Raw genomic sequence first — 55,904 nt, 5'->3', positions numbered from 1 at the left:
CTTGTAGTTTGTCTTCGCGGGTGAATTTGAAGGTGGTGACGATCACCCACAGATCGTCCTTGTCGGTCGACAGCATGTTCGGCGGGAACTTGCCGAACGGTGCGGAACGGCGCACGATGTTCATCGCCGCCTCGTCCAGCGCCTGGTTGCCGGAACTGCGGTCGACCTTGATGCCGCCGTCCCGCTCATAAATCGTGCCGTCCTGGAACACCGGGATCGACAGCACCAGTTGCCCGTACAGCTTGCGACCGTTGACGTTGGGGAAGTTCAAGGTCCCGGTGTCCTCGATCTTCTTCTGGATGGTCTTGTAGTACATCGCGTAACCCACGCCGCGCGTGCTCGGCGTGATGAAGGTTTTCTTCGGCCGCTTGTTCTGGTCTTCGATGGTCTCGCTGATCTCGGCGGCGCGGCGGGCGATGGCCTTGCTGGCGTCCAGCAGGTCGGCGCCGGTCGGCAACGGATCGGGCTTGCTCTTTTCCGTGACCGGCGGCGCGGTGAACGGCGTCTGCCTGGCCGCCTGCGTCAGCAGGTTCTTTTGCTGCTCTTCCAGCTCGGCGATGCGGCGCTTGGCGGCCTTGATGCTGTCGCCGGTTTCCATCTTGCGCATGTCCGGCAGCGGCGACTTGGAGCGGCCCTGGTCGACATTGCCGCCGCCGTCCAGGTTGGCCTGGGCCAGCGCCTCGGCTTTCAAGGGCGCCTTGCTGTGCTTGGCGTTGACCAGTATCACTTCCAGCCCCGGATCGGTCGGTTGCACGGGCGTGGGCTTGGGGGCGACAAAATGCACCGCAAGCAACGCGCCGTGGGCCAGCAGCGAGATGCCGGTGGCGAGGTACAGGAACCGATTTTCTTGAAAAGACTTCACGCGAGGCCGGGTTAAGAAAGATAGCGCTGTGATTTTACGTCAAAGCGAGCGCGGGGCTGCGGGTTTTATTCCGCAGCGGGCTCCTCGGCGGCGGCCTCGACCGCCACTTCCGGCGCATCGACCGCGTCTTCCGGGACTTCCTCGTCCTCGTAGTCCAGCTCGGCATCGGCGGCCACCGTTTCGGCGGCCGGGATTTCCAGGATGCGCGCTTCGATGGTCAGGTCGACCTCGTCCCAGCGCAGGATGTCCAGCTTGACCTGGGCGCCGCGCGCCACCTGCGGCATGCCCGGCAGGCGGATGATCAGCGGAATGTCAACCAGGCGCAACACCTCGTCCTTGAGCACCACCGCCTCGACCTGGCGCGCATCTTCCTGACCCAGCCAGCGCAGGCACCAGTAGCGCTCCATGTTGGCCTGGTGGTCGCCATAGGCCGCGTAGGCCGCGTCGAACTGCGACACGATCGCGAACAGTTCGGCGTCCTTGGGCTTGAAGTGCGCGACCAGCGGCGCCGTCACGCCATGCTCGGCGCAGGCCAGGATCTGCCACTGGTTGACCAGGTCGGTATAGCGGCGCAGCGGCGACGTGCTCCACGCGTACTGGTCCACGCCCAGGCCCTGGTGCGGCGCCGCATGGGTGACCATGCGCACCTGCATCTTGGCGGCCCAGCCGCCGACGCCCTGGCCCTGGCTGCGATAGATGCCCGGCACGCCGTGGTCATGCATCAGCTTGCCCCAGGTGCTGTTGGCGAAGATCATCAGTTCGGCGACGATCTTGTCCAGCGGCGCGCCGCGCTTGCGGCGGCTGACGGTGACCACGTCGTTTTCCACGTAGAAGTTGAAGTCCACGCGGTTGTTCTGTTCCGGCTTGAGGCCGAAGCCTTCGCGCTTGACCATGCGCGCCGCCTCCAGCACCTGCGCCCATTTCCAGATCAGGCCCAGCTCTTCCTTGTGCTTGTACTCGCCCTCGCCGCTGGCCAGGGTTTCCTCGTTGACCAGGTCGTCCAGGTCGTTGTGGCGCAGGTTGCTGGCGATCGGCACCATCTCGGCGCGGGTCTCGGTGGCCAGCACCGACCAGTCGGCCGGGTTCAGCGTGGCGTACAGCGACAGCGCCGGGCAGGTCTTGCCCTCGGCCAAGGTGAACGCTTCGACGATGGCGTCCGGCAGCATGGTGATTTTGTCGCCGGGCATGTAGACGGTGGACATGCGCGCGCGCGCCATCTTGTCGACCGCGTCGTCCGGCTTGATGCCCAGGCCGGGCGCGGCGATGTGGATGCCGATCTTGACGTTGCCGTCGGCAAGCTTGGTCACGGAGAAGGCGTCGTCGATCTCGGTGGTGGTGACGTCGTCGATCGAGAACGCCTGCACGTCGGCCAGCGGCAGATTGGTCGGCGGCACCGGCACGGCGACATCCGGGAAACCGGCGCCGCGCGGGAAGTTCTCGAACAGGAACTTGGCCATGTGCAGCGCCTTCGGCGACGCCACGCCGCCGGCCGCCAGCATCAGGCGCTGCGGGTTGGTGTGCAGCTCATTGCACGCCGCTTCCAGCGCCTTGTATTCGATGGAGTTCTTGTCCGGCTTGAACAACAGCTGCATGACCATGTTCTGCATCGAGGCCGGCAGCTTGTTGGCCTTCAGCTCCTCGACATATTCGGCCTGGACCAGCGCCTGCTGTTTCTTCTTCTCGATGCCGGCCTGCGCGGCGCGCAGCGATTGCTCGGGCGCGGCCTTGTAGCGGCCACGGCCTTTTTTATAGAAGTAGATCGGCGCCGAATGCAGGCTCAGGATCAGGCCGGCGGCCTCGGCCGGCAACGGCGCGTGGCCGAAGTATTCGGCGCCCAGCTCGGCAAAGCCGAACTCCTCCTCGCCCGCGACTTCCCACAGGAATTCGAGGTCGATGTCGGCGGCCACGGCCTTGGCCTGTTCCATCAAATCCGTCGGCGACGGCTTCTCGTACTGCAGCAGCACGTCCTTGATCTTGACCTTGGTGCGCTTGCCGCTGGCCATCTCAACCTGGTAGGCCTCGCCGGCTTGCGACATCATGGTGCCGACCTTGAAATCGCCGGATTCTTCGAAAAATAGATTCATTGCTAGCTTCTGTTCGTTGTTATTTGTTTCAATTCCAGTACGGAAGGCAAAAACACTTCCGTCACCAGCAGGGTACCTTGACGGCGCCTATATAGACAGCGCCGCGCATAGAGTATGAGTTCTTCCGGGCTGTCGAGCCCGAGGGCAGTGCGTGCGCGCTGTGCCAAGGGATGCCCTGCGCGCAATCTTGCAAATTCCAACACGCCGCGCCGTACCTGCGGGTCGCCGAACAAGGTCGATCCCAGCGAGCGCTCGCCCAGCGCGCTGAACAAGGGCCAATCCGCGGCCGTGGCCGACATCGGCACCACCGTGTGGGCGAACACCACAGGCGTATTATCACACCGCAGCAGCACTTCCCTCTCCCAAACGCGGCCGGGGCGATGCATGCCGATGGCCGCCGCCTCGTCGCTCAGGCAGCGCGCGGTGGTTTGATGCAGGCACTGCACGCGGAAATCCCGGCTGTGGGCCTTCAGCTTGGCGGTCAGCGAGCCGCCGGCCGTCAGCCACCGGCGGTATTGCTGCGGCGCGTTCAGCGCCAGCACGTGCGGCTGCCATTGCGTTTGCCGCAGCGACGGCGTACGTACCGTCACTGCGCCGCCTCGATGCCGCAAAATTCCAGTACTTCGTCCAGATAGTCGGGGAACTCGGAAATGCCATGGTCGCTGCCCTCGATCACGTGCTGGCGCGCGCCCGCATAGTGCGCCACCATGTCGCGATAGTCCAGCACTTCGTCGCCGGTGGCGGCGATCAGGAAGTAGCGTTGCTGGCGCGTGACCGGATTGACGGCCAGCGCGCGCAGCTCTTCTATATATTCCTGCTTGAACTCGAACGGTTCGTCGGAATGGTACTGGGTGGTGACGCCGACGTGCTGGTCCAGGTCCTTGAGCGGCACGATGGCCGGGTTCAGCAACACGGCGCGGCAGCCGATGCGCTCGGCCAGCCAGGTGGCGTAATAGCCGCCCAGCGAGGAGCCGACGACGGTTAAATCGTGGGCCGGGATGCCTTCTATTAAGGAGAGCGCCAGTTCCATCGCCAGTTTCGGCGAGGCCGGCAGCTGCGGGCAGATGAACTGCTCCGACAGGCCCAGCGCCGCCATGCGCTCGCCCATCACGCGCGCCTTCATCGACTTTGGCGAGGAGCGGAATCCGTGCAGATAGAGAATCATCAAGCCAGCGCTTCCAGGATTTTGTCGTGCACGCCGCCGAAGCCGCCGTTGCTCATGACGATGATCTGGTCGCCCGGCATGGCCGCCTTGACGATGGCGGCGACCAGCACGTCGATGTTGTCGTAGGCGGTGGCGACTTCGCCCAGCGGTGCCAAGGCGTCGCCCAGGCTCCAGCCCAGCGCCTGCTGGCTGCCGAAACCGAAGACCAGGTCGGCGTCGACCAGGCTGCCCGGCAGCGCATCCTTCATCGCGCCCAGCTTCATGGTGTTGGAGCGCGGCTCCAGCACGGCCAGGATGCGGGTTTGCTTGCCGACCTTCTGGCGCAGGCCGCCGACGGTGGTGGCGATGGCGGTCGGGTGGTGGGCGAAATCGTCATACACGGTAATATTGTTTACCACGCCGCGCACTTCCATGCGCCGCTTGACGTTTTCAAACGTGGCCAGCGACTTGGCCGCCTGCGCCACCGGCACGCCGACGTGGCGGGCGGCGGCGATCGCGGCCAGCGCGTTGGCGCGGTTGTGCTTGCCGGTCAGACTCCACTCGACGTGGCCGGCCACTTCGCCGCCGAAGATGACATCGAAACTGCCGTCATCGTATTCGTTCATGGTCCAATCGGCGTCGCCGGCGCGGCCGAAGCTTTCCTTCTCGCTCCAGCAGCCGCGCTTGAGCACACGCTGCAGCGCCGGCTCGTCGGCGTTGTAGACGATCCGGCCGATGCCCGGCACCGTGCGCGCCAGGTGGTGGAATTGGGTTTCGATGGCGCCCAGATCGGGGAAGATGTCGGCGTGATCGTATTCCAGGTTGTTCATGATCGCGGTCTTGGCGTGGTAGTGCACGAACTTGCTGCGCTTGTCGAAGAACGCGGTGTCGTACTCGTCGGCCTCGATGACGAAGAAGATGGAATCGTTGTCGCCTTGCATGCGGGCCGACACGCCGAAGTTCATCGGCACGCCGCCGATCAGGAAGCCCGGCGCGTAGCCGGCGTCTTCCAGGATCCAGGTCAGCATGGCCGAGGTGGTGGTCTTGCCGTGCGTGCCGGCGACGGCCAGCACCCATTTGTCTTTTAATATGTGGTCGCCGATCCACTGCGGGCCGGAGACATACGGCAGGCCGCGGTTCATGATCTCCTCGATCAGCGGATTGCCGCGCGAAACCACGTTGCCGATCACGTACAGGTCGGGGTTGAGCTGCACCTGCTCCGGGCCGTAGCCCTGTATCAGTTCTATGCCCTGGGCTTCCAGCTGGGTGCTCATCGGTGGATAAACGTTGGCGTCGCAGCCGGTGACGCGGTGGCCCGCTGCTTTTGCCAGGACCGCCAGGCCGCCCATGAAGGTGCCGCAAATACCGAGGATATGAATATGCATAGTAATTAAGACGACGAATGAATACGGGATTTTACCCGACCCGCCGCCCTTTTCCCGGTTCAGAGTATTATCTCGTCCATGACGCCGAATGTTATCGAAGAAGTTCTGCTGCTGCGCGCGGAGATCGCCGCCGCCGCCGCACGCCTGATCGTCCAGGACGGCCAGGACTACAATTCGGCCAAGCGCAAGGCCGCCAAGCAAATCCTCGGCGACACCCAGCCGCCGCTGAACCTGCTACCCGACAACGCGCAGATCGAGGCGGAAGTGCGGATCTACCAGTCGCTGTTCCATGCCGACACCCAGCCCGCGCGCCTGTTCCGGCTGCGCACGCTGGCGGTCGACATCATGGAAGGCCTGGCCGCGTTCCATCCCTACCTGACCGGCGCCGTCCTGAACGGCACGGCCGGCCCGCACGACGATATCCACCTGCAGCTGTTTGCCGACAGCGCCAAGGAGGTGGAAATCTTCCTGCTGAACCGCAATTTGCAAATCGACATCTCCGAGACGCCGCACTTCAAGGGACCGCGCCACGGCTCGGTCGAGACCGTCAGCTTCATGTGGCACAAGGAAGGCGTGCACGCCGCCCTGTATGAGCTGGACGATTTGCGCGGCGCCGTCAAGACGCGCGGCGACGGCAAGCTGATGCGCGCCGATATCGCCACCGTGCGCGCCCTATTAGTTAACAGTGTCCACCCACCCCCATCCGAACCATCCACGCCATGAACCAAAAACACCTTGCCGCCTACGTTGTTGTCGCTTTGGCATTCGCCGCCTCCGGCGCCTATGTCGGCTTACATAAGCAGGAGGCTGCACCACCTATAAGCACCACCGTAGCACCGGGCGTCACCGGCCCCGTCGACGACCTGTATAAACAGACGCTGCCGGACGCCAAGGGCGCCGCCACCGCGCTGGCCCAATATAAGGGCAAGCCATTGCTGGTCAATTTCTGGGCGCCGTGGTGCGGCCCGTGCGTGCAGGAGATGCCGGAGCTGTCGGCGCTGGCCGCCGGAGATGAGGGTAAGAAGCTGCAAGTTATCGGAATTGGTATCGATTCGCCAACAAATATCGCCGAATTTAGCGACAAGTTCAAGATCACCTACCCGGTCTTCGTGGCCGGCATGGCCGGCACCGACCTGTCGCGCCAGTTCGGCAACAGCGCCGGCGGCCTGCCCTACACGGTGCTGATCGGCGCCGACGGCCAGGTCAAGAAGACCTATCTGGGCCGCCTGAAGTTCGACGAATTGCGCAAGGACCTCGCAACTCTGTAATCAGTTTCATAAGTTTTTTTCTCTTGCCAATGCCGGCAGTTGGCGGCAAAATGCGGAACTTTCGCGGAAAACGGTCTTGAACCCATGGCAAAAAACCTCCTACTGCTCAACGGTCCCAACCTGAATTTGCTGGGAACCCGCGAGCCCGAGGTCTACGGCGCTAGCACTTTGGCCGACATCGAACGCGCTGCCCAGGCACAAGTCCAGGCGGCGGGCGCGAGCTTGTCCTGCTTTCAGAGCAACCACGAAGGGGCACTGATCGACCGCATCCATGCCGCCAGAACGGAAGGCGTGGACGCCATCGTCATCAACCCGGGCGGCCTGACCCACACCAGCGTGGCCTTGCGCGACGCCCTGGCGGGGGTGGCGATACCGTTTGTTGAAGTGCATATTTCGAATATTTACCAGCGCGAGTCGTTTCGCCACCACTCATTTCTAAGCGCGATCGCCATAGGTACTATTTGCGGGCTGGGTATCGAAGGATATCGGTTTGCCATCGACTTCGTACTTAAAAACCGTTAATCTACGCGATCTGCGCGCAATTCCGCACGGTTCCGCCCAAAAGGCGCTACCGCTCACACTTACATAACAAGACATTCCTGGGGGTTACATGGATCTACGCAAGCTGAAGACCTTGATTGATTTGGTCGCGGAATCGGATATCGCCGAGCTCGAAGTGACCGAAGGCGAGAGCAAAGTACGCATCGTCAAGTCGTCCGCCATGCCGCAAAACCAGATGGTGATGATGCAGCCGCAAGGCATGCACCAGTACCATGCCGCTCCGGCCCCAGCCGCAGCGCCGGCCGCCGCAGCAGCGCCGGTACCGGCCGTTGCCGCCGAGCCTGTCGGCCACATCGTCAAATCGCCGATGGTCGGCACCTTCTACCGTTCGTCGGCCCCGGGCTCCCCTGCTTATGTGGAAGTGGGCGCCACCGTCAAGGAAGGCGACACCCTGTGCATCATCGAAGCGATGAAGCTGCTGAATGAAATCGACGCCGACAAGTCCGGCACGATCACCCAGATCCTGGTCGAGAACGGCCAACCGGTCGAGTTCGGCCAACCGCTGTTTGTGATAGGCTAAGACCGGCCTGCGCCCTCCCCATCGGTGACGGGCGCGCCGGCTTGGTCCGCATTCCCTCCTCTACCTGACGTTACCGGAGCTACCGGTGCTCACAGACATACGCGAACCTATCATGTTTGAAAAAATCCTCATCGCCAATCGTGGCGAAATTGCCCTCCGTATCCAGCGCGCATGCCGCGAGCTGGGCATCAAGACGGTTGTGGTCCACTCGGAAGCAGACAAAGACGCCAAATACGTGAAGTTGGCGGATGAATCGGTATGCATCGGCCCCGCGCCGTCGACGCTCAGCTACCTGAACATGCCGGCCATCATCAGTGCGGCCGAAGTGACGGACGCGGAAGCGATCCACCCGGGCTATGGCTTCCTGTCGGAAAACGCCGACTTCGCCGAGCGCGTGGAGAAATCCGGTTTCGTCTTCATCGGCCCGCGCTCCGACTCGATCCGCCTGATGGGCGACAAGGTCTCGGCCAAGCAAACCATGATCAAGGCCGGCGTGCCGTGCGTGCCCGGTTCGGACGGCGCGTTGCCCGACGATCCAAAGGCGATCGTGCAAATTGCGCGCAAGGTCGGCTACCCCGTCATCATCAAGGCGGCCGGTGGCGGCGGTGGCCGCGGCATGCGCGTGGTGCATACCGAGGCGGCGCTGATCAATGCCGTGGCGATGACCAAGACCGAAGCGGGCACCGCTTTCGGCAACCCGGAAGTCTATATGGAGAAGTACCTGGAAAATCCGCGCCACGTGGAAATCCAGATCCTCGCCGACGAACACAAGAACGCCGTCTGGCTGGGCGAACGCGACTGCTCGATGCAGCGCCGCCACCAGAAGGTCATCGAAGAAGCGCCGGCGCCGGGCATCCCGCGCAAGCTGATCGAGAAGATCGGCGACCGCTGCGCCGAAGCCTGCCGCAAGATCGGCTACCGCGGCGCCGGCACCTTCGAGTTCCTGTATGAAAACGGCGAGTTCTACTTCATCGAGATGAACACCCGCGTGCAGGTCGAGCATCCGGTGACGGAAATGATCACCGGCATCGACATCGTGCAGGAACAGATCCGCATCGCCGCCGGCGAGAAGCTGCGCTTCCGCCAGCGCGACGTGATGCTGTCCGGTCACGCCGTCGAGTGCCGCATCAACGCCGAAGACCCGTTCAAGTTCACGCCGTCGCCAGGCCGCATCACCTCCTGGCACGTGCCGGGGGGCCCGGGCGTACGCGTCGACTCGCATGCCTATGCGGGTTATTATGTACCGCCGCACTACGATTCGATGATCGGCAAGGTGATCGCCTATGGCGCCACGCGCGAGCAGGCGATCCGCCGCATGCAGATCGCGCTGTCGGAAATGGTGGTCGAGGGCATCCAGACCAACATCCCGCTGCACCGCGAGCTGATGGTCGATGCCCGCTTCATCGAAGGCGGCACCAACATCCACTATCTGGAGCAGAAGCTGGCCGACATGCCGGACCTGCATAAACTGAGTTTGAGCAACAAGGCGCCACAATAATGAGCTGGACTGAAATCGTCATCGAAATCGCACGCGATCACGCGGAAGCCCTGTCGGACGCGCTGATGGACGTGGGCGCGCTGTCGGTCTCCGTGGAAGACGCGGACGAAGGCACCGACGCGGAAAAGCCGCTGTTCGGCGAGCCGGGCATGGAACCGACCGAGGCGGCGTGGGAACACAGCCGCGTGGTGGCCCTGACCAATGAAGATGACGACCAGGCCGTGATCGTGGCGGCCGCCGCCGCGCAGATCGGCCTGGCGACGCTGCCCAAGTTCGCCACCCGCAAGGTGGAGGAGCAGGACTGGGTGCGCCTGACGCAGTCGCAGTTCGCGCCCATCCATATCGGCAAGAACATCTGGGTCGTGCCGAGCTGGCACGAAGCGCCCGACGCCAACGGCCTGATCCTGGAACTGGATCCGGGCCTGGCTTTCGGCACCGGCAGCCATCCGACCACCCGCCTGTGCATGGAGTGGCTGGAGGCGCATCCGGCGCCGGGCAAGACCGTGCTCGACTACGGCTGCGGCTCCGGCATCCTGGCGATGGTGGCCAAGAAGGTCGGCGCCGGCGAAGTGGTCGGCGTGGACATCGATCCGCAGGCGATCGAATCGGCGGCCGACAATGCCCAGCGCAACAAGTGCGAGATCGAGTACTTCCTGCCGGACACGTTCGCGCAATCGCAGCACGCGACGCAGCGTTTCGACATCGTCGTGGCCAACATCCTGTCGAGCCCGCTGAAGCTGATGGCGCCGATGCTGTCGGGCCGCGTGGCCGACGGCGGCGCGCTGATCCTGTCGGGCGTGCTGGCGCGCCAGGCCGAGGAAGTGGCGGCCGCGTATGCGCCGTTCATCAAGCTCGGCGTTTGGGCTGAGCAGGACGGCTGGGTGGCGCTGCATGGCCGCCTCGGCAGCGATGTGGTTCCGGCTGCGCGCTAAGCCCGGCAATGGCACTCGCCACCAAATGCCCCCACTGCAACACGGTATTTCGGGTCGCCCATGACCAGTTGAAATTACGTGGGGGCATAGTGCGCTGTGGCTCCTGCAATGAAGTCTTTGACGGCAACGCGGCGCTGCTCGATCCCTCCAGCTCGCCGCTGAGCCCACCGCCGCCGGCCAGCCCCGCGCCGGCGCCCGTTCCCGAATACCCCGCATCTCCACTGCCCGAGCCGACGCCGCTCGATGAAAAACTGGCCGCGCTGGATACCCGCGCCGCCGAAGTGCTGGGCAGCGAACCGATCTTCACGCTGGAACTCGACACCGCGATGGACGCGGCCGAGATCGCCGGCGCCGACGATGCACCGGTCGCCGACAGCGAGCCGGCGCCCGACCCCGACGACAGCTTCGACGACGAGCCGATCGCCGCCGCGGCCATGCCGGCGATCGCGCTGCCGGCCGAACCGGCCGCCGTCCCGCCCGCCGCCGAGGAAGCGTTCGACCTCGATCTGGACGTCGAGCCGGAGCCGGAGCCTGAAGCTGAACCGGCAGCGGAGCCGGCCGCGGCCGATGCCGAGCCACCGCTCGAAGACGCGCTCACCATCGAAGCCATGTCCGACGAAGAGCTGGAGGCCGCGCTGCAGGCGGAGCTGGCGGTCATGGAAAACCGTGCGCCGGAGCACGAGCCGGAGGATGAGGAAGAACCCTCCCCCGACGCCTTCGCCGACATGCTGGCCGCGACCGACCGCCGCGAGCCGACGCTGGACGAGACGCCGGTCGAGGCCGCCGCAACCGCCGCTCCCGCCCCACGCCACGACGAACTGGACGAGGTGGATGAGGAAGCCCTGGTGCAGCTGTCCTCGGCCGGACTGGCCGAAGCCCAGGCCGCCCGGGTGCACACGCTGTCCGCGCCGGCCGTCGAGGACGCAGCCGTCGCGGACGAGGCCGCCGACCACGCCGATGTGGCGGCCGAGGACGACGCCGACGAGCCCGGCTTCGTCAAGCGCGACCGCCGCCGCCGGAAGTTCGGCAAGGCCGCCACCATCGCCATGAGCCTGGGCTCGGTGCTGCTGGTGGCCGCGCTGATCGGCCAGGGCCTGACCACCTTCCGCAACCAGATCGCCGCCGCGCTGCCGCCGCTCAAGCCCGGCCTGCTGGCCGCCTGCAACGCGCTCGGCTGCAAGATCGAACTGCCCACGCAGATCGACGACCTCACCATCGAACAGGGCGAGCTGCAGACCCTGAGCGAGACCACGTTCTCCTTCACCACGCTGCTGCGCAACCAGAGCGCCACCGCGCAAGCCTGGCCGCACATCGAACTGGTGCTGGACGACGCGTCCGACAAGGCCGTGTTGCGCCGCGTGTTCACGCCGCGCGACTATCTCGGCGCCGACGTCGCGCTGGACAAGGGTTTCGCCCCGCACACCGAGCAATCTGTCAAACTGTACTTCGAGCTGAACCAGCTGAAAGCATCCGGCTATCACATCGCAGTCTTCTATCCATAAAGACCTATCATGACTCAGACCTCCCTGATTTGCGGCTCGATCGCAATCGACACCATCCTGCAATTCCCGGGCCGCTTCGACAGCATCCTGCTGGCCGACCAGCTGCACAAGGTTAACGTCTCGTTCCTGGCGCCGACCATGCGCACCGAATTCGGCGGCTGCGCGCCGAACATCGCCTACAACCTGCAGATGCTGGGCGGCGATCCGCGCATCGTCGGCGTCATGGGCCAGGACAACGCCGCCTACATGGAACGCTTCCGCAAGCTGGGCCTGGCCACCGACAACATCCTGATCAAGCCGGAAGCGTACAACGCGCAGTGCTTCGTCACCGCCGACGAGGACAACAACCAGATCAACGCCTTCCACCCGGGCGCCATGTCATACGCGCACGAGAACGACATCGCCAAGGCGGGTCCGGCGCGCCTCGCCATCATCTCGCCGGACGGCCACCTAGGCATGAAGAAGCACGCCGCCGACCTGGCCAGGCTGCAGATCCCGTTCATCTTCGATCCGGGCCAGCAGCTGCCGATGTTTAACGGCGAAGAGCTGATCGAGTTTATCGACAAGGCCACCTACGTCACCACCAACGACTATGAAATCGAACTGCTGATGGACCGCACCGGCCTGACCGTGCCGGACATCGCCGGCCGCCTGGAAGCGCTGATCGTCACCCGCGGCGAGAATGGTTCGGAGATTTACACCGGCGGCCAGCGCATCGAGATCCCGGCCGTGCCGGTGGCCGAGGCGATCGACCCGACCGGCTGCGGCGACGCGTACCGCGCCGGCCTGCTGTTCGGCATCACCAACGGCTGGAAGTGGGAAACCACCGGCCGCCTGGCCAGCCTGCTGGGCGCGATCAAGATCGCCAGCAAGGGCGCGCAGAACCACAAGCTGACGGCCGCCGAGATCGCGGACAAGTTCGAAGCCGCCTTCGGCTACCGCTACTAAACGGCGCGGCGCATAAAAAAAGGGCAGACCGTCGGTCTGCCCTTTTGCTTTGGCCAGCGCGGTTTCAGCGGCTGAACAGCATGCCCAGCAGGATCTGGGCGATCTGCAGCAGGATCAGCGCCACCAGCAGCGACAGGTCCAGGTTGCCGACCAGCGGCACCATGCGGCGGATCGGCTTCAGCAGCGGTTCGTTGAGCGCGCGCACGAACGGCGCCAGCGGCGCGTGCGGATTGACCCAGCTGAAGATCGCCTCGATCACCAGCAAGGCCATGAAGCCGTACAAAATCCACTGCAGGAAGCGTTGCAGGGCCACCAGCAGCACCGCCTGGGTGGTCCAGCCGGCCAGGAACAGCACCGAGGTGGCCAGCAGCACGATCAGGAAGGCGCCGATCAGGCTGGCCCAATCATAGCCGCCCACACCGGGCACGATGCGGCGCAAGGGGCGCACCAGCCAGTCCGATAATTGAAAAGTGAATTGGGCCACCGACGACGGCGGGCGGACGCGGATCGCCTGCATCCAGAAGCGCAACAGCAAGGCCCCGCCCAACAGGGTGGCGATGGCGTCGACAATCAACATGACAATACTAAGCACGGGGTCCCTCCAATAAAAAAGCCGCTGTGTGATTGTCTCACACAGCGGCCGGTTGCCTCAGCAGGCACCCAAGCTATTTACCAGCTCAGGAAGGACGCGTGCTGGTTGGGAACGGCCATGCTGCGGCCGGTGCCAACACGGTTTTTGCTGCGGGCGCGGCGGCCGGAGCTGGAGCGGCTGGCTTGGCGACAGCTTCCTTCTTCGGTGCAGCCGGCTTTTTCGGCGCAGCTTTTTTCGCGGCAGGCTTGGCAGCAGGAGCGGCGGCTGCCACTGCTGGTGCTGCAGCTGGCGCGGCCGGTTTGGCGGCTACCGGTTTGGCGGCTGCTTTCTTGGCGGCTGGTTTGGCGGCAGCTGGCTTAGCTGCCTTAACCGGCTTTTTTGCTGCTGGCTTAGCCGCTGCCTTTGCAGCCGGTTTGGCTGCTGCTTTTACTGCTGGTTTTTTGGCGACAGCTTTTTTAGCTGCTGGCTTGGCTGCTGGCTTGGCGGCGGCTTTTTTCGCTGCTGGCTTGGCGGCTGCTTTTTTGGCTGCTGGCTTGGCTGCGGCTTTTTTAGCTGCTGGCTTGGCTGCTGCTTTGGCGACGACTTTTTTCGCTGCTGGTTTAGCGGCTACTTTTTTCGCTGCTGGCTTGGCGGCTGCTTTTTTAGCTGCTGGCTTGGCTGCTGCCTTGGCGACGACTTTCTTCGCTGCTGGCTTGGCGGCTGCTTTTTTCACAGCTGGTTTGGCTGCTGGTTTCGCTGCGGCTTTTTTCACTGCTGGCTTGGCAGCGGCTTTTTTCGCGGCTGGTTTCGCTGCTGGTTTAGCGGCAGCTTTCGCTGCTGGCTTGGCGGCGGCTTTCGCTGCTACCGGCTTTTTCGCTGGGGCGGCGGCTTTAGCGGCCGGCTTTTTTGCTGCTGGTTTCTTTGCGGCAGTTGCCATTTTTAGTTCTCCTTCATCGGGGATGGGAAAAATTCATAACAAGATTTAAACCCGTCCGGCCCGGAATTAGGCCAGGCGAATTATTCATCGGCACAAACGGACTACGGTTTGCGCTAATGAATTCGGCACCGGCTGAACTGCTGCCCCTCCTCACGAGTGCAGCACTGCAGCCATTGACCTGGTCGCCGTCCGTGGCCGGCGCGGCGCTCAGGTACAAATCTTGTTGCGACGTTTTGCGGGTGGTCGGGCGTGTACTCAGCTCCATGGACCTACGTCGCAGCCACATCACGGTTTTCGTTTTCAAAGAAAAAACCGCCCAGCCTGAACCTAATCAGGCGAGACGGCTATTCAAAAACGGTGGTGGTCTTGTGCATATCTGTGTGAATCTGTATCCCGTATCGCGATCATTTTGCGTGGCGCGCGCTTTCAAAAACCAGCACATTTACAAACACGCATTTTCAATCTCGTAAAGTACACGAAAACCTTGTCGGTGCGCAACCAGCACGATAGATATTCGCGCGCTTTTTTTCGACTTAAGCTCGCCAATTCACATACGCGCGCCGATTCGGACAGCTCGCTCGCGTCGTCGCGGCGCGATGTGCGCGCTCAATCGAGTTCGAAAAGGCGCTCACCGCGCCGCGCGAAAAAGGATCGCTTCAAAGCGCGCCTTGTGCCGCCTGGGCTTCTGCGATGCCGGCATCGCCGACGAAAAATCCGCACCGCCCGCTTCCGAATTCGAGAGCGCTTGCGCATCGCGTGCGCGCCGTCTCTGCTCACTGTTTTTTATTTCGTCGCGATTATGAGACAGAGTGCGACGAATGGCAAGCAGAATACAGCGGTGCGCCTTACTCGTCGGCGTCTTCGCCGCGTCGGCGCAGCACCCATTCGTTCATGTCGTTGGCGAAGCGCTTCATCAAACGCGCCAGATCGCGACGCTCGGCGTTGGTCCAATCGGCCATCAGTTCGCCGACCAGCTGCTCGCGCATACGGTCGATGGCGTCCGCCATCTCGCGGCCCAGCTCCGTCACCTCGGCTTCGCGCACGCGCTTGTCGCGGGCGCCGGAGCGGCGCACCACCAGACCCAGTTCGTCGAGTCGCGCCACTTGCCGGCTCACCGTGGTGTAGTCGCGGCCGACCAGGTCGGCCAGCTCCACCACGCCGATCGGACCGCGCCGGTCGATGCGCACCAGCAGCGGCAGCAGCGCGCGCTCGAGCGGCATCGACATGTCGGCCATCAGTGCGACGTCGGGCTCGGGACGGCTCATGAAGCCGATGATGTCGAGCAGCGCGTCATGCATATCGCGGATATCTTTATTCATATGTGCATTATACACATAGTTCTTGACACGATTTTCGAGCCGGAATAATATGTGCAAAATACACATATACAGGAGTTCATCATGCAAACCATCCACACCGGCGTTCTCATTTGCGGCGCCGGCGCCGCCGGCCTGACGCTGGCCATCGAGCTGGCGCGGCGCCATGTCGACTTCCTGCTGATCGATAAAACGACGACGCCGTTCGGCGGTTCGCGCGGCAAGGGCATACAGCCGCGCACCCTGGAAATCTTCGAGGCGATGGGCGTGGCCGACCGCATGGTGGCGGCCGGCGGGCGCTATCCGGCGCAGCGCAAGTACCGCGCCGACGGCGGCTACGACGACGTGGCGTCGGTGGAGGCGGCGGCGCCAAGCGCCGCCGAACCGTACGGCGAACCGCTGATGCTGCCGCAGCATCTGACCGAAGGGATACTGCGCGAGCGGCTGATGGAACTGGGCCACGCGCCGCGCTACGGTCATGCGCTGGCCGACTTCGAGCAGGATGAGCAAGCTGGCGTCAGCGCCCGGGTGGCGACGCCGGACGGCGACGTGACGGTGCGGGCACGCTACCTGATCGGCGCCGACGGCGGCCGCAGCTTCGTGCGCAAGGCGCTGGGCATAGACTTTCCCGGCGAGTCGATGAACGCCCGCGCGGTGGTGGCCGACCTGTCGCTGAGCGGATTGGAGGACGATGTCTGGCACCGCTGGAACGGCGGCGGCGCGCAGCAGATCAGTTTGTGCCCGCTGCGCGGCACGCCGCTGTTTCAGTTGCAGATGCCGATCCCGCTCGAAGGCGAATTCGATTTGTCGGACGCCGGCATCGCCGCCGCCATCGCCGCGCGCACCGGGCGTGCGGACATCGTGGTGCATGCCGTGCACTGGCGCTCGGACTATGCGATGAGCTCCCGCCTGGCCGAACGCTACCGGGTCGGCCGCGTGTTCATCGCCGGCGACGCCGCGCACGTGCATCCGCCGACCGGCGGCCAGGGATTGAACACCAGCGTGCAGGATGCCTGGAACCTGGGATGGAAGCTGGCGGCGGTGCTCGGCGGCGCGCCGGATGCGCTGCTCGACACTTATGAGGCGGAGCGGCGCGAGGTGGCCGCCGGCATGCTGGGACTGGCCAGCAAGCTGCTGGACGCGGCGCGTTTGCGCGGCGACCTGCGGCGCGGCCGGGAGACGCAGCAGCTGGACCTGGGCTATCCACTGTCCGCGCTGACGCTCGACGAGCGGGCGCACGACGCGTCGAACAGCGCCGTGCTGCGCGCCGGCGACCGCGCGCCGGATGCGCCATGCTGCGGCGCGGCGGGACAGTCCGTGCGTTTGTTTACGCTATCGGGTGGCGGCGGCTGGTTGCTGCTGCGCTATGAAGCGAGCGGGCCGTCGGCGATCGCCGCGCGCCCCGGCCTGCGCATCGTCGACGTCGGCGTCCGCGGCGAGCTGCGCGACGACGGCGGCTATCTGCGCGATGCCTACGGTTTCCAGCCTGGCGACATCGCGCTGATCCGGCCGGACGGGTACGTCGGCGTGCTGACCGGCGACGAGCACGGCGCGGCGCTGGCCAACTATATAAAGTGGCTGGGGTAAGGAAGCTCCCTGCTCGACAGTGGATTGACGGCCATGCGACAATCGCCGCCAAGTCCACCGGGAAGCTAGCGACAAATTGAAGACCATCCATCAGGCGGTACTGCGCAGTCAACGCTTCTACGCCCAACGCGGTCCACTCATCTTCATCCTGGCGTTTGTCGCCGCCAGCCTGATCGCATCGTTCGCGATAGGCGCGATCTGCGACCTGTTGTCGCTGCCCGGACGTACCGACATGGACAAGTTCGGCCCCGGCGAGCTGCTGTTCGTCGGCCTGATCTTTGCACCACTTACGGAGACCTTGTTCCTGCAGATGCTGCCGGTCGGGATTGTGCGTCGCTTCTTCCGCGCCGGCGACGGCTATTCATTTCTCGCCGCGTCGATTCCGTTCGCGCTGCTGCACGCCGGCGCCGGCCTGTCGACGCTCCTGGCGGCCGGCATTCCATGCGGCGTTTTTCTGGGGCTGGCTTATGTCAGCCTGCTGGACCAGGGCAAGGGACGCGCCTTCCTGATCGTTATGATCATCCACGCGCTGCACAACCTGCCGTCCTGCCTTTTGATGATCGCGGAATCTTGAAAGAGCACCTCAGTCATTGAGAGCCTCAATTCGACTTTTCACCTCCCACCAAAACTTCCCGTCGCGCCAAACGCTCCCTCGCTTCAACAAGTGCGGTATGCAGCTTGCGCTCCAATTCTGCTTTTGGTGGCAACTCAGTCCAATACTCGGCTACGGCGATGCCGTCTTTATGCGTTTGTAACAATTCTATTTGCTCGCGACAGGATTCGGCGCACAAGATCAAACCGATGGGTGCTTCTTCGCCAGACTGGCGCTCATGCTTGTCCAGCCATCTAAGGTACAGTTCCATCTGCCCTTTGTGCGACGCCTTGAAACGTCCAAGTTTTAATTCAATGGCGACTAAGCGGCGCAGACGGCGATGAAAAAATAGCAGATCGAGATGAAAATCCTCGCCATCTATGACCATGCGCTTTTTTCTCTCCACAAAAGCGAACCCGCGTCCCAGTTCCAAGATAAAAGCTTGCAGCTGCAGAAGAATCGCAGCTTCCAAATCGGCCTCGTCGTAGCCCTGGCTTAGCCCCAGGAAGTCCAGAAAGTACGGATCTTTAAAGATAGCGGAAGATATAACCTCGCCGGATACTGGCGGCATGGGTGTATCGGCGAGTTCGCTGCGCTCAAAGCCTTTGCGTTCAATCTGCCGTCGCAGTTCGCGCACGCTCCAGCACTCCACGACACATTGCTGCGCGTAGTACCAGCGGGCAGCTTCCACCTTCACCGGCAACAGTTGCAAGAAATGTGTCCAGCTCAATTGTCGCATCAGCGATGCGACAATTTCCACATCGGGAAAAGCTTGTACAAATTGCACCATGCGGCGCAGGTTTTTGACCTCAAAACCTCGACCAAATTCCCTCGCCAGTTTTTCTCCCAGACCTTGCATAAGTTGGGCGCCGTAGCGCGCACGTTCTCCCGACAGCAGGTCGGTGGATAGGCGGCGCCCTACTGTCCAATATAGTCGACTTAGCTCAGCGTTAACGGTGGAAGACAAACGCTGCCGGCTGGAAGCGATGAGAGCGCGTAATTCTGCGTGCAGAGACTCCAGGCTATTTTCCAGGTCATTTGTTGGCGTCGGATCGGACTTACTCATTAAGTTCTCCCTGGTTACGAAACCTGAGCTCACTCTTACTCGTATTCCCGCGCAGGATATTGACCTGCAATAGCAAAAAGCCTCGCAGTGCGAGGCTTTTTGTTTGACGCTCTATAACTTACAAGCTTAATCCCAGTTCAGCGCGCCGCCGGTCTGGTATTCGATGACGCGGGTCTCGAAGAAGTTGCGTTCCTTCTTCAGGTCGATCATCTCGCTCATCCATGGGAACGGGTTCTCTTCCTGTTCGAACAGCGTCTCCAGGCCGATCTGCGTGGCGCGGCGGTTGGCGATGAAGCGCAGGTAGCCCTTGAACATGGTCGCGTTCAGGCCCAGCACGCCGCGCGGCATGGTGTCTTCGGCGTAGGCGTACTCCAGGTCCACCGCTTTCAGGAACAGCTGCTTGATCTCTTCCTTGAAGGCCGGGGTCCACAGCAGCGGGTTTTCCATCTTGATGGTGTTGATCAGATCGATGCCGAAGTTGCAATGCATCGACTCGTCGCGCAGGATGTACTGGTACTGCTCGGCCGCGCCCATCATCTTGTTCTGGCGGCCCAGCGCCAGGATCTGGGTGAAGCCGACGTAGAAGAACAGGCCTTCCATCAGGCAGGCAAACACGATCAGGGACTTCAGCAGCTTCTGGTCGCTTTCCACGGTGCCGGTGGTGAAGGCCGGGTCGGTCAGCGTGTTGATGAACGGGATCAGGAACTCATCCTTGTCGCGGATCGACTTGACTTCGTTGTAGGCGTTGAAGATCTCCGCCTCGTCCAGGCCCAGCGACTCGACGATGTACTGGTAGGCGTGGGTGTGGATCGCCTCTTCGAAGGCCTGGCGCAGCAGGTACTGGCGGCACTCGGGGGCGGTGATGTGGCGGTAGGTGCCCAGCACGATGTTGTTGGCGGCCAGCGAGTCGGCGGTGACGAAGAAGCCGAGGTTGCGCTTGACCAGGCGGCGCTCGTCCTCGGTCAGGCCGTTCGGGTTCTTCCACAGCTCGATGTCGCGCTGCATGTTCACTTCCTGCGGCATCCAGTGGTTGGCGCAGCCGGCCAGGTATTTGTCCCAGGCCCATTTGTACTTGAACGGCACCAGCTGGTTGACGTCGGTCTTGCCGTTGATGATGCGTTTGTCGTCCGCGTTGACGCGCAGCGCGACTTGCTCGGCGCTGCCTTCGGTGGCGGCCAGAGCGGCTTGATTGACAACTTGCGATGCGGCCGGTGCGGCCTCTTCGTCCCAGGACAGCGACATGGTGGTTTCCTTCTGAATTCGGTGTCAAAAGAACCGCCCGGACGGGCCGGGACGGTTCACTCTATATATTAGTACGTTTTATGGCCAGCTTATTGGCAAGCTTCGCATTCCTCGAAACCGTCGTCGCCCGGACGCAGGTAGCAGGCCGCGCCGTCGGCTTCGGCTTGCGCCACCGACGATGCCGATGCCGCCGAGCCGGCCATGGCCGCCGCGGCAGGACCTGCCGCCGCCATGGCGCTGGCCGACATGCCGCCGTCCACGGACACCGCGTTCAGCGCGCCGGTCTTGGTGGTCGACTTCTCCATGTGGGTGGCGGCGATGGTGCGCAGGTAGTAGGTGGTCTTCAAGCCGCGCAGCCAGGCCAGCTTGTAGGTCTCGTCCAGCTTCTTGCCCGAGGCGCCGGCCATGTAGATGTTCAGCGACTGCGCCTGGTCGATCCACTTCTGGCGGCGCGAGGCAGCTTCCACCAGCCAGGTCGGCGAGACTTCGAACGCGGTTGCATAAATGTCACGCAGGTCTTGCGGGATGCGGTCGATCTTGGCCAGCGAGCCGTCGAAGTACTTCAGGTCGGAGATCATCACCTCGTCCCACAGGTCGCGCGCCTTCAGGTCGCGCACCAGGTAGGCGTTGATCTCGGTGAACTCGCCCGACAGGTTGGACTTCACGTACAGGTTCTGGAAGGTCGGCTCGATGCAGGCCGACACGCCGATGATGTTCGAAATGGTCGCGGTCGGAGCGATCGCCACGCAGTTCGAGTTGCGCATGCCGAACTGCTTGATGCGGTTGCGCACCGGGGTCCAGTCCATGGCGGCCGAGGTATCCTGCTCCAGGTAGCCGCCGCGTTCGTCGGCCAGCAGCTTGATCGAGTCCTGCGGCAGGATGCCACGGTCCCACAGCGAGCCCTTGTACGACTGATAGTGGCCGCGTTCCTCGGCCAGCTCGGTCGAGGCCAGGTAGGCGTAGTAGCACACCGCTTCCATCGAGGTGTCGGCAAACGACACGGCGGCGTCCGACGAGAACGGCACGCGCATCATGTGCAGGCAGTCCTGGAAGCCCATCACGCCCAGGCCGACCGGACGGTGGCGCATGTTGGCGTTGCGGGCCTTGTCGACGGCGTAGTAGTTGATGTCGATGACGTTGTCGAGCATGCGCATCGCGGTGCGGATGGTCTTCTGCAGCTTGACGTGATCGAGCTTGCCTTCCTTCATGTGGGCCGGCATGTTGACCGAGCCCAGGTTGCAGACGGCGATTTCGTCAGGGCCGGTGTTGAGCGTGATCTCGGTGCACAGGTTCGAGCTGTGGACCATGCCCACGTGCGACTGCGGCGAGCGGATGTTGCATGGGTCCTTGAAGGTGATCCATGGGTGGCCGGTTTCAAACAGCATCGACAGCATCTTGCGCCACAGGTCCAGCGCGGCGATCTTCTTGAACACGCGGATTTCGCCGGCGGCGGCCTTGGCTTCGTAGCCCAGGTAGGCTTTCTCGAAGGCCTTGCCGACCAGGTCGTGCAGGTCCGGGCAGTCGGACGGCGAGAACAGCGTCCACTCGCCTTTTTCCATCACGCGCTTCATGAACATGTCCGGGATCCAGTTGGCGGTGTTCATGTCGTGGGTGCGGCGGCGGTCGTCGCCGGTGTTCTTGCGCAGGTCGAGGAATTCCTCGATGTCCATGTGCCAGGTTTCCAGGTAGGCGCACACCGCGCCCTTGCGCTTGCCGCCCTGGTTGACCGCGACGGCGGTGTCGTTGACCACCTTGAGGAACGGCACCACGCCCTGCGATTTGCCGTTGGTGCCCTTGATGTGGGCGCCCAGCGCGCGCACCGGGGTCCAGTCGTTGCCCAGGCCGCCGGCGAACTTGGCCAGCAGCGCGTTTTCCTTGATCGCGTCGTAGATGCCTTCGAGGTCGTCCGACACGGTGGTCAGGTAGCACGACGACAGCTGCGAGCGCAGGGTGCCGGAGTTGAACAGGGTCGGCGTCGACGACATGAAGTCGAAGGTCGACAGCAGGTTGTAGAACTCGATGGCGCGCGCTTCGCGGTCCGATTCGTTCAGCGCCAGGCCCATGGCCACGCGCATGTAGAAGGCCTGCGGCATTTCGATGCGGATGTCGCGCACGTGCAGGAAGTAGCGGTCGTACAGGGTTTGCAGGCCGATGTAGCCGAACTGCAGGTCGCGGTCGGCGACCAGCGCCTTGGCCAGGCGGGCCAGGTCGAACTCGGCCAGCTTGGCGTCCAGCAGTTCTTCCTTGATGCCCTTGGCGATGTATTGCGGGAAGTAGGTCACGTATTCGGCCGCGGCCGCGCCCTGCGCGACTTCCTTGCCGAAGACTTCCTTGCGGATCGTGTGCAGCAGGATGCGGGCCGTCACCTGCGAGTAGGCCGGGTCTTTTTCCATCAGCGCGCGGGCGGCCAGGATGGCGGACTTGTGCAGCTCTTCGACCGGCACGCCGTCGTACAGGTTCTTGACCGTCTCGGCCAGGATGGCGTCGGCGTCGACGTGTTTTTCCAGGCCGATGCAGGCGGCGTTGATCAGGCTCGAGACGCGGTTCATGTCGAGCAGCTTGCGCTCGCCGTTTTCCACCACGTGGATCTGCGGCGCGTCGATCGCGGCGGCGGCGCCTTGCGCCTCCTTGGCGGCGCGGCGCTCTTCCATGTGCTTGGCGCGGTACAGCACGTAGGCGCGGGCGACGTCGTGCTCGCCGGAGCGCATCAGCGCCAGCTCGACCTGGTCCTGCACGTCTTCGATGTGGAAGGTGCCGCCCGATGGCTGGCGGCGCACCAGCGCGGTGACCACGCTGGAGGTCAGCTGTTCTACCAATTCGCGGATGCGGGCCGAGGCGGCACCCTGGCCGCCGTTGACGGCCAGGAAGGCCTTGGTCACGGCAATCGCGATTTTCGACGGTTCAAACGCGACGACCGCGCCGTTACGGCGGATGATGCGGTAGTCACCGAGGTCGCTGGCGGCCGTGATCGGGCTGCTGGCGGTACTCGCAGCGGCTGCTGGTACCAGCGCTGGATTGATGGTGATGTCTTGAGTAGATTGCATTTAAGCTCCCCGATAACAGCGTGCAGTCAGTGCTGCGCGACGTATGTTGTGTAAAAAAATGCCATAAAAGGGTGTGTAACCGGCCCGGCAGGCTTGTCATCCCCACAAGATTCAGTGTCTCGGCAATACGAGAATAACTACTAGATCTAGTGATTGATCAGAACCTATCCACTGATTGTAGTGGTCACACCGTAGCACGGCAAGTGAGAAATTTTGATATTTCCAGCAATTTTGCTCTTGACATTAAAGAAGCCCAATGGGGAAGCCAAGTTCAGCGCTAGCGCCTACTAACATTGCCTCTTTCCTAAGCAGCTTTTGATAGTATTCCCAGTCGAACATCGGCCCCGGATCGGTTTTGCGGCCCGGCGCGATGTGTTCGTGGCCCCGCACCTCGGCCAGCGGGTAGCGCGTTTGCAGCGCCGCCGTCAACCCGGCCAGCGCCCGGTACTGGGCCGCCTCGAACGGCGTGTCGTCGGTGCCTTCGAGCTCGACGCCGATCGAAAAATCGTTGCACCGCTCCCGTCCGCGGAACGCCGAGCGGCCCGCGTGCCAGGCCCGCTCGCCGGCGGCGACGTACTGCAGCACGCGGCCGTCGCGGCGGATGAGGAAGTGGCTCGACACTTTCAGCCCGCGCAGGTCGGCGAACGAGGGGTCGGCATTATAGTCGATCCGTCCGCTGAACAGGTCGGACACGTGCGGGCCGCCGTAGCGGCCGGCCGGCAGCGAGATGTTGTGGATCACCAGCAGCGTGATGTCGTCCGGGTCGGGGCGGGCGTCGCGGTGCGGGCTGTCGTAGCGGCGGGCGGCGGGCCACCAGCCGTCGGCGCCGACCGGCGGCAGCGGCGCGGCGGGCGGCGATAAAACGCTCACGCCTCCGGCTCCTGGATGTTCAGCTTCTGCATCTGGTAGCGCAGCTGGCGGAAGCTGATGCCCAGCAGATGGGCGGCCTGGGTGCGGTTGAACTGCGTCTGCGCCAGCGCGCGCAGGATGATGTCGCGCTCGATCTGGTTCAGGTAGTCGGGCAGGCTGCTGGGCAGCGCGTCCAGGTGCGGCAGCGGCGGCGGGGCCGGGGCGGCCGGGGCGCCATCACCGGCGGCCCCGCCCTCGGGCGCCGGCGTCGGCGGCAGGCCGAGCGCCGCCGCTTCGCTGGCGGCGAAGTCCGGCGAAGGATACAGCGGCGACGGCAGCGGCACCACCGCCTCCACCATGCGCGCGCCCTTGAGCGCCAGGTCGGCCACCTCGATCACGCCGTCGTTGGCGAAGGCCAGCGCCCGCTCCAGGATGTTTTCCAGCTCGCGCACATTGCCGGGGAAGGAATAGCCGCGCAGCGCGTCCAGCACGCCCGGCCCCAGGTGCACCTTGTGCTCGAAAGTGCCCAGCCGCTCCAGGATGGCGGCGGTCAGCACGCGCAGGTCGTCGAGCCGTTCGCGCAGCGGCGGCAGGCTCAGTTCAATCACGTTCAGGCGATAGAACAGGTCCTGGCGGAAGCTGCCCTGCTCCACGCACTGCGCCAGGTTCTTGTGGGTCGCGCTGATGATGCGCACGTCGACCGGCTCCTCTGACGTGGCGCCGATCTTGCGCACGCGCCGCTCCTGGATCGCCCGCAGCAGCTTGACCTGCATCGCCAGCGGCAGGTCGGCCACCTCGTCGAGCATCAGGGTGCCGCCGTTGGCCGCCTGGAAGAAGCCGTCGCGCTCGTCGGCCGCGCCGGTGAAGGCGCCCTTGCGGTAGCCGAAGAACTCGGCCTCCATCAGCGCCTCCGGAATCGCGCCGCAGTTGACGGCGATGAAGGGCTTGCCCGCGCGCGAACTTTGCGCATGGATCTCGCGCGCCGCCAGCTCCTTGCCGCTGCCCGATTCGCCGTTGATGGCGATCGGCGCCATCGAGCGCGCCAGCCGGGCGATCTGCGCCCGCAGCGCCTGGATCACGGCCGAATCGCCCTTCAGCCGGCCGCCCGCCGGCTCGGCGGCCGGCGCCTCACCGTCGGCCGCGGCCGGCCCGGCGCTCAGGCGCAGCGCCGATTGCACCATCACCCGCAGCTGGTCCAGCGCCACCGGCTTGGAGATGTAGTCGAACGCGCCGGCCTTCAGCGCGACCACCGCGTTGTCGGCGCTGCCGAAGGCCGTCACCACCGCGATCGGCGTGTTCTTGTAGGCGGCGCTGACCTCGCGCACCAGCTCCAGCCCCAGGCCGTCGGGCAGGCGCATGTCGGTCAGCACCAGCTGGTATTCGCGCTCCGGCGTGGCCAGCAGCGCGCGCGCCTGCGCCAGCGTTTCGGCGCTGTCGACGTCCAGCCCCATTTTCAGCAGCGTCAGTTCCAGCAGTTCGCGCAAGTCCGCCTCATCGTCGACGACCAGCACGCGCGGGGCGCGTTGGGAACCTCTAGCACTCATGGAACAGCCTTTCCTTGCTTCTGCGCCGGATGGGCGAAGGTGATCACAAATCGGCCGCTGGAGCGGGGAGCGCCATCCGGACTGTCGTTGGCGTCGAAACGGTATTCATAATCCAGCCTGGCCTCGTTATTCAAACACAATTCGCGCGCCAGATACAGCCCCAGTCCCGTGCCCTTGCTGGAGGTGGTGTAAAACGGCTCGAACAGGTGGGCCCGCACTTCGGGCGAGATGCCGGGGCCGTCGTCCTGCACGTGCAGCTCCATCAGCGCCATCCGGCGCGCCCGGTCGCTGACCAGGTCCACGCGGATCGAGCGCGGGCCGCCGCTGGCGTAGCGCACCGCGTTGTTGAGCAGGTTGAGCACCACCTCGCGCAGATGCAGCGCGTCGAAGCGCACCAGCGTGCCGGCCGGCACCGACACGGCGACGATGTCCGGCGGCAGGCCGTGGGTCTCGACGAACTCCGTCTTCAGCTCGGCCAGGAACACGTCCAGCGCCAGCGGCTCGCTGTGCGGCTGCACCTTGCGCGACAGCTGCAGGATGTCCTCCACCATGCGGTTGACCCGCGCCACGTTGTCGCCGACGATCTTCAGCAGTCGCAGGTGGACGGCGCTGTCGAGGTCCTCGCCCAGCAGCGACGTCGCGTGGCCGATGGCCGACAGCGGATTGCGTACCTCGTGCGCGATGCTGGCGGTCAGCCGCCCCATCGACGCCAGCTTGAGCTGCTGCGCCTGGTTTTCGATGCCGGTCACGTCCTGCAGGAAGATCACGCTGCGCTCGGTGTCCATGCCGGCCGTGTCGGCCGCCGCGAAGCGCACCTTCAGGTGGGCCGACAGGTCGCGCCGCGCGCTCCAGGCGGCGGTGACGTCCTGCAGCGCGGCCTCGGTGTAGGGCTTGATGGTGACGAAGGCGGTACTGCGCGCGGCGTCGGCGCGCCATTCGGCATAGGCCTGGGCCAGCGGCGCCAGCGCGGCGGCGGCCGACAGGCGGAAGCGCAGCTCGGGCCCGCCCATGCCCAGCATCTGCGCCGCCGCCGGATTGCCGGCCAACACCTGGCCGTCCGGGTCGACCACCAGGATGCCGTCGCCGATGTTGGCCATCACCAGCCGGTTGACCGCCTGCTGCACGTTGATCTCGACGCCGCGCCGGTTGGCCAGTTCCTCCTGGCCGATCAGCCTGGCGGCCATGCGGTTGACCACCAGCACGGTGGCGAAGAAGGCGGCGCCGTACAGGCCCGCCTGCAGGATCGCGTGGTCGCCCTCCATCATGAAGATTTGCCAGATGCTCTCGGCCAGCAGGAACAGCGCCACCAGCGCCGCGCAGAACAGCGACAGCAGCAGCGGCGCCAGGATGGCCGAGCCGGCCAGCGGGAACAAATACAGGATGGCCAGCCCGCTGCGCGCGCCGCCGCCGGCGATGTACAGCAGCGAAATGACGGTCAGGTCGCAGGCGATCTGCGACAGCAGCTGCAGCAGGAAGCGGCGCTGCCAGTAGACGGCGCTCAGCGCGAAGAACACCGACAGGCCCAGGTACACCAGGCAGATCTGCAGGTACAGATAGGGGCCGGAGGCGCGCAGGCCGTGGCTGTCAAAGCTCAGGTAGACCAGCAGCACCAGCGCGATCACCACGCGGGTGGCGCCCAGCGTCTGCAGCGAGCGCCAGAAGGTCGCGCGCGACTCGGCCGACAACGCCGACAGCGCTTGCAGGCGCGCGATCACGCCAGAGGCCTAGGCGGCCGGCAGCGTGGCGTGGGCCGCGCTGCAGTAGTCGCGCCCGCGCGCCTGCACGGTCTCGGATGCGGGATAGAAAATGCCGCAGTGCGCGCATTGCAGCATGGTTTCCGCGTCGGCCGCCTGGGCGGCGCGGGCCGGACGGCCCGGTTGCGGCGGCGGCTGCTGGCCGGCAGCCGGCGGCTGGCGAAACTGCTGTTCGTGGCGCTTCTGCGCCTGGCGGATCTTGCTGCGCACGGCGAAGATCACCAGGAACGCCAATGCCAGCCAAAAGATAATACGGCTCATGCCCAACCCTTATGCAAAACCACTTCAAACACAAAACGGCTGCCGACGTAGGCCAGCAACAAGGTGGCGAAGCCGGCCAGCGTGAAGCTGAGCGCGGTCTTGCCGCGCCAGCCGCGCAAGCGGCGCCCCGCCAGCAGCGCGGCAAACAGCAGCCACGACATCAGCGTAAACACCGATTTGTGGTCCCATTTGAGCGCCTGGCCGAATAGCTGTTCGGAGAACACGATACCCGACAACACGGTCAGGCTCAACAGCGCGAAGCCGAAGCCTATCATGCGGAACAACAGCTTCTCCATCGTCAGCAGCGCCGGCAGCTGGTCCAGCGCGCCGGACAAGAAGGTCTTGCGGTCGGTGCCGGCGTGCAGGCGCTTTTCCTGCAGCGACATCAGCACCGCGTGGAAGGCGGCGATGGTCAAGGTGCTGTAGGCCAGCGTGGCGATGGCGATATGCCAGCCGAACAGCGGCGACTTGCCTTCCAGCGGAATCACGTTGCCGGGAAAGCCGGCCTGCAGCGCGGCCGCCAGCGCGGCGTTCGGCATCACCAGGCGGCGCAGGCCGTCCAGGCTGAAGTTCCGGTTTTCGATCCAGTAGGCGGCCACCGACACCCACAGCGCCGACGACAGCATGGCGGCGAAGCCGATGCGGATGGTGCCGGCGCCGCCGGCCACCTCGGACCACAGGCCGGCGCCGTGCAGCAGCCAGGCGGCCGCCGTCACGGCGGAAATCAGCCCGCCGCGGCGCGACGGCAGCGCGGCGCAGAGGAGATACAGCGCGACGGCTGCGAGGAATAAATAGGTCTGCATGTGCCGCAGTTTACACCATCGCTCAGTCGACGGCTGCCATGCGCAGCTCGTCGTGGTGATGGCGCTGCTGTTCCTCCATCACCAGCTGGCCCAGTTCGCGCTTCAGCGCGTTGAACTCGGCGGCCGCCGGGTCGCGCAGGCGCGGCAGGTCCACCATCAGGTCGCGCTTGACGGTGCCGGGACGGTAGGTCATGACGACGATGCGGTCGGCCAGGTAGATCGCCTCCTCGATGCTGTGGGTGACGAAGATGATGGTCTTCTTCAGTTCGGCCCAGATGCGCAGCAGCTCGTCCTGCAGGTTGCGGCGCGTCAGCGCGTCAAGCGCGCCGAACGGCTCGTCCATCAGCATGATGGGCGAATCGAGCGCCAGCACGCGGGCGATGGCGACGCGCTGGCGCATGCCGCCGGACAAGTCTTTCGGGTAGCGGTTGCGGAAGTCGGTCAGCGACAGCATGGCCAGCAGCTTGTCGACCACGGCGCTGATCTGCGCCTTCGGCATGCCCTTGATCTCCAGGCCGAAGGCGACGTTGTCGGCCACCGTCATCCACGGGAACAGCGCATATTCCTGGAACACCATGCCGCGTTCGGGGCCGGGGCCGGTCACCAGCTGGCCGTCGGCGGTGATGCTGCCCGACGACGGCAGCGCGAAGCCGGCCACCGCGTTGAGCAGGGTCGACTTGCCGCAGCCGGAAGGCCCCAGCAGGCAGACAAACTGGCCCTGCGGGATGTCGAGGTCGATGTCCTTGAGCGCGACCAGTTCGCGCTCGGCGGTCTGGAACACCTTGCTGACCTGCGAGATGACGATGTGGGCTGCGCTCATGTCAGTTCTCCAAACCACGGTGCCAACGCAACAGGTAGTTGTTCAGCTTGTTGACGCCGGTGTCGATGGCCAGGCCGATCAGGCCGATGGTGATCATGCCGGCCATGATCTTGTCCGACCAGAAGTACTCGCGCGCCTCGAGGATGCGGAAGCCCAGGCCGTTGTTGACGGCGATCATCTCGGACACGATGACGACGATGAAGGCGGTGCCGATGCCGATGCGCACGCCGGACAATATATAGGGTACGGCGGCCGGCAGGATCACCCGCACGAACAGCGTGCCGCCGGTCGCGCCCAGGTTGCGCGCGGCGCGCAGGTAGATGCCGTCGACCTGGCGCACGCCGGCGATGGTGTTCATCAGCACCGGGAAGAAGGCGCCCAGCACGATCAGGAAGATGGCCGGCGCGTTGCCCAGCCCGAACCACAGGATGGACAGCGGGATGTAGGCGATCGGCGGGATCGGCCGCAGCAGCTGCATCAGCGGATTGAACCAGGCGTAGACGCGCGGCCGCGCGCCCATCAGCAAGCCCAGCGGCAGCGCCAGCGCGGCGCCGATGGCGAAGCCGACCACCACGCGGTACAGGCTGCCGAGCGAATCGACGATCAGCTCGCCCGACACGGCCCACGCCAGCCAGCTGCCCTGGGCCGCGTCGTACGGCTGGATCGGCAGCAAATAGGCGATCCAGCGTTCCAGCACCGCCAGCGGCGACGGCAACATCTGCGGGTTGGCCCAGCCCATCACGGCCACGACCTGCCAGACGGCGATCACCAGCGCCGGCACGATCAGGCCGACGCCGGCCTCCCTCCAGCGCGAACCAGCCGAGGCGCCGGCCATTACTTCACGCCCAGGCTTTTCTTGGCCGCGTCCAGCAGGTCGGTCTTGACCCACTCCTTGGCGGCGGGCGGCTTGGCCATGCGGCCGACGCCGGTCTTGAACATGACGTCGGTGGTGATCTGGATGTGCTCAGGCGTGATGTCGTAGGAATACGGCGAATTGCCGATCGCGTCGTCGAAGTCGTCCTTGGTGATCTGGCCCTTGAACACCGTCTCGCGCACGTATTTCTCGGCCACGGCCGGATTGTCGATGAAGGTCTTGGTGGCCTCGACGAAGCAGCGCATGAACTTCTCGGCCAGCGGGCGGCGCTCCTTGTAGAACTTCTCGGTCATCACCATGGTGCGGATCGGCTCGCCGATCGGGGTGTTGTACGGCTTCAGGATCTCGGTGCCGTAGCCCTTGTTGATCGCCTGCGACGACTGCGGCTCGGAATTCATCATGGCGTCGATGTTCTTGCCCAGCATGGCCTGGTTCAGGTCGGCGTACGCCAGGTAGATCAGCTGCACGTCCTTGCCCGGCTGGTCGGCAAAGCTCAGGCCGGCCTGCTGCAGCTCGGCCAGCAGCAGCACTTCCTGGATGCCGCCGCGGGTGACGCCGACCTTCTTGCCCTTCAGGTCGGCAAGCGTCTTGAGCTTGAGGTCGGCGCGTCCGACCAGCCGCGCGCCGCCCTTGGCGAAGCCGGCCACGACAAAGATGGGCGCGCCGCTGGCGCGGCCGGAGATGGCCGCCTCCGACGCCGTGGTGCCGACGTCGAGCTCGCCGGCGATGATGCCCTGCATGACGTCCAGCCCCTTGGCGAACACCCGCTCCTCGACCTTGATGCCGCACTTGGGCGCGATCTCCTTGATGTACGAGACGGCGCCGTAGTGGGCGAACTTCAGGTTACCCAGGCGTACCACCTCCTGGGCCTGGGCGCCGGCGGCCATGAGCAATGCCGCCGCAGTCATTATCTTGCCGAACGTTTTCAGTTTCATGCAGTCTCTCTCCTTGACGAATGTCGGCCGACGGCCACCATTGCTATTGTGCACCGATCATATCAAGCAGCTCCATGAAAAACAGCAAAAACTTGTCACTGCGCCGGTCGTTGGTGACATTGTGTGTATATGAACGGCCCCCGGATGATGGACAATTCGCCTGCAATTATATTTAATATTGTTTTTATACAAACAGGAGCATCATGTCCGTCACGAATCTCCCTGCCGCCGCACGCGGCGCCCTCCGCGCGCTGGCGCTGGCAACGATGCTGGCCGCTTGCGGCGGCGGTGGTGGCAGCGCCGGCGGCCCGGCCGCGCCGGTGGCGCAGACCATCACGCTGAGCAAATCCGGCAATGGCGAACTGCTGCCCGGCGCCGCCGCAGTCAGCCTGACCGCCACGCCCGACGTCGCCGGCACCGTCAGCTGGAGCGTCGATGCCGGCCCCGGCACGCTGTCGGCCGCCAGCGGCGCGACGGTCAGCTACACGCCGCCGGCCGCCGCCGTCAGCGCCCCGACCAGCGTGGTCATCACCGCCAAGGCCGGCAACGCCAGCCAGAGCACGACGCTGACGCTGTATCCCGACCCGGGCGCGCCCGGCGTGTGGCTGGTGGCCGGCGACGTCTACCACGACGGGCTGTCTGCTGACCCCTTCACCATCATCGAGAAGGACGGCCAGGGCGCCGCCGCCATATTTGGACGCCCGCGCGTGCTGGCTGCCGACAATAGCGGCAACTTGTACGTGATCGACTATGCCGCCGGGTTTTATGACACGCACTCGTCCGGAACGATCGAGCTGATACTGCGCAAGGTTACCCCGGCGGGCAACGTCACCACGCTGGCGCACGACACCTCCGAGGCAGCCCAGCCCAACAGCATGGTGGTCGACAAGGCCGGCAACATCTACATCGCCAGCCAGAAGCTCGACGACACCCGGGGTCCGCGCGCGCTAGGCGGCGACATCCGCAAGGTCACGCCGGGCGGCGCCGTCAGCGTGCTTGCCGGCAGCATCACCAGCGTCGGCGTGCGCGACGGCAGCGGCGCGGCGGCCAGCTTCGTCGGCGCGTCGCTGGCCGGCATCGACGCCGATGGCAATCTGTATGTCAACGACCGCGACGCCAGCTTCAACAATCAGCTCACCCTGCGCAAGGTCACGCCGCAGGGCGTGGTGACGACGATCGCCAGCCTGCCCGCCGGCCTCGCCCAGGCACCCGACGGCTATACCTATGCGGCCGATTCTTCACAGGCCCTGCTGTATCGCACCGCTGCCGACGGCACCCGCAGCACGCTGGCCGGCGTGGCCGGCCAGCAGGGCACGGTGCTCGGCACGCTGCCCGGCGGTTTGCAGTATCCGATGTCGGCGGTGCGCACCGGACCGGCCAGCGTGGCCGTGATCTCGGGCAGCGGCATCGTCAAGGTGGTGCTGCCGCACTAGTCCTTCAGGTATTTGTCGTAGATGGCGCGGTAGCGGCCGCTCTTGTGCAGGTGCGCCAGGCCGGCGTTGAAGTCGTCGCGGATGGCGGCGTCGCGGAACACGGGACGGTAGTCGTTTGGATCGGCCTGGATGACGCTGTGCTCGTCCACCGCCGGCATCACGAAGCCGGGCTTGCTGCGGGCGTAGTAGCGGAACACGCTGCGGTCGCTCAGCACCACCTCGTAGCGGCCCAGCGCCAGCAACTGCGGCTGCACTTCCTGGTGGTTGTTCTCGACGTAGTCGTTGCGCGACAGCCCGGCCAGCCACACCGGATAGCGGTTGGCCGCGCCGACAAACGACATCACGCTGCGGCCGACCAGGTCCTGCGGCTTGCGGATCACCAGCCGGCGGCTCTTGAGCGTATAAAACACATTGTCGTACACCACCGGCGGCGCGCCGTAGTAGCCGCCGTGCGGCGTCATGTCCTCGCCGACGTCCATCATGATGGCGTCGACCTGGCGCGCCTTGAAGCTGGGCGGGATGCGCCCCATCGGCAAATAGCGCGCCTGCAGCGCGTGGCCGCGCCAGGCCAGCGCCTCGCGCACGATCTCGACTTCGATGCCGGCATCCTCGCGCACTAATATATAAGGCGGCAGGTTGTCGCCGAAGGCCATGCTGACGGTGGCCGCGCCGGCCCGCGCGGCGATCGCCGACGCCAGGGCCAGCGCCGCCGGCCGTAATAATCTGCTTGCTGGGTTCATCCGGCGATGATAGCAGGCTTGCCGGCCGCCGCCACGCCGGCCGCCGCCCCGATGGGGTAAAATGGCGGCCACTGTTCATTCCGGGTCCATCATGCTAGACAATCTTACCCAACGCCTTGCCAAGGTCGTTAAAACCATGCGCGGCGAGGCCCGCCTGACCGAAGCCAACACCGCTGAGATGCTGCGCGAAGTGCGGCTGGCGCTGCTCGAGGCCGACGTCGCCCTGCCGGCCGTGCGCGAATTCATCGCCAAGGTCAAGGACAAGGCCCTGGGCGAGGAAGTGATCTCGTCGCTGACGCCGGGCCAGGCGCTGGTCGGCGTGGTGCAGCGCGAGCTGGCCGCGCTGATGGGCGCCGACCTCGGGCCGGAAGCGTCGCAGCTGAGCTTTGCCCAGCAGCCGCCGGCGATCATCCTGATGGCCGGCCTGCAGGGTGTGGGCAAGACCACCACCGTCGGCAAGCTGGCCAAGTACCTGAAGGAAGAAAAGAAGAAGAAGGTGCTGACCGTGTCGGCCGACGTCTACCGTCCGGCCGCGATCGCCCAGCTGCAATCGGTGACCGCCCAGGTCGGCGCCGATTTCTTCCCGTCCACCGCGCAGGACAAGCCGGTCGACATCGCGCTGGCCGCGCTGGACTGGGCCAGGAAGCACTACCACGACGTGCTGATCATCGACACAGCCGGCCGCCTCGGCATCGACGAAGCGATGATGCAGGAAATCGCCGCCGTCCACGCCGCCGTGAAACCGATCGAAACGCTGTTCGTGGTCGACGCCATGCTGGGCCAGGACGCCATCAACACGGCCAAGGCCTTCAACGACGCGCTGCCGCTGACCGGCATCGTGCTCACCAAGCTGGACGGCGATTCGCGCGGCGGCGCCGCGCTGTCGGTGCGCCACGTCACCGGCAAGCCGATCAAGTTTGCCGGTGTGTCGGAAAAGCTCGACGGGCTGGAAGCGTTCGACCCGGCGCGCATGGCCAGCCGCGTGCTGGGCATGGGCGACATCATGGCGCTGGTGGAAGAGGCGCGCAAGGGCGTCGACAGCAAGGCCGCGGCCGAGCTGGCCGCCAAGGTCAAGTCGGGAGGCAAGTTCGACATGAACGACTTCAAGGCGCAGCTGGGCCAGATGAAGAAAATGGGCGGCATGGCCAGCCTGGTCGACAAGCTGCCGGCCCAGTTCCAGCAGGCCGCCGGCGGCGCCAACATGGACCAGGCCGACAAGCAGGTGCGGCGCATGGTCGGCATCATCGACTCGATGACGCCGCAGGAACGGGCCAAGCCGGAGCTGATCAAGGCCACCCGCAAGCGCCGCATCGCGGCCGGCGCCGGCGTCCAGGTGCAGGAAGTGAACCGCATGCTGACCCAGTTCGAGCAGATGCAGACGATGATGAAAAAGCTCTCCGGCGGCGGCATGATGAAGATGATGCGCTCGATGAAGGGCATGATGCCGGGCATGCGCTAAGACGGGGAAAAGCCCCGGTTTACGCCCTGTGAAGGTGCGCTAGCCCGGGAAACCCCGTGTTTACGTGGTGTTTCCGGGAAAAAACGCGAAAAACACTTGCATAAGCCTTAAATCACCACCAATATTAGCCGGTGCGATCAATTGCGCAATTTTCCATGTGTTCGTTAAGGAGGCTCGAAGATGGCAACAGCCAAAAAAACCCCAGCAGCACCAGCTAAGAAGGCCGCAGCCGCGAAACCAGCAGCCGCGAAAAAAGCAGCACCAGCAAAAGCAGCAGCCAAACCAGCAGTGAAAAAAGCGGCAGCTCCGGCCGCAGCGCGCAAACCGAACGCCGCCTTCATGAAAGCGATGACGCCGTCGGCAACGCTGGCCGCCGTGGTCGGCGCCACCCCGCTGCCGCGCACCGAAGTGACCAAGAAAGTCTGGGATTACATCAAGAAGCTCGACCTGCAAGATCCGGCCAACCGCCGCATGATCAACGCCGACGACAAGCTGAAAGCTGTATTCGGCGGCAAAGCCCAAGTGTCCATGTTCGAAATGACCAAGCTCATTTCCGACCACCTGAAATAAGCGCAGCGGCCAGTACAGCCGCGCCGGGATGCCTCAATCGCTCACGCGCTTGAGGCATTTTTTAATCCGGGGTCAGATCCGACATTTGGACACGAACTCTGCCGTAGCTTCCGCTACGGCAGAGTTCGTGTCCAAATGTCGGATCTGACCCCGGATTTATTTCCAGTTGTTCCAGGCCGAGAGCACGGCGTTCGGGTAGTCGGGCTTGCCGCGGCTGCCGTTGTAGCGGCCCAGCGCCAGATACAGGTTGCCGGCCTCCATGTCGAGGTACATGCGCAGGATGGCGCAGCCGTAGCGCAGGTTGGTCTGCATATTGAACAGCGCGCTGCGGTTGCGGTCGCCGATGATGTTGGTCCAGAACGGCATCACCTGCATGTAGCCGCGCGCGCCCACCATCGACACCGCGTACTTGCGGTAGGCCGATTCGACCTGGATCAGGCCCAGCACCATGCCCGGGTCGAGCCCGGCGCGGCGCGCTTCGTACCACACGGTGGAGAGGAATTCGCTGCGGGTCTGCTCGTCGGGCAGCTTGCGCTTCAGGCGCGACGACATCTGCGCCAGCCAGCCCTGGTAGCGCAGGCGCTCGGCCTCGGTGCGGAAGGTCGGCTGCGGCGGCGTCGCATCCTTGATCGCGTTCGACAGCGCCAGCCGAACCGAATCGGCCAGCGCTTCTTCCTTCTGGTTGCCGGCGTGGGCGATGCCGGCGGTGACCAGCACCGCCGCGATCGCCGCGCCCAGCATGCGCTTCACGTTCACGCCGCCATTTTGCCTTTGACGAAGCTGACGATGTCGGCCACCGGCACGGCGGTCGCTTCGGCGTCGCGGCGGCCCTGGTATTCCAGGTTGCCTTCCTTCAGGCCGCGGTCGCCGATCACCACGCGGTGCGGCACGCCGATCAGCTCCCAGTCGGCGAACATCTGGCCCGGACGCAGGCCGCGGTCGTCGACGATGACGTCGATGCCGGCCGCCAGCGCGTCGGCGTACAGTTGCTCGGTCGCTTCCTTGACCGCCTCGCTGCGGTCCATGCCCATCGGGCACAGCACCAGTTCGAACGGCGCCAGCGAGGTCGGCCAGATGATGCCCTTGTCGTCGAAGTTCTGCTCGATCGCGGCGCCCAGGATGCGGGTGATGCCGATGCCGTAGCAGCCCATCTGCAGCGGCGCGGGCTTGCCGTTTTCGTCGAGGAAGGTGGCCTTCATCGACTCCGAGTACGCCGTGCCCAGCTGGAACACATGGCCCACTTCGATGCCGCGCTCGATCGCCAGCACGCCCTTGCCGTCCGGCGAGGCGTCGCCGGCGACGACGTTACGCAGGTCGGCCACGATGGCAGGCTCGGCGGTATCACGGCCCCAGTTGGCGCCGGTGTAGTGGTAGCCGGCGTCGTTGGCGCCGCAGACGAAGTCGGCCATGTTGGCGACCGTGCGGTCGGCCACGATGGTGACCGGGGCCTTGGTACCGATCGGACCCAGGTAGCCAGGCACGCAGCCGTACACCTCGAGGATCTCGGCTTCGGTCGAGAAGCGGTGCGCCGCCAGGCCGGGCACCTTGCCGACCTTGACTTCGTTGAGCTCGTGGTCGCCGCGCAGCAATAACATGAAATACTGTTTAGCTGTTTTGCCGTCTTTTTCGGTCTCCACCGTCAGCGCGATGGTTTTCACCGTCTGCGCCAGGTCCAGCTTGAGCAGTTCGGCCACCGCTTCGCACTTGGTGGCGTCCGGCGTGGCGGTCTTGGTCAATGCCTGCGCGGCGGCCGGACGGGTGGCGGCCAGCGGCAGCGCCTCGGCCGCCTCCATATTGGCGGCGTAGTCCGAGCTCGGGCAGTAGACGATGGCGTCCTCGCCGGTGCTGGCGATGACGTGGAATTCATGCGAACCGGTGCCGCCGATGGCGCCGTTGTCGGCCGCCACCGCGCGGAACTTCAGGCCGAAGCGGTTGAAGATGCGGGTATAGGCGTCATACATGATCTGGTACGAAGCCTGCATGCCGGCCAGGTCGCGGTCGAACGAGTAGGCGTCCTTCATGGTGAACTCGCGGCCGCGCATCAAACCGAAGCGCGGACGGCGTTCGTCGCGGAATTTGGTCTGAATGTGGTAAAAATTCAACGGAAGCTGACGGTAGGATTTAATTTCCGAACGAACAACATCGGTGATCACTTCCTCGGCGGTCGGCTGGAAAGCGAACTCGCGGCCGTGGCGGTCCTTGATGCGCAGCAGCTCGGCGCCCATCTTGTCCCAGCGGCCGGTTTCCTGCCACAGCTCGGCCGGCTGGATCAGCGGCATCAGCAGCTCTATGGCGGCGGCCTGGTTCATCTCTTCGCGCACGATCGCCTCGACCTTGCGGATGATGCGCAAGCCCATCGGCATGTAGGTATAAATGCCCGAACCCAGGCGTTTGATCATGCCGGCGCGCATCATCAACTGGTGGCTGACGATCTCGGCGTCGGAAGGCGCTTCTTTAAGCGTGGAAATAAAAAATCGTGAGGCGCGCATACGGTGAATTCTTTTTAAAAAGAGAGAGTTATAATCAACCTAATTTTAAAGGATTAGCTGGCTGATGCGTCCATACTTTATACAAATGCGTTCAATTGATAGCTCCATGGCCGTTTTCGTACCCCGAAAACCCAGCCGTGGCGCGGTTTTGTGGGCAAAAATATAAGCAGGGAGCTCGGTCGCAGAAAGTTTGAGGTGCAATATGCTCGATCGTGAAGGGTTTCGGCCCAACGTCGGCATCATCCTGCTAAACGCCCAGAACGAGGTGTGGTGGGGCAAGCGGGTGCGCGAGCACTCATGGCAATTTCCGCAGGGCGGCATCAAATACGGAGAAACGCCGGAACAGGCGATGTATCGGGAGCTGGAAGAAGAGATCGGATTACGGGCAGAGCATGTCAAGATCGTCGGCCGCACGCGCGACTGGCTGCGCTACGAGGTGCCCGACCACTTCATCAAGCGCGAGATTCGCGGCCATTACCGTGGCCAGAAGCAGATTTGGTTCCTGCTGCGGATGTGCGCCCGCGACAACGACGTCAACCTGCGCCTGACCGACCATCCGGAATTCGACGCCTGGCGATGGCATGAGTACTGGGTGCCGCTGGACGTGGTGATCGAATTCAAGCGGGAAGTGTATCAGCGGGCCCTGCAGGAGCTGTCGCGCTTCCTGACCTGGCCGGCCAACGGCCACGACCGCCGGCACCACGGCTCGCGCTACCTGCGCCAGCCGCATCCGCCGCGGCCGAATCCGGAACCGCCGGGTTCGACCTGCGGGACGGCCGAGCCGGCAGTGGCGGCCGAACCGGAAAAGAAAAGCGGTTGAAACGATGGGACAGCCTGGCTGTCCCATTTTTTTATTCAAACGATCTTGCAGGCCTCGTCGAACGCCAGCCGCGGCGCGCGCGGACGCACCTTGGCCACGTCGCCGTAGCCGAGATTGCACAGGAAGTTGGACTTGACCGTCGTGCCGGCAAAGAACGCCTGGTCCACCTTGGCGTTGTCGAAGCCGGACATCGGCCCGCAATCGAGGCCGATCGCCCGCGCCGCCATGATCAGGTAGGCGCCCTGCAGCGACGAGTTGCGGAAGGCGGTGGAGCGTATCGCCTCGTCCTTGCCGGCAAACCACGAGCGGGCATCGACGGCCGGCGACAGCTGCGGCAGCTTTTCATAAAACGCCAGGTCCATGCCGACGATGACGGTGACCGGCGCCGCCATGGTCTTGTCGGCGTTGCCGGCGGACAGGGCCGGCCGCAGCCTGGCCTTGGCTTCCGCCGAGCGCACGAACACCAGCCGCGCCGGCGAGCTGTTGGCCGAGGTGGGCGCCCATTTAAGCAGGTCGTACAACAGTTCCAGCTGGGCGTTGCTGACTTCGCGGTCCAGCCAGCCGTTGTGGGTGCGGGCGCTGTAGAACAGCGTATCGAGGGCGGATTGGTTCAGCATGGCATATCCATCAAGGTTATTAAATAATTACGACCGAGGCCGCGGACATCGCTTATTTTATCGAGCGGGTACAATATCGGCATGTTTAATCCCTCCTCCGACGACGTCCGCCGTTTCTTCTGCGAGACTTTCCGCAAGCAGCGGGCCAATGAAATCATGACCCCCATAGAGACGATGGCGGCCGACTGGGTGCGCAACCATCCGGAGTACCACGACGTGCTGGGCGACGTCGACGCGGCGCTGGCGCGCGACTACTCGGTCGAAGGGGCGCAAGCCAATCCCTTCCTGCACCTGTCGATGCATCTGTCGATCGACGAGCAGATCTCGATCGACCAGCCGCGCGGCATCCGCGACGCCGCCACCGCGCTGACCCTGAAGCTGGACGACGCCCACGCGGCGCACCACGAGATCATGGAATGCCTGGGCGAGATGATCTGGAACGCCCAGCGCAGCGGCACCCCGCCCGACGGCGAGGCCTACATCGAAGCGGTCAAGCGCCGCCTGTAAAATCCGGGGTCAGATCCGACATTTGGACACGGTCTCTGCCGTAGCGGCCGCTACGGCAGAGACCGTGTCCAAATGTCGGATCTGACCCCGGATTGAAAAAGCCACGCATTGCGTGGCTTTTTCATAGGCATCGAAGCGGATCAGCGGTGTACCGCCAGCGTGCCCGGCAGGCTGTGCAGGTAGGCCGCCAGGTCCTTGATGTCCTGGTTGCTCAGCGGCTTGACCTGGCCGGTCATGATCGCGTTGTTGCGGCCGTTGGCGCCGTCGCCCCGCTTGTAGGCGGTCAGCGCGTGCTCCAGGTAATCCTTGTGCTGGCCGGCCAGCTTCGGATAGCTCGGGTCGATCGGGGTGTTGAAATCCTTGCCGTGGCAGGCGAAGCAGCTGTACTTGTCGGCCAGCGCCTTGCCGGCGTCGATATTGCCGCCAGCGAAGGCGGAGCAGGAAACGGCGGAGCAGAACAGCGCGGTGATCAGTTTTTTCATCATGTCGGTCCTCATTTCGCGGCGGCGGTGGTGGCGGTCTGCTGCGAGTAGAACGCGGCAACATCGGCGATGTCCTGGTCCGACAGGCTGCTGGCGATACCCTTCATCGACGGATGCTTGCGGTCACCTTTTTGATACGCCTTCAACGCGCTTTCGATGTACTTGGCCGACTGGCCGCCTATCATCGGCACCTGGAACACTTCCGGGAAGGTGGCCTTGTAGCCGGGAATCCCGTGGCAACCGATACACATTTCAATCTTGGCTTTGGCGTTCTGGGCATTGCCCACTACGTCGGCCGCCGTGGCGATTTGAGCGATGCCTGCGAGCACGAGGAGTGCGGTGATTTTTTTCATGGTGTCTGCAAGTAAGTAATCGGGTACTACCGCGCGGATGCAAAACTTGACTTTTGCACTATCAGCCTGCGATTCTAACCCAAGTATTTTTTCTAAGCTACAGCGAATCATTGCCAGAACAACATACCAGGGACTGAGCACGCCCTCTATCGAACTCCCCTATACTGCGCAAATCCCCTTCTTTTTGAGACAGAACCGTATGCAAGCCACCCACCGCTTTGAAGGCTCCGACCAGTACGTCGCGACCGATGACCTGAAACTGGCCGTGAATGCGGCCCTGACGCTGCAACGCCCGTTGCTGATCAAGGGCGAGCCGGGCACCGGCAAGACCATGCTGGCCGAGGAAGTGGCCGCCGCGCTGAACATGCCGCTGATGCAATGGCACATTAAGTCCACCACCAAGGCGCAACAGGGATTGTACGAATACGACGCAGTGTCGCGTTTGCGCGACTCCCAGCTGGGCGACGAGCGCGTGCGCGACATCCACAACTACATCGTCAAGGGCGTGCTGTGGCAGGCATTTACCGCGCCGGAGCCGGTGGTGCTGCTGATCGACGAGATCGACAAGGCCGACATCGAGTTCCCCAACGACCTGCTGCGCGAGCTGGACCGGATGGAATTCTACGTCTACGAGACCCGCGAAATGGTGCAGGCCAAACACCGTCCGCTGGTCATCATCACCTCCAACAACGAAAAAGAGCTGCCGGACGCCTTCCTGCGCCGCTGCTTCTTCCACTATATTAAGTTCCCGGACCGCGACACGATGGAGCAGATCGTCGCCGTCCACTACCCGAACCTGAAGAAGGAGCTGCTGGCGCAGGCGCTGCAGACCTTCTACGAGGTGCGCGACGTGCCGGGCCTGAAGAAAAAGCCGTCGACGTCAGAGTTCCTCGACTGGCTCAAGCTGCTGATGGCCGAGGACATCCCGCCCGAGGCGCTGCGCAGCAAGGACGCCAAGGCCATCGTGCCGCCGCTGCACGGGGCGCTGCTGAAGAACGAGCAGGACGTGCACCTGTTCGAGCGCCTGGTGTTCATGTCGAGGACCAACCGCTGATGAATCAGCTCGCCCGCCCCGCCGCCCCCATCGCCCCGGTCACGCTGGAACTGAACGGCGTGCGTCTCGAACCACTGGGCCCCCAGCACGCCGACGGCCTGCGCGCGGCCGCCAGCGACGGCGCGCTGTGGCAGCTGCGCGTCACCTCGGTGCCGGAACCGGAGCAGGTCGACGCCTATATCGCCACCGCGCTGGAGATGCGTCCCGCCCGGCTGGCGTTCGCCGTCATCGACCTCGCCGGCGGCGCCGTGGTCGGCACCACCAGCTATCATGACATCGTGCCGACCATCGCGCGCCTGGAGATCGGTTATACCTGGTATGCGAAGCGTTTTCAGCGCAGCCACGTCAACACCACCTGCAAGCTGCTGCTGATGACGCACGCGTTCGAAACCCTGGGCGCGGCGCTGGTCGGCCTGCGCACCGACAACTTCAATTTCGCCTCGCAGGCGGCCATCGAGCGGCTGGGCGCGAAGAAGGACGGCGTGCTGCGCCACCACGCGCTGCGCCGCGACGGCACCGTGCGCGACACCGTCATGTACAGCATCGCCGCCGGCGAATGGCCGGAAATCAAGGCGCAGTTGCGCTACAAGCTGGAACAGCACGGAGCCCGCTGACATGCTGATCGACTTCTTTTTTACTTTGAAAGACGCCAAGATTCCGGTGTCGATCAAGGAGTTCCTGACCCTGCTGGAGGCGATGGAAAAGAACGTCATCGGCGCCTCGATGGACGATTTCTACTACCTGTCGCGCCTGACGCTGGTCAAGGACGAGGCCCACTTCGACAAGTTCGACCGCGCCTTCGCCCAGTACTTCAAGGGCATCAACGCCGCCTTCGAGACCAACAGCGCCATCCCGCTGGACTGGCTGATCAAGCGCATGGAGCGTGAGCTGAGCGACGAGCAGAAGGCCCAGCTGGAGAAATTCGGCTACGACAAGCTGATGGACCGCCTCAACGAGCTGCTGAAGGAACAAAAGGAGCGCCACGAGGGCGGCAGCAAGTGGATAGGCACCGGCGGCACTTCGCCCTTCGGCAACGGCGGCACCAATCCCGAGGGCGTGCGCATCGGCGGCAAGGGCGGCAACCGCACGGCGGTCAAGGTGTGGGAGGCGCGCGCCTACAAGGACTACGACGGCGAGCGCGAACTGGGCACGCGCAACATCAAGGTGGCCCTGCGCCGGCTGCGCAAGTTCGCGCGCCAGGGCGCCGAGGAGGAATTCGCGCTGGACGCGACCATCCGCGCCACCGCCAGCAACGCCGGCTACCTGGACATCAAGATGCAGCCCGAGCGCAAGAACAACATCAAGGTGCTGATGCTGTTCGACGTGGGCGGCACCATGGACGACCATATCGAGCGCACCGAGGAACTGTTCTCGGCGTCGAAGACGGAGTTCAAGAACATGGAGTTCTTCTACTTCCACAACTGCGTGTACGACTACATGTGGAAGAACAACCGGCGCCGCAACTCGGAGCGCTTCCCGACCTGGGACATCCTGCGCAAGTACCCGCCCGACACCAAGCTGATTTTCGTCGGCGACGCGACGATGAGCCCCTACGAGGTGCTGCAGCCGGGCGGCTCGGTCGAGTACAACAACGAGGAGGCGGGCAGCGAATGGCTGGCGCGCTTCACCCACGCCTTCCCCAAGTTCGCCTGGCTCAATCCGGAGCCGGAAGGTGTGTGGCAGTACCGGCAGTCGATCTCCATCATCAAGCAGCTGATGAACAACCGCATGTTCCCGCTGACGATGGACGGCCTGGAACGGGCCATGCGCACGCTGAGCAAGTAGTTATTTGGCGGTTTCCGGACGCCAGTCGTACTCCATGTAGTTGGCGGCCATCTTCGCGCGGTCGGCGCCCAGCTCGCGCTGCACCAGGGGGCAGCGGGGTCAGGGCAGCGGGGTCAGTTCCGGCAATCTGCCAGGCGTGGCACACTGCCGGAACTGACCCTAATGCCTATGTTTTGACCGCAAACCGATGAGCCGTCATTCCCGCGCAGGCGGGAATCCATAGGGCGCGTGGTCATGGGCTCACCATGGATTCCGGCTTGCGCGGGAATGAAGGCTCATAACTTAGCGGCATTAGGAACTGACCCCGTTGTTTCGCGGTTTTAAGGCAGCTGCAGGCGGTAGCCGACGGCGGTTTCGGTCAGCAGGTAGCGCGGCTGGGTCGGATCGGCTTCCAGCTTGTGGCGCAGGTGGCCCATGTAGATGCGCAGGTAGTGGCCGTTCTCGGACTGCGACGGCCCCCACACGGCGCGCAGCAGCTGCGGGTTGGTCATCACGCGGCCGGCGTTGCTGACCAGGACCGCCAGCAGGCGGTATTCGGTCGGCGTCAGGTGCACGTTCTCGCCGGCGCGCGTCACGCGGCGGTTCTTCAGGTCCACCGCGACGTCGCCGAACTGGATCAGGCCGGAATTGTCGGCGGCCGGCTGGCGCTGGCGCCGCAGGGTGGCGCGCACGCGGGCCAGCAGCTCGCCCACGCCGAACGGCTTGGTCAGGTAGTCGTCGGCGCCGGCGTCCAGCGCGCGGATCTTGTCGGCTTCGTTGACCCGCGCCGACAGCACGATCACCGGCACGCTCGACCACTTGCGCACGTCGGTGACGAAATCGATGCCGTCGCCGTCGGGCAGGCCCAGATCGAGCACGATCAGGTCGGGCTTGCGGGTGCCGGCGTCGATCAGGCCGCGCTGCAAGGTCGCCGCCTCGTGCACCTGCCAGCCCTCCTCCTCCAGCGCGCTGCGCACGAAGCGGCGGATCTGCGGTTCGTCCTCGACCAGCAGGGCGACAGGCGCGGTCGGCAAGGTGGCGGCGTCATTCATGGCGATGTTCCTGTTCCAGCTCCGGCATGGCCGGCGGTGTGCCCAGCGGCAGCGTGATGGCGAAGGCGGCGCCGCCCAGCGGCGATGGCGCCGCCGCAATGCGGCCTCCGTGCGCCTCGACGATGGCGCGGCAGATCGCCAACCCCAGCCCGACGCCCGGCTTGGCCGATTCGCGCTCGCCGCGGGTGAATTTTTCAAAGATCGCTTCTTCGCGCCCATGCGGCAGGCCCGGACCGTCATCATAGACCATGATGTTGATCCAGGCGCCGTGCAGCTCGGCGGAGATCTCGATGCGCGAGCCGGGCGGCGTGTATTTGGCGGCGTTTTCCAGCAGGTTGCACAGCACCCGCTCGATCAGCACCGCGTCGTAGCGCAGCAGCGGCAGCTCGGGCGGCAGCCGGGTGCGCACCTGATGGCCCTTCAGCAGCGAGCCGACGGCGCGCAATGCGCTGCCGACCACTTCTTCCAGCGGCTGCCATTGCAGGTTGAATTTGACCTCGCCGCTTTGGATGCGCGCCATGTCGAGCAGGTTGGACACCAGTGCGCTCATGCGCAGCGCCTCGTCGTGCAGCGCGGCGGCCATGTCCAGCTGCGATGGCGCCAGCGCCGGTTTGGAGCCGGCCAGCGATTCGGACAGCCCGACCAGCGACGTCAACGGCGTGCGCAGGTCGTGCGACAGCGCCGCCAGCAGCGAGTTGCGCAACCGCTCCGACTCCATGTTGACCAGCGCGTTCTGCGCCACCTCGATGTAGTGCACCCGCTCCAGCGCGATGGCGGCCAGCGCGGCGAAGGTGTCGAGCTGCTGCCGCTGCTCGGGGATCAGGATCCAGCGCCGGTGTTCTGGCTCGATCGCCAGCACGCCGCGGGTGCGCATCGGCGCCACCAGCGGCAGGTAGAAGATGCGGCTGGCCGGCAGCGTGTCGGTGCCCAGGCCCGCGCTTTCGGCGCGGTCGTAGGCCCATTGGGCGATGCCGGTGTCCAGCACCGACAAGTGGGCGCTGGTGGCGATGTCGGCCGCGTTCAGCGGCGGCAGCCGCAAACGGCCGGCGTCGTCCGGCACCAGCAAGGTGGCGCGGGCGCGGAAGGCGCGCTGGATGAAGCTTTGCGTGGTCTCGAAAATCTGCTCGGTCTGCAGGGCGCCCGACAGTTCGCGGGCAAACTCGTACAGCGCGCGCGAACGCTTTTCGCGGTGCGAGGCGACGCGCGCCTGGAAGCGCAGGTCGGCCGTCAGGTGGCCGGTGATCAGCCCCACCGCCAGCATGACCACGAAGGTGATCAGGTACTGGAAGTCCGACACCGCGAAGGTGAAGCGCGGCGGCACGAAGAAGAAGTCGAAGCAGGCCACGCTGACGCAGGTGGCCAGCACCGACGGGCCGCGCCCGAAGCGCACCGCCACCAGCACCACCACCAGCAGGAACAGCATGGCGATGTTGGCCAAGTCCAAGTAGGCCAGCAGCGGCGTGGCCAGCAAGGCGGTGGCGAAGCTGGCCGCGCCGGCGACGAGGTAGCCGGCGGCGCGACGGCGCACCAGCGCGGTATCCGGCTCGCCGTCCGGCGAACCGTCGGCGGTGCCGGATGCATCCCAGCCCCAGCCTGCGCCCGCCGCCGCGCGCGGCACACCCGCGCCGGCCTCGTTGCGCGGCTCGCCGATTTCGATCAGGTCGATGTCCGGCGCGTACGCGGCCAGGCGCTTGATGTGCGGCTTGCGCCAGGGCCAGGTCGGATGGCCGCGTCCCATGACGATCTTCGACAGGTTGTGGCTGCGCGCGTAATCGACCGCCGCCAGCGCGATGTCGTGGCCGGAAATGACGGCGGTGGCAGCGCCCAGGTCTTCGGCCAGCTTGAGCGTCTTGAGGATTTGTTCGCGCTGGGCGGCGGGCAGCCGCTGCAGCGACGGCGTTTCGATATAGATCGCGTGCCAGCCGGTGCCCAGCTGGCTGGCCAGCCGCGCCGTGCTGCGCACCGTGTGCTCGCCGCCCGGGCGCGGGCCGACGCAGGCCAGCAGCGCGGCGCCGGTCTTCCATATCTCGGCGATGGACTTCTCCACGCGGTAGGCGCGCACGTCGTCCTCGATGCGGTCGGCGGTGCGGCGCAGCGCCAGCTCGCGCAGCGCGATCAGGTTCCCCTTGCGGAAAAAATTCTTCGACGCGCGTTCGGCCTGCTGTTCCTGGTACACCTTGCCGCTCTTGAGCCGCGACAGCAGCTCGTCGGCCGGAATATCGACCAGCACCACCTCGTCGGCCTGGTCGAACACCGTGTCCGGCACGGTTTCGCCGACGCGGATGCCGGTGATGCCGCCGACCACGTCGTTCAGGCTTTCCAGGTGCTGCACGTTGACGGTGGTGAGCACGTCGATGCCGGCGTCGAGCAGCTCCTCGACGTCCTGCCAGCGCTTGGGGTGGCGCGAGCCGGGCGCGTTGGAATGGGCCAACTCGTCCATCAGGATCAGCGGCGGACGGCGCTCCAGCGCGCCGTCGAGGTCGAATTCGGCGATGCGCTTGCCGCGATAGTCGACCGCCTTCGGCGGCAGCACGTCCAGTCCGGCCAGCATGGCCGCCGTCTCGCTGCGGCCATGGGTTTCCACCACGCCGACCAGCACGGCCTGGCCGTCGGCCTGCAGCTTGCGGGCGGCGGCCAGCATGGCGTAGGTCTTGCCGACGCCGGCCGAGGCGCCGAAGTAGATGCGCAGCTTGCCGCGCGCCGCCTTGCGCTCCTGCGCCTGCACCTGCGCCAGCAGCGCATCGGGGTCGGGTCGCACACTATCGTTGGGGAACATGGCCATCCGTCGATTTTACTGCTTCGTTGCCGGTTTTGCCCGGTCCAGCGCGAGATTAAGCTCCAGCACGTTGACGCGCGGTTCGCCGAAGAAGCCGAAATACTGCTTCAGCCGGCTGCCGTCTATCATCGCCAGCACCTGTTCGGCGGGCATCCGGCGGGCGGCGGCGACGCGGCCGGCCTGGTAGCGGGCGGCGGCGACGCTGATCTCCGGATCGAGTCCGCTGCCCGACGCCGTCACCAGGTCGACCGGCACCGGCAGCGTGTTGCCCGGGTCGGCGGCCTTGAGCGCGTCGATGCGGCCCTTGACGGCGTCCAGTTGGGCCGCGTTGTTCGAGCCCAGGTTGGAGCCGCCGGAACCGGCGGCATTGTCGGGCATCGGCCCGGTGGCCGACGGCCGGCCCCAGAAGTACTTCGGCGACGAGAACGACTGGCCGATCAGCGTCGAACCGACCGCCTTGCCGTCGATCTCGACGATGCTGCCGGCGGCCTGCGCCGGGAACGCCACGGCGCCGATGCCGGTGACGGCCAATGGGTAGATCACGCCGCAGATCAGCGTCAATGCGCCGAAGACGACGACGGCGGGGCGAAGATGGGACGACAGGGATGATGACATGATGACTCCTTAAACCAGGTTGAACGCCGACAGCAGCAGGTCGATCGCCTTGATGCCGATGAACGGCAGGATGATGCCGCCGACGCCGTACAGCAGCAGGTTGCGGCGCAACAGCGCGACGGCGCCGATGGCGCGGTACTGCACGCCCTTGAGCGCCAGCGGGATCAGCACGACGATGATCAATGCGTTGAAGATCACCGCCGACATGATGGCCGACGACGGACTGGCCAGGTGCATGACGTCGAGCGCCTTCAGCTGCGGATAGGTGCCGACGAAGGCCGCCGGGATGATGGCGAAGTACTTGGCGATGTCGTTCGAGATCGAGAACGTCGTCAGCGAGCCGCGCGTCATCAGCATCTGCTTGCCGATTTCGACGATCTCCAGCAGCTTGGTCGGATTCGAATCCAGGTCGACCATGTTGCCGGCCTCCTTGGCGGCCTGGGTGCCGGAGTTCATCGCCACGGCGACGTCGGCCTGGGCCAGCGCCGGCGCGTCGTTGGTGCCGTCGCCGGTCATGGCCACCAGGCGGCCTTCGGACTGGTAGCTGCGGATCAGTTTGAGCTTGTCCTCCGGCGTCGCCTCGGCCAGGAAGTCGTCCACGCCCGCCTCGGCGGCGATGGCGGCGGCGGTCAGCTTGTTGTCGCCGGTGATCATCACGGTCTTGATGCCCATGCGGCGCAGCTCGGCGAAACGCTCCTTGATGCCGCCCTTGACGATGTCCTTGAGCTCGACCACGCCCATCACCCGGCCGGCATCGACCACCACCAGCGGCGTGCTGCCGCGGCGGGCGACATCGTCGACGGTGCGCGACACCTCGGCCGGATAGGGCTGGCCCAGCGACTCGACATACTGGCGCACGGTGTCGGCCGCGCCCTTGCGAACAGCGCGTACCGAACCCGATTCGCCGATGTCGACGCCGCTCATGCGGGTCTGCGCGGTGAACGGCACGAACACGGCGTGCAGCGACGCCATCTCGCGTTCGCGGATGTTGAACTTCTGCTTGGCCAGCACCACGATGCTGCGGCCTTCCGGCGTTTCGTCGGCCAGCGAGGCCAGTTGCGCCACGTCGGCCAGCTGCTGGTCGGTCACGCCCGGCGCGGGGAAGAAGGCCGAAGCCTGGCGGTTGCCCAGCGTGATGGTGCCGGTTTTATCGAGCAGCAGCACGTCGACGTCGCCGGCCGCTTCGACCGCGCGGCCGGAGGTGGCGATCACGTTGGCCTGCATCATGCGGCTCATGCCGGCCACGCCGATGGCCGACAGCAGGCCGCCGATGGTGGTCGGGATCAGGCATACCAGCAGCGCGATCAGCACGGTGATGGTGATCGGCGTTCCCGAGCCGGCGGCGGCCACCGAGAACAGAGAGAACGGCAGCAAGGTCACGGTGACGACCAGGAACACGATGGTCAGCGCCACCAGCAGGATGGTCAGCGCGATTTCGTTGGGGGTCTTCTGGCGCTTGGCGCCTTCGACCATCGAGATCATGCGGTCGAGGAAGGTCTCGCCCGGATTGGCGGTGACCTTGACCACCAGCCAGTCCGACAGCACGCGGGTGCCGCCGGTGACGCTGGAAAAGTCGCCGCCCGACTCGCGGATCACCGGCGCCGATTCGCCGGTGATAGCGCTTTCGTCGACCGAGGCCACGCCTTCGATCACTTCGCCGTCGATCGGAATCACGTCGCCCGCTTCGACCAGGATGTAGTGGCCCTTGCGCAGGTCGAGCGCGGGCTGCGGCAGCCAAGTGGTGCCGTGCTTCGGCGTGGCCAGTTTCTTGGCGACGACGCTCTGCTTCAGGCTACGCAGCGAGGCCGCCTGCGCCTTGCTGCGCCCCTCGGCCATCGCCTCGGCGAAGTTCGCGAACAGCACCGTGAACCACAGCCAGATGGAGGTGGCCAGGATGAAGCCGGGCCGCGCCTCACCCTGGCCGAACAGCGCCTGCACGTACAGCAGCGTGGTGATGATGCTGCCGACGTAGACCACGAACATCACGGGGCTGCGCAGCTGCGTTGCGGGACTGAGCTTGCGGAACGAGTCGGCGATGGCCGGCATCAGCAGCTCCGAGTCGAACAGCCGCAGCTTCTTCGCAGGCGGATTGACAGGTGAACTGGAAGGTGGATTGGTAAAGAGGGTCATCTCTTTTTGCGTTGTGTCTGACATGGCGATTCCTTATTTTGCAAACAGCTGCAGGTGTTCAACCACAGGGCCGAGCGCCAGCGCCGGCACGTAATTCAGCACGCCGACCAGGGCGACCACGCCGCACAGCAGGCCGATGAACATCGGACCGTGGGTCGGCATGGTGCCGGCGTTGGCCTCCAGCCGCTTCTTGCCGGCCAGCGAACCGGCGATGGCCAGGATCGGCACGATCATCGCGAAGCGGCCAAACCACATGGCGATCGCCAGCGCGATGTTATAGAACGGCGTGTTGGCGGACAGGCCGGCAAACGCGCTGCCGTTGTTGTTGGCGGCCGAGCTGAAGGCGTACAGGATCTCCGAGAAGCCATGCGCGCCCGGGTTGAGGATGCCGGCCTTGCCGGCGTCGCACATGACGGCGATGGCGGTGCCGGCCAGCACCAGCGTCGGCGTGACCAGGATGGCGATCGAGGTCATTTTCATTTCATAGGCCTGGATCTTCTTGCCCAGGTATTCAGGCGTGCGGCCTATCATCAGGCCGGCGATGAACACCGCCATGATGGCGAAGATCAGCATGCCGTACAGGCCTGAGCCGACGCCGCCGAAGATCACTTCGCCGAACTGGATCAGCAGCATCGGGATCATGCCGCCGACCGGCATGAAGGAATCGTGCATGGCGTTGACCGCGCCGCACGACGCGGCCGTGGTCACCGCCGCGAACAGGGCCGAGGCGCTGATGCCGAAGCGGGTTTCCTTGCCTTCCATATTGCCGCCCGATTGCAGCGCGCTCATGGTCTGGTCGACGTGCAGCGCCTGCAGCGCGGGATGCGCGGCCTGCTCGGCGCCCAGCACCACCACCGTGCAGGCGACGAACAGCACCGTCATCGCGCCCAGCACCGCCCAACCCTGGCGCTTGTCGCCGACCATGCGGCCGAAGGCGAAGCACAGGCCGGCCGGGATCACGAAGATCGCCAGCATCTGCATGAAGTTGGCCAGCGGCGTGGGATTTTCATAGGGATGGGCCGAGTTGGCGTTGAAGAAGCCGCCGCCGTTGGTGCCCAGCATCTTGATCGCTTCCTGCGAGGCGACCGGGCCCATGGCGATGCTTTGCGTGGTGGCGGTCAGCGTTTCCGTGACCGGCTCGCCCTTGGCGTCCTTCAGCGGCTGGCCGTCGGCGCCCACTTTGGGCTGGGTGTAGGTCACGGCATCGAGCAGACGCACGTCCTTGTAGGCCGAGAAGTTCTGGATCACGCCCTGCCCCATCAGGAACACGGCGAACACCAGCGACAGCGGCAGCAGCACGTACAAGGTGGAGCGGGTGACGTCTGCCCAGAAGTTACCGATGGACTTGGCCGAGCGCGACGAAAAGCCGCGGATCAGCGCATAGGCCACGGCGATGCCGGTGGCGGCCGAGAAGAAGTTCTGCCCCGCCAGCACCAGCATCTGGGTCAGGTAGCTCATGGTCTGTTCGCCGCTGTAGCCCTGCCAGTTGGTATTGCTGACAAAGCTGACGGCGGTGTTGAACGAGGAGTCGGCGCTGACGTTGGCCAGGCCCTGTGGATTCAGCGGCAGGAAGGCCTGCACGCGCTGCAGGGCGTACACGGCCAGCGCGCCGATGCCGTTAAACAGCAGCAGCGCGATGGCGTAGGCTTTCCAGCCCTGGCCTTCGACCGCGCCATCCTTGCCTGCCATCCCGGCCAGGCGGTACAGCAGCTTTTCGATCCGGCCCATCCAGCCCATGCCCGGAATGGCGCTGCCGTCGCCGACGCGGGTCAGCAGGATGCCCAGCGGCCAGGCCAGCGCCAGCAACGCGGCCAGGAACGCCACCAGCAGTAGTATCGATTGCATGGTCATCACAGTTCCTCCGCTTTCAACAGCGCCACGACCAGGTACACCAGCAGGCCGGCGGAGGCGATTGCGCCGATCAGATAGAAGATGCTCATGGCTGGCCTCCCAGCTTGTCGCAGCCGGCGGCAAACGCCACGGTTACGGCAAAGAACACCACCATTGCACCGATAAATACTATGTCCATCACACCCTCACAGGTCTTGTTTTGATAATGAGAAGGTTAGCGGGAAGGGTCTAAAGATTTTGTAAAGACTTGGAGAGCGGGTGTAAACAAACCGTAAAAATCGCGGGGAGGATATGTATGGGGTGTGCGCGCGGAGTCCCTGTTCTGAAGTCTTCTGCTATTTCTTCTGAACCCTTCTGGCGGAACCTATTTCCGGAACAGAACAATCAGTGTGCAGTTAGCAGCCCATACCCTGCTCGATCTGATCGAACAGGCCGGCAGGAATGGGGCATCGCAGGATCCATCGGCGATCGTATTAACCGCCGTGGAAAGAAGCCACGCTCCGCGGAACCCGGCCCGGGTTGGACGCTGCCTGAGCGTCGCAAGTACCGCTTCCGTCTGGAGGATGTCGCCTTCGATTGAAGACCGTTTTTAAAAGGTTTTGTTAACAATCACCTGCAGCGCGGTCTTGCCGAGGAACTTGCCGTTGGCCGGCGAAGCGTAGGCGGTCTTGCTGGCGTTGGTGCCGATGACGGCCAGCGCGCCGGTCACCACGCCGAAGTCCCTGGTCACGCCGATTTTCCAGTCGGTGTAGCTTGCCGCGTCGTTGCGCCTCACTTTCTGGTGGCCCGCATGCAGGTTGACGGTATAGCCCTCGCCCGCATCGATATTGGCGCCGATATCGAGGTAGCCGCTGTTCTTGCTGTCGACGAAGCCGAACAGGTTGGTCACCGCGTGCGAATACTTGACGTAGGCCGGGCCGTAGCCCAGCTGGCCGTAGATTTCGGCGGTGTTGGCGTCGACGAAGCCGGACACCTTATCGAGGCCGTTCGACGGGTACACATAACCCAGAACGCCGACGTCATACGACACCGCCTCGCTCACCTGCCCACGCTGGCCGGCGTAGATATCCCATTCGACGTCGCCGCCACCGCCCGCGTCCTTGGTCCACTTGATGGTCGACAGCCAGGTGCCGGCATAGAAGCCGGTCGGGTTGTTGACGTAGTCGAAGCCACCCTGCAGCGCCGGCTGCAAGCGGGTTTGCGAAACGCCGCGATATCGGTAATCGCTGACGCCGGCGGCGTTGAAGCTGGTCTCGTTGTCCGGCTTCGCCGCCGGCGCGGCATCCTGCGCGCGCACGCTGCCGCCAAAGACAGCGGCGAAAATTGAGGCGGAGAGTATTAACTTCTTCATGATGCGGTCTTTCTGCTAGTGGGTAAAAACTTCGTGATAGAGGGACTCCATGTCGCCGTTGGCGCCCGCGTGCAGCACGGTGTGGGCCAGCGTCGCCGACATCACATGCGCCACATAAGCGCGCACCGCCGCCAGTTCGGACGCATCGGCGTCGCCGACGAGCATGAACAGCACCCGCAGCCCCGGATTGAACATGCGCGCCGCGTTCAGCCGCGCGATCAGCGCATACTGCCCCGCCAGATCGGCCTGCGACGGCGCCAGCGGCACCACCGCCAGCCGGGCGGCGATCAGCGCCGCCCGGTTATCGGCGGAGTCACGGCCCGCGGTGTCGATGACGATGTCGCAGCGGCGGCTGCGCAGCCGTTCCAGCTCGGCCACCAGCTCGCGCCCCGAAACGGTGCGCGCGGCGGTGTCGATCAGCGTCACGGTATGGCCGCTGCGGGCGCGCAGCCGGGCCAGATGGGCGGCCACTGCGGCCCTGGCGGCGTCGTTCTGGTTGGCGATGGCGATGATCATGCAAGCCCCTGTTTTGATCGTTGCGATACAAAACAGCTTATCGACGCCGCCGTAAAAACGGTCTAAAAAGGCGGGCCGTCGTTGTAAACATCGTGTATAAATTGGCCCGCGCCTTTTTTTTGGCCCTTTTCCGCCGCGATTACGCCCGGTTGAGGATAGAATACGCAAACGCCCGCATAAAACTGTACATAAACCCAGTATTAAACCTCAAGCTTGATCACGTATGGCCACTAAAAAACCAGTTTCCGACTACAGCGAATCATCCATCCGGGTCCTCAAGGGCCTGGAACCCGTCAAGCAACGCCCGGGGATGTACACCCGTACCGAGAACCCGCTGCACATCATCCAGGAAGTGATCGACAATGCCTCCGATGAGGCGCTGGGCGGGCATTGCAAAAACATCATCGTCACGCAGAACGCCGACGGCAGCATCACCGTCGAGGACGACGGCCGCGGCATCCCGGTCGGCCTGCATCCGGAAGAAGGCGTGCCGACGGTGGAAATCGTCTTCACCCGCCTGCACGCCGGCGGCAAGTTCGACAAGGGTTCGGGCGGCGCCTACGCGTTCTCCGGCGGTTTGCACGGCGTCGGCGTGTCGGTCACCAATGCGCTGTCCAAGCGCCTGGAGATCACCGTCTGGCGCAAGGAGCCCGACGGCACCGGCCTGCACAAGCTGGCCTTCGAGCACGGCGACGTGGTCGAGCCGCTGTCCTCCATCGTCGCTCCGCGCGACGGCAAGAAGTCCGGCACCCGCGTCACCGCCTGGCCGGACGCCAAATATTTCGACTCGCCGGCCATCTCGCAGACCGAGCTTCAGCGCCTGCTGCGCTCCAAGGCCGTGCTGCTGCCTGGCGTCACCGTCACGCTGGCCAACGCCAAGACCGGCGAATCGCAGACCTGGCAGTACAACGACGGCCTGCGCGGCTACCTGACCGAGGCGCTGGCGCAATCGACCGACGGCGAAACCCTGATCCCGCTGTTTGAAGGCGCGCAGTTCGCCGGGCCGGACGCCGAAGGCTTCGCCGAGGGCGAAGGCGCGGCGTGGGTGGTGGCATGGACCGAGCAAGGCGCCGTGGTGCGCGAATCCTACGTCAACCTGATCCCGACGCCGAACGGCGGCACCCACGAATCGGGCCTGCGCGACGGCTTGTACGGCGCCGTGAAGAACTTCGTCGAGATGCACTCGCTGCTGCCCAAGGGCGTCAAGCTGCTGCCGGAGGACGTGTTCGCGCGCGTCTCCTTCGTGCTGTCGGCCAAGGTGCTGGACCCGCAGTTCCAGGGCCAGATCAAGGAACGCCTCAACTCGCGCGACGCCGTGCGCCTGGTGTCGACCTACTCCAAGCCCGCGCTCGAGCTGTGGCTGAACCACCACGTCGACTACGGCAAGAAGCTGGCGGAGCTGGTCATCAAGCAGGCGCAATCGCGCCTGCGCTCGCTGCAAAAGGTCGAGAAGAGGAAATCGTCCGGCGTGGCCGTCCTGCCGGGCAAGCTGACCGACTGCGAATCGACCGACGTCACGCGCACCGAATTGTTCCTGGTCGAGGGCGACTCGGCGGGCGGTTCGGCCAAGATGGGCCGCGACAAGGAATTCCAGGCCATCCTGCCGCTGCGCGGCAAGGTGCTCAACTCGTGGGAGACCGACAAGGACCGCCTGTTCGCCAACAACGAGATCCACGACATCTCGGTGGCCATCGGCGTCGATCCGCACAACGCCGACACCATGCCGGATTTGAGCGGCCTCCGTTACGGCAAGATCTGCATCCTCTCCGATGCGGACGTCGACGGCTCGCACATCCAGGTGCTGCTGCTGACCCTCTTCTTCAAGCACTTCCCAGGGCTGATCGCCAACGGGAACATCTGCATCGCCCGTCCGCCGCTGTACCGCGTGGACGCGCCTGCGCGCGGCAAGAAGCCGATCCAGAAGCTGTACGCGCTCGACGCCGGCGAACTGGTGGCGATCGAGGACAAGCTGCGCAAGGACGGCCTGAAGGAAGGCGCCTGGTCCATCTCCCGCTTCAAGGGCCTGGGCGAGATGAACGCCGAACAGCTGTGGGAAACCACGATGAACCCGGACACGCGCCGCCTGCTGCCGGTGTCGCTGGGCGCCTACGCGCACGGCGAATCGGCCGCGCGCTTCAATATGTTGATGGGCAAAGGCGAAGCCGCCGCCCGCCGCGCCTGGATCGAAGAACACGGCAACGAAGCCGAAGCCGATATCTAATTACTGACCGACTATGACTCATCAAGCAAATCTCTTTGACGAACCGGCGCCGGAAACGGCAGCCGGCCAGCAGGCTATCGCTACGCCGCCCGCTCCGCCCGCACCACCGATGCCGCCGCAAGGCGGCGACGGCATGGGCGGCGACGGCGGCATGGGCGCCATGGGTGGTGGCGGTGGCGGCGGCGATGACGCCGGCGGCCCGGGC

General features: G+C 64.8%; 53 protein-coding genes (1 of these 53 running past the window's edge). 20 read left to right on the top strand and 33 right to left on the bottom strand.

All coding sequences use genetic code 11. The features are described from left to right. The 5 genes from ACCD07_RS25165 to mpl all read right to left on the bottom strand — a co-directional run. Positions 1-862, bottom strand: the 5' portion of a protein-coding gene (locus tag ACCD07_RS25165; protein WP_176652477.1) for a TonB family protein. The gene continues 26 nt to the left of window position 1, outside the view; the window shows 862 of its 888 coding nt (coding positions 1-862); its start codon is at positions 860-862; its stop codon lies beyond the left edge, outside the window. Positions 863-927: 65 nt separating this feature from the next. Continuing rightward, positions 928-2,946, bottom strand: a complete 2,019-nt coding sequence (locus ACCD07_RS25160; protein WP_353400914.1) for a ribonuclease catalytic domain-containing protein — start codon at positions 2,944-2,946, stop codon at positions 928-930. Between the two features lie 2 nt (positions 2,947-2,948). Beyond that, positions 2,949-3,536, bottom strand: coding sequence for a chorismate--pyruvate lyase family protein (locus ACCD07_RS25155; RefSeq protein ID WP_353400916.1), 588 nt, complete (start codon positions 3,534-3,536; stop codon positions 2,949-2,951). Then, on the bottom strand, positions 3,533-4,111 hold the full coding sequence (locus ACCD07_RS25150) for a YqiA/YcfP family alpha/beta fold hydrolase (RefSeq protein ID WP_176652869.1): 579 nt from the start codon (positions 4,109-4,111) through the stop codon (positions 3,533-3,535). The genes ACCD07_RS25155 and ACCD07_RS25150 overlap by 4 nt, the downstream gene beginning before the upstream one ends. Then, positions 4,111-5,475, bottom strand: a complete 1,365-nt coding sequence (gene mpl, locus ACCD07_RS25145) for a UDP-N-acetylmuramate:L-alanyl-gamma-D-glutamyl-meso-diaminopimelate ligase (protein WP_413448906.1) — start codon at positions 5,473-5,475, stop codon at positions 4,111-4,113. Before mpl ends, ACCD07_RS25150 begins: the two co-directional genes overlap by 1 nt. A 78-nt stretch (positions 5,476-5,553) precedes the next feature. On the opposite strand from mpl, the gene ACCD07_RS25140 reads away from it, so the two are divergent. The 8 genes from ACCD07_RS25140 to ACCD07_RS25105 all read left to right on the top strand — a co-directional run bounded on the left by ACCD07_RS25140 (position 5,554) and on the right by ACCD07_RS25105 (position 12,704). Beyond that, on the top strand, positions 5,554-6,198 hold the full coding sequence (locus ACCD07_RS25140; RefSeq protein ID WP_413448905.1) for a hypothetical protein: 645 nt from the start codon (positions 5,554-5,556) through the stop codon (positions 6,196-6,198). After that, complete coding sequence (locus tag ACCD07_RS25135) at positions 6,195-6,743, top strand: TlpA family protein disulfide reductase (RefSeq protein WP_413448904.1); 549 nt, start codon at positions 6,195-6,197, stop codon at positions 6,741-6,743. Before ACCD07_RS25140 ends, ACCD07_RS25135 begins: the two co-directional genes overlap by 4 nt. Before the next feature lie 84 nt (positions 6,744-6,827). Then, entirely contained in the window at positions 6,828-7,265 is a 438-nt protein-coding gene (gene aroQ / locus ACCD07_RS25130) for a type II 3-dehydroquinate dehydratase (RefSeq protein WP_413448903.1), read from the top strand. An 88-nt stretch (positions 7,266-7,353) separates the two neighbouring features. Further along, complete coding sequence (gene accB / locus ACCD07_RS25125; protein ID WP_176652471.1) at positions 7,354-7,824, top strand: acetyl-CoA carboxylase biotin carboxyl carrier protein; 471 nt, start codon at positions 7,354-7,356, stop codon at positions 7,822-7,824. A gap of 112 nt (positions 7,825-7,936) precedes the next feature. Then, on the top strand, positions 7,937-9,322 hold the full coding sequence (gene accC / locus ACCD07_RS25120; protein WP_152806774.1) for an acetyl-CoA carboxylase biotin carboxylase subunit: 1,386 nt from the start codon (positions 7,937-7,939) through the stop codon (positions 9,320-9,322). Further along, positions 9,322-10,254 carry a 50S ribosomal protein L11 methyltransferase gene (prmA, locus tag ACCD07_RS25115; RefSeq protein ID WP_176652470.1) on the top strand — a complete coding sequence of 311 codons (933 nt, stop codon included), beginning with the start codon at positions 9,322-9,324 and terminating at the stop codon, positions 10,252-10,254. Before accC ends, prmA begins: the two co-directional genes overlap by 1 nt. 8 nt (positions 10,255-10,262) lie before the next feature. Beyond that, positions 10,263-11,756, top strand: coding sequence for a DUF3426 domain-containing protein (locus ACCD07_RS25110; protein ID WP_353400922.1), 1,494 nt, complete (start codon positions 10,263-10,265; stop codon positions 11,754-11,756). Between the two features lie 9 nt (positions 11,757-11,765). Further along, positions 11,766-12,704: a carbohydrate kinase family protein gene (locus ACCD07_RS25105; RefSeq protein WP_176652468.1), complete on the top strand. Its 939-nt coding sequence runs from the start codon at positions 11,766-11,768 to the stop codon at positions 12,702-12,704. A gap of 64 nt (positions 12,705-12,768) precedes the next feature. Here ACCD07_RS25105 and ACCD07_RS25100 read toward each other — a convergent pair whose 3' ends face one another. The 3 genes from ACCD07_RS25100 to ACCD07_RS25090 form a co-directional block, all read right to left on the bottom strand. After that, positions 12,769-13,281, bottom strand: coding sequence for a YggT family protein (locus ACCD07_RS25100; RefSeq protein ID WP_176652868.1), 513 nt, complete (start codon positions 13,279-13,281; stop codon positions 12,769-12,771). Between the two features lie 100 nt (positions 13,282-13,381). Next, the gene (locus ACCD07_RS25095) at positions 13,382-14,212 is read right to left on the bottom strand and encodes a hypothetical protein (RefSeq protein WP_353400924.1); all 831 of its coding nucleotides are present in this window, start codon (positions 14,210-14,212) and stop codon (positions 13,382-13,384) included. Positions 14,213-15,057: 845 nt separating this feature from the next. Beyond that, entirely contained in the window at positions 15,058-15,531 is a 474-nt protein-coding gene (locus ACCD07_RS25090) for a MarR family winged helix-turn-helix transcriptional regulator (RefSeq protein ID WP_353400926.1), read from the bottom strand. A gap of 81 nt (positions 15,532-15,612) precedes the next feature. Here ACCD07_RS25090 and ACCD07_RS25085 point away from each other — a divergent pair, with 81 nt between their 5' ends. Continuing rightward, a complete protein-coding gene (locus ACCD07_RS25085) occupies positions 15,613-17,115 on the top strand; it encodes an FAD-dependent monooxygenase (RefSeq protein ID WP_353400927.1) in 1,503 nt (500 codons plus the stop codon). 76 nt (positions 17,116-17,191) lie between these two features. Further along, the gene (locus ACCD07_RS25080; RefSeq protein ID WP_176652464.1) at positions 17,192-17,689 is read left to right on the top strand and encodes a type II CAAX prenyl endopeptidase Rce1 family protein; all 498 of its coding nucleotides are present in this window, start codon (positions 17,192-17,194) and stop codon (positions 17,687-17,689) included. A 25-nt stretch (positions 17,690-17,714) separates the two neighbouring features. Here the strand turns inward: ACCD07_RS25080 and ACCD07_RS25075 are convergent, their stop codons facing one another. The 11 genes from ACCD07_RS25075 to ACCD07_RS25025 all read right to left on the bottom strand — a co-directional run bounded on the left by ACCD07_RS25075 (position 17,715) and on the right by ACCD07_RS25025 (position 30,899). Then, positions 17,715-18,773 (bottom strand): PDDEXK nuclease domain-containing protein, encoded by a 1,059-nt coding sequence (locus ACCD07_RS25075; protein ID WP_353400929.1) that lies wholly within the window; start codon positions 18,771-18,773, stop codon positions 17,715-17,717. A gap of 126 nt (positions 18,774-18,899) precedes the next feature. Next, positions 18,900-20,015 (bottom strand): ribonucleotide-diphosphate reductase subunit beta, encoded by a 1,116-nt coding sequence (locus tag ACCD07_RS25070; RefSeq protein WP_353400931.1) that lies wholly within the window; start codon positions 20,013-20,015, stop codon positions 18,900-18,902. Positions 20,016-20,104: 89 nt separating this feature from the next. Further along, entirely contained in the window at positions 20,105-23,059 is a 2,955-nt protein-coding gene (locus ACCD07_RS25065; protein WP_353400933.1) for a ribonucleoside-diphosphate reductase subunit alpha, read from the bottom strand. 243 nt (positions 23,060-23,302) lie between these two features. Next, on the bottom strand, positions 23,303-23,929 hold the full coding sequence (gene ampD, locus ACCD07_RS25060) for a 1,6-anhydro-N-acetylmuramyl-L-alanine amidase AmpD (protein WP_353400935.1): 627 nt from the start codon (positions 23,927-23,929) through the stop codon (positions 23,303-23,305). Beyond that, positions 23,926-25,452, bottom strand: coding sequence for a sigma-54-dependent transcriptional regulator (locus ACCD07_RS25055; RefSeq protein ID WP_353400937.1), 1,527 nt, complete (start codon positions 25,450-25,452; stop codon positions 23,926-23,928). The genes ampD and ACCD07_RS25055 overlap by 4 nt, the downstream gene beginning before the upstream one ends. Continuing rightward, positions 25,449-27,167 (bottom strand): sensor histidine kinase, encoded by a 1,719-nt coding sequence (locus tag ACCD07_RS25050; RefSeq protein ID WP_176652459.1) that lies wholly within the window; start codon positions 27,165-27,167, stop codon positions 25,449-25,451. Before ACCD07_RS25050 ends, ACCD07_RS25055 begins: the two co-directional genes overlap by 4 nt. 9 nt (positions 27,168-27,176) lie before the next feature. After that, a complete protein-coding gene (locus tag ACCD07_RS25045; protein ID WP_176652458.1) occupies positions 27,177-27,467 on the bottom strand; it encodes a PP0621 family protein in 291 nt (96 codons plus the stop codon). After that, positions 27,464-28,270 carry a cytochrome c biogenesis protein CcsA gene (locus tag ACCD07_RS25040; RefSeq protein ID WP_176652457.1) on the bottom strand — a complete coding sequence of 269 codons (807 nt, stop codon included), beginning with the start codon at positions 28,268-28,270 and terminating at the stop codon, positions 27,464-27,466. The genes ACCD07_RS25045 and ACCD07_RS25040 overlap by 4 nt, the downstream gene beginning before the upstream one ends. Before the next feature lie 22 nt (positions 28,271-28,292). Next, the gene (locus tag ACCD07_RS25035) at positions 28,293-29,090 is read right to left on the bottom strand and encodes an ABC transporter ATP-binding protein (protein ID WP_176652456.1); all 798 of its coding nucleotides are present in this window, start codon (positions 29,088-29,090) and stop codon (positions 28,293-28,295) included. A gap of 1 nt (position 29,091) precedes the next feature. Then, positions 29,092-29,925, bottom strand: coding sequence for an ABC transporter permease (locus ACCD07_RS25030; RefSeq protein WP_176652455.1), 834 nt, complete (start codon positions 29,923-29,925; stop codon positions 29,092-29,094). After that, complete coding sequence (locus ACCD07_RS25025; RefSeq protein ID WP_413448902.1) at positions 29,925-30,899, bottom strand: ABC transporter substrate-binding protein; 975 nt, start codon at positions 30,897-30,899, stop codon at positions 29,925-29,927. Before ACCD07_RS25025 ends, ACCD07_RS25030 begins: the two co-directional genes overlap by 1 nt. A gap of 203 nt (positions 30,900-31,102) precedes the next feature. Between ACCD07_RS25025 and ACCD07_RS25020 the strand changes: the two genes are divergently transcribed. Then, positions 31,103-32,332: a hypothetical protein gene (locus ACCD07_RS25020; RefSeq protein ID WP_413448901.1), complete on the top strand. Its 1,230-nt coding sequence runs from the start codon at positions 31,103-31,105 to the stop codon at positions 32,330-32,332. Here the strand turns inward: ACCD07_RS25020 and ACCD07_RS25015 are convergent. Beyond that, on the bottom strand, positions 32,329-33,072 hold the full coding sequence (locus tag ACCD07_RS25015; RefSeq protein ID WP_413448900.1) for a substrate-binding periplasmic protein: 744 nt from the start codon (positions 33,070-33,072) through the stop codon (positions 32,329-32,331). The two genes, ACCD07_RS25020 and ACCD07_RS25015, sit on opposite strands and share 4 nt — an antisense overlap. Positions 33,073-33,163: 91 nt before the next feature. Between ACCD07_RS25015 and ffh the strand changes: the two genes are divergently transcribed. Both ffh and ACCD07_RS25005 read left to right on the top strand, forming a co-directional pair. Further along, positions 33,164-34,531, top strand: a complete 1,368-nt coding sequence (gene ffh / locus ACCD07_RS25010) for a signal recognition particle protein (RefSeq protein ID WP_176652451.1) — start codon at positions 33,164-33,166, stop codon at positions 34,529-34,531. 180 nt (positions 34,532-34,711) lie between these two features. Continuing rightward, complete coding sequence (locus ACCD07_RS25005) at positions 34,712-35,101, top strand: SWIB/MDM2 domain-containing protein (protein ID WP_176652450.1); 390 nt, start codon at positions 34,712-34,714, stop codon at positions 35,099-35,101. 156 nt (positions 35,102-35,257) lie between these two features. On the opposite strand, the gene ACCD07_RS25000 is transcribed toward ACCD07_RS25005, so the two are convergent. Together ACCD07_RS25000 and ACCD07_RS24995 are read right to left on the bottom strand one after the other, a co-directional pair. Continuing rightward, positions 35,258-35,842, bottom strand: a complete 585-nt coding sequence (locus tag ACCD07_RS25000; RefSeq protein WP_413448909.1) for a lytic transglycosylase domain-containing protein — start codon at positions 35,840-35,842, stop codon at positions 35,258-35,260. A gap of 11 nt (positions 35,843-35,853) precedes the next feature. Continuing rightward, a complete protein-coding gene (locus tag ACCD07_RS24995) occupies positions 35,854-37,590 on the bottom strand; it encodes a proline--tRNA ligase (protein WP_353400949.1) in 1,737 nt (578 codons plus the stop codon). Between the two features lie 202 nt (positions 37,591-37,792). Between ACCD07_RS24995 and ACCD07_RS24990 the strand changes: the two genes are divergently transcribed. Beyond that, positions 37,793-38,410 (top strand): RNA pyrophosphohydrolase, encoded by a 618-nt coding sequence (locus ACCD07_RS24990; protein ID WP_176652448.1) that lies wholly within the window; start codon positions 37,793-37,795, stop codon positions 38,408-38,410. Between the two features lie 35 nt (positions 38,411-38,445). On the opposite strand, the gene ACCD07_RS24985 is transcribed toward ACCD07_RS24990, so the two are convergent. After that, positions 38,446-39,027, bottom strand: a complete 582-nt coding sequence (locus ACCD07_RS24985; RefSeq protein WP_413448899.1) for a malonic semialdehyde reductase — start codon at positions 39,025-39,027, stop codon at positions 38,446-38,448. A gap of 81 nt (positions 39,028-39,108) precedes the next feature. Here ACCD07_RS24985 and ACCD07_RS24980 point away from each other — a divergent pair, with 81 nt between their 5' ends. Then, positions 39,109-39,534, top strand: a complete 426-nt coding sequence (locus ACCD07_RS24980; RefSeq protein ID WP_176652446.1) for a DUF1841 family protein — start codon at positions 39,109-39,111, stop codon at positions 39,532-39,534. A gap of 140 nt (positions 39,535-39,674) precedes the next feature. Here ACCD07_RS24980 and ACCD07_RS24975 read toward each other — a convergent pair whose 3' ends face one another. After that, positions 39,675-40,016: a c-type cytochrome gene (locus ACCD07_RS24975; protein ID WP_176652864.1), complete on the bottom strand. Its 342-nt coding sequence runs from the start codon at positions 40,014-40,016 to the stop codon at positions 39,675-39,677. Between the two features lie 11 nt (positions 40,017-40,027). Further along, positions 40,028-40,369 carry a c-type cytochrome gene (locus ACCD07_RS24970; RefSeq protein ID WP_176652445.1) on the bottom strand — a complete coding sequence of 114 codons (342 nt, stop codon included), beginning with the start codon at positions 40,367-40,369 and terminating at the stop codon, positions 40,028-40,030. Between the two features lie 199 nt (positions 40,370-40,568). Here ACCD07_RS24970 and ACCD07_RS24965 point away from each other — a divergent pair, with 199 nt between their 5' ends. From ACCD07_RS24965 to ACCD07_RS24955, 3 genes are read left to right on the top strand one after another with little or no spacing between them, the layout of a single operon-like run. Continuing rightward, positions 40,569-41,423, top strand: a complete 855-nt coding sequence (locus ACCD07_RS24965; protein ID WP_176652444.1) for an AAA family ATPase — start codon at positions 40,569-40,571, stop codon at positions 41,421-41,423. Next, the gene (locus tag ACCD07_RS24960; protein ID WP_176652443.1) at positions 41,423-42,037 is read left to right on the top strand and encodes a GNAT family N-acetyltransferase; all 615 of its coding nucleotides are present in this window, start codon (positions 41,423-41,425) and stop codon (positions 42,035-42,037) included. The genes ACCD07_RS24965 and ACCD07_RS24960 overlap by 1 nt, the downstream gene beginning before the upstream one ends. 1 nt (position 42,038) lies before the next feature. Beyond that, entirely contained in the window at positions 42,039-43,208 is a 1,170-nt protein-coding gene (locus tag ACCD07_RS24955; protein ID WP_353400952.1) for a vWA domain-containing protein, read from the top strand. A gap of 320 nt (positions 43,209-43,528) precedes the next feature. Here the strand turns inward: ACCD07_RS24955 and kdpE are convergent, their stop codons facing one another. The 8 genes from kdpE to ACCD07_RS24915 form a co-directional block, all read right to left on the bottom strand. After that, complete coding sequence (kdpE, locus tag ACCD07_RS24950; RefSeq protein ID WP_353400954.1) at positions 43,529-44,239, bottom strand: two-component system response regulator KdpE; 711 nt, start codon at positions 44,237-44,239, stop codon at positions 43,529-43,531. Next, positions 44,232-47,015: a two-component system sensor histidine kinase KdpD gene (kdpD, locus tag ACCD07_RS24945; RefSeq protein WP_353400956.1), complete on the bottom strand. Its 2,784-nt coding sequence runs from the start codon at positions 47,013-47,015 to the stop codon at positions 44,232-44,234. Before kdpD ends, kdpE begins: the two co-directional genes overlap by 8 nt. Positions 47,016-47,030: 15 nt before the next feature. After that, on the bottom strand, positions 47,031-47,618 hold the full coding sequence (gene kdpC / locus ACCD07_RS24940) for a potassium-transporting ATPase subunit KdpC (RefSeq protein ID WP_353401418.1): 588 nt from the start codon (positions 47,616-47,618) through the stop codon (positions 47,031-47,033). A 21-nt stretch (positions 47,619-47,639) separates the two neighbouring features. Further along, positions 47,640-49,760, bottom strand: coding sequence for a potassium-transporting ATPase subunit KdpB (kdpB, locus tag ACCD07_RS24935; RefSeq protein ID WP_353401420.1), 2,121 nt, complete (start codon positions 49,758-49,760; stop codon positions 47,640-47,642). Positions 49,761-49,793: 33 nt separating this feature from the next. Further along, complete coding sequence (gene kdpA, locus ACCD07_RS24930; protein ID WP_353400958.1) at positions 49,794-51,611, bottom strand: potassium-transporting ATPase subunit KdpA; 1,818 nt, start codon at positions 51,609-51,611, stop codon at positions 49,794-49,796. After that, entirely contained in the window at positions 51,611-51,700 is a 90-nt protein-coding gene (locus tag ACCD07_RS24925) for a potassium-transporting ATPase subunit F (protein WP_176652437.1), read from the bottom strand. Before ACCD07_RS24925 ends, kdpA begins: the two co-directional genes overlap by 1 nt. A gap of 500 nt (positions 51,701-52,200) precedes the next feature. Continuing rightward, the gene (locus ACCD07_RS24920) at positions 52,201-52,962 is read right to left on the bottom strand and encodes a TorF family putative porin (protein ID WP_413448898.1); all 762 of its coding nucleotides are present in this window, start codon (positions 52,960-52,962) and stop codon (positions 52,201-52,203) included. A gap of 15 nt (positions 52,963-52,977) precedes the next feature. Further along, the gene (locus ACCD07_RS24915; RefSeq protein ID WP_413448897.1) at positions 52,978-53,478 is read right to left on the bottom strand and encodes a hypothetical protein; all 501 of its coding nucleotides are present in this window, start codon (positions 53,476-53,478) and stop codon (positions 52,978-52,980) included. 223 nt (positions 53,479-53,701) lie between these two features. Between ACCD07_RS24915 and ACCD07_RS24910 the strand changes: the two genes are divergently transcribed. Both ACCD07_RS24910 and ACCD07_RS24905 read left to right on the top strand, forming a co-directional pair. Beyond that, positions 53,702-55,699 (top strand): DNA topoisomerase IV subunit B, encoded by a 1,998-nt coding sequence (locus ACCD07_RS24910; protein ID WP_353400963.1) that lies wholly within the window; start codon positions 53,702-53,704, stop codon positions 55,697-55,699. Positions 55,700-55,712: 13 nt separating this feature from the next. Continuing rightward, positions 55,713-55,904: hypothetical protein (locus tag ACCD07_RS24905; protein ID WP_413448896.1), on the top strand; the 192-nt coding region annotated here is incomplete at its 3' end.

This window comes from Duganella sp. Dugasp56, assembly GCF_047304105.1.
GTDB classification, from domain to species: domain Bacteria; phylum Pseudomonadota; class Gammaproteobacteria; order Burkholderiales; family Burkholderiaceae_D; genus Rugamonas; species Rugamonas hordei.
The sequence above is the reverse complement of the archived record's forward strand: the minus strand, read 5'-3'. Positions and strand labels throughout refer to the sequence as shown.

Excerpts from the sequence above, each read along its gene's own strand:
- ACCD07_RS25090 (WP_353400926.1), bottom strand. The coding sequence starts at position 15,531 with ATGAATAAAGATATCCGCGATATGCATGACGCGCTGCTCGACATCATC.
- ACCD07_RS24910 (WP_353400963.1), top strand. The coding sequence starts at position 53,702 with ATGGCCACTAAAAAACCAGTTTCCGACTACAGCGAATCATCCATCCGG.
- prmA (WP_176652470.1), top strand. The coding sequence starts at position 9,322 with ATGAGCTGGACTGAAATCGTCATCGAAATCGCACGCGATCACGCGGAA.
- ACCD07_RS25085 (WP_353400927.1), top strand. The coding sequence starts at position 15,613 with ATGCAAACCATCCACACCGGCGTTCTCATTTGCGGCGCCGGCGCCGCC.
- kdpE (WP_353400954.1), bottom strand. The coding sequence starts at position 44,239 with ATGAATGACGCCGCCACCTTGCCGACCGCGCCTGTCGCCCTGCTGGTC.
- ACCD07_RS25105 (WP_176652468.1), top strand. The coding sequence starts at position 11,766 with ATGACTCAGACCTCCCTGATTTGCGGCTCGATCGCAATCGACACCATC.
- ACCD07_RS25135 (WP_413448904.1), top strand. The coding sequence starts at position 6,195 with ATGAACCAAAAACACCTTGCCGCCTACGTTGTTGTCGCTTTGGCATTC.
- ACCD07_RS25150 (WP_176652869.1), bottom strand. The coding sequence starts at position 4,111 with ATGATTCTCTATCTGCACGGATTCCGCTCCTCGCCAAAGTCGATGAAG.
- ACCD07_RS25005 (WP_176652450.1), top strand. The coding sequence starts at position 34,712 with ATGGCAACAGCCAAAAAAACCCCAGCAGCACCAGCTAAGAAGGCCGCA.
- ACCD07_RS24990 (WP_176652448.1), top strand. The coding sequence starts at position 37,793 with ATGCTCGATCGTGAAGGGTTTCGGCCCAACGTCGGCATCATCCTGCTA.
- ACCD07_RS25140 (WP_413448905.1), top strand. The coding sequence starts at position 5,554 with ATGACGCCGAATGTTATCGAAGAAGTTCTGCTGCTGCGCGCGGAGATC.
- ACCD07_RS24980 (WP_176652446.1), top strand. The coding sequence starts at position 39,109 with ATGTTTAATCCCTCCTCCGACGACGTCCGCCGTTTCTTCTGCGAGACT.
- ACCD07_RS25100 (WP_176652868.1), bottom strand. The coding sequence starts at position 13,281 with ATGTTGATTGTCGACGCCATCGCCACCCTGTTGGGCGGGGCCTTGCTG.
- ffh (WP_176652451.1), top strand. The coding sequence starts at position 33,164 with ATGCTAGACAATCTTACCCAACGCCTTGCCAAGGTCGTTAAAACCATG.
- ACCD07_RS25025 (WP_413448902.1), bottom strand. The coding sequence starts at position 30,899 with ATGAAACTGAAAACGTTCGGCAAGATAATGACTGCGGCGGCATTGCTC.
- accB (WP_176652471.1), top strand. The coding sequence starts at position 7,354 with ATGGATCTACGCAAGCTGAAGACCTTGATTGATTTGGTCGCGGAATCG.
- ACCD07_RS25000 (WP_413448909.1), bottom strand. The coding sequence starts at position 35,842 with ATGCTGGGCGCGGCGATCGCGGCGGTGCTGGTCACCGCCGGCATCGCC.
- ACCD07_RS24985 (WP_413448899.1), bottom strand. The coding sequence starts at position 39,027 with ATGCTGAACCAATCCGCCCTCGATACGCTGTTCTACAGCGCCCGCACC.
- ACCD07_RS24965 (WP_176652444.1), top strand. The coding sequence starts at position 40,569 with ATGCAAGCCACCCACCGCTTTGAAGGCTCCGACCAGTACGTCGCGACC.
- ACCD07_RS25160 (WP_353400914.1), bottom strand. The coding sequence starts at position 2,946 with ATGAATCTATTTTTCGAAGAATCCGGCGATTTCAAGGTCGGCACCATG.
- ACCD07_RS24960 (WP_176652443.1), top strand. The coding sequence starts at position 41,423 with ATGAATCAGCTCGCCCGCCCCGCCGCCCCCATCGCCCCGGTCACGCTG.
- kdpD (WP_353400956.1), bottom strand. The coding sequence starts at position 47,015 with ATGTTCCCCAACGATAGTGTGCGACCCGACCCCGATGCGCTGCTGGCG.
- ACCD07_RS24925 (WP_176652437.1), bottom strand. The coding sequence starts at position 51,700 with ATGAGCATCTTCTATCTGATCGGCGCAATCGCCTCCGCCGGCCTGCTG.
- ACCD07_RS25075 (WP_353400929.1), bottom strand. The coding sequence starts at position 18,773 with ATGAGTAAGTCCGATCCGACGCCAACAAATGACCTGGAAAATAGCCTG.
- ACCD07_RS25020 (WP_413448901.1), top strand. The coding sequence starts at position 31,103 with ATGTCCGTCACGAATCTCCCTGCCGCCGCACGCGGCGCCCTCCGCGCG.
- ACCD07_RS25110 (WP_353400922.1), top strand. The coding sequence starts at position 10,263 with ATGGCACTCGCCACCAAATGCCCCCACTGCAACACGGTATTTCGGGTC.
- ACCD07_RS24915 (WP_413448897.1), bottom strand. The coding sequence starts at position 53,478 with ATGATCATCGCCATCGCCAACCAGAACGACGCCGCCAGGGCCGCAGTG.
- accC (WP_152806774.1), top strand. The coding sequence starts at position 7,937 with ATGTTTGAAAAAATCCTCATCGCCAATCGTGGCGAAATTGCCCTCCGT.
- ACCD07_RS25045 (WP_176652458.1), bottom strand. The coding sequence starts at position 27,467 with ATGAGCCGTATTATCTTTTGGCTGGCATTGGCGTTCCTGGTGATCTTC.
- mpl (WP_413448906.1), bottom strand. The coding sequence starts at position 5,475 with ATGCATATTCATATCCTCGGTATTTGCGGCACCTTCATGGGCGGCCTG.
- aroQ (WP_413448903.1), top strand. The coding sequence starts at position 6,828 with ATGGCAAAAAACCTCCTACTGCTCAACGGTCCCAACCTGAATTTGCTG.
- kdpB (WP_353401420.1), bottom strand. The coding sequence starts at position 49,760 with ATGACCCTCTTTACCAATCCACCTTCCAGTTCACCTGTCAATCCGCCT.
- ACCD07_RS24920 (WP_413448898.1), bottom strand. The coding sequence starts at position 52,962 with ATGAAGAAGTTAATACTCTCCGCCTCAATTTTCGCCGCTGTCTTTGGC.
- ACCD07_RS24975 (WP_176652864.1), bottom strand. The coding sequence starts at position 40,016 with ATGAAAAAACTGATCACCGCGCTGTTCTGCTCCGCCGTTTCCTGCTCC.
- ACCD07_RS25015 (WP_413448900.1), bottom strand. The coding sequence starts at position 33,072 with ATGAACCCAGCAAGCAGATTATTACGGCCGGCGGCGCTGGCCCTGGCG.
- kdpA (WP_353400958.1), bottom strand. The coding sequence starts at position 51,611 with ATGACCATGCAATCGATACTACTGCTGGTGGCGTTCCTGGCCGCGTTG.
- ACCD07_RS25040 (WP_176652457.1), bottom strand. The coding sequence starts at position 28,270 with ATGCAGACCTATTTATTCCTCGCAGCCGTCGCGCTGTATCTCCTCTGC.
- ACCD07_RS24955 (WP_353400952.1), top strand. The coding sequence starts at position 42,039 with ATGCTGATCGACTTCTTTTTTACTTTGAAAGACGCCAAGATTCCGGTG.
- ACCD07_RS25030 (WP_176652455.1), bottom strand. The coding sequence starts at position 29,925 with ATGGCCGGCGCCTCGGCTGGTTCGCGCTGGAGGGAGGCCGGCGTCGGC.
- ACCD07_RS25055 (WP_353400937.1), bottom strand. The coding sequence starts at position 25,452 with ATGAGTGCTAGAGGTTCCCAACGCGCCCCGCGCGTGCTGGTCGTCGAC.
- ACCD07_RS24970 (WP_176652445.1), bottom strand. The coding sequence starts at position 40,369 with ATGAAAAAAATCACCGCACTCCTCGTGCTCGCAGGCATCGCTCAAATC.
- ACCD07_RS25065 (WP_353400933.1), bottom strand. The coding sequence starts at position 23,059 with ATGCAATCTACTCAAGACATCACCATCAATCCAGCGCTGGTACCAGCA.
- ACCD07_RS24995 (WP_353400949.1), bottom strand. The coding sequence starts at position 37,590 with ATGCGCGCCTCACGATTTTTTATTTCCACGCTTAAAGAAGCGCCTTCC.
- ACCD07_RS25035 (WP_176652456.1), bottom strand. The coding sequence starts at position 29,090 with ATGAGCGCAGCCCACATCGTCATCTCGCAGGTCAGCAAGGTGTTCCAG.
- ACCD07_RS25095 (WP_353400924.1), bottom strand. The coding sequence starts at position 14,212 with ATGGCAACTGCCGCAAAGAAACCAGCAGCAAAAAAGCCGGCCGCTAAA.
- ACCD07_RS25070 (WP_353400931.1), bottom strand. The coding sequence starts at position 20,015 with ATGTCGCTGTCCTGGGACGAAGAGGCCGCACCGGCCGCATCGCAAGTT.